We start from the raw sequence: 56,229 nt of genomic DNA, 5'->3' as shown, positions 1-56,229 counted from the left end.
CGCCCAAGACGTGGGCAAGTAATCGCATTCGCAGTCCCCCATTGTCAGTTCCGGTGGCCTAGTCGAAACCGGTCGGCCACCACCACGTCGACGGCTCGGCGGCTGCGGTGTACACGTGTGGCCGGGGGCCGCGGTCGCGTCGATTCGATCCGAAGTTATGCGGCCTGTTGCATCGCCCGTTCGTTGACGCCTGTTTCGCCTAGTCGGGTGAGCGCCTCATCGGTTGCTTTTTCTTCCTTGAGCGTCTGTTCGAGTAGCGGGACGGCGTCTTTCAAGCCAAGTAACCCGGCCCATGTGACAAGAGTCCCGTAGCGCGCTATTTCATAATGTTCGACGGACTGGGCTGCAGCCACGAGACCCGCGTCCAATGCCGGAGCCTCCTCGAATTCCTCCAAAATCTCCTGTCCTTCTTCGATGATGCCGTCGATCGCCGGGCACGTTTTCCCTTGGGCTCTCTTGCCAAAGGCGTCGAAAACTTGCTGCAGACGCTCGATCTGACCTTCCGTCTCGTCACGATGTTTTTCGAACGCCGCCTTCAACTCTTCGGACTCCGCGCCCTTTGCCATTTTCCGGAGCGCCGTCAGAATCTTGCGTTCGGCGTAGTAGATGTCTTTCAGACCATCATAGAAAAGGTCTTCCAAGCCCTTGGAGCTGCCCTGAGAGCTTTTTTTCGTCGCCATTGTCATCTCCTCTTTCATTTCTATCGACGCATGCATGGCTCTAACTGGACCAGTCTCTTGTTGTTCCTTCGGCGACGGCACACCGGCAGCCAACAGCGAGCGACGGTCGGGTTGACCGCTGATTTCAGTCCGCCGCGCCAGCAGCGGCTTGAGCATCTCGGCTGCGCTCCATTGCGGAAGTTCCGGAATGAGGATCGTCTGCCTGAAGGGTTTCCGCTGTCATCGAGTCCTTGCGGCCGCATTTTTCGCAACGGACCTTTGCCCGCACCTGATCAAGGTTCCCGATCTCTTCTCGGAGTTCGAGAGGGTTGGAGAAGCGCTTAAGGCGTTGGCGTCCCGGATCATTGCAAATTACATGGCCGGACTAGTGGACGAGGAAGAACTACTGTCGGCTTCCCGGCAGGCGCTTGGACGGCAAGTGCAGACCTGAGCGAATCCCCTGGCTAGAATTGGTCCGGAACCGTACAATAGCAAATCGTCAGCAATACAACATGGCCGCTGACGCTTGCGAGCGACTGTCGCACTCTTGGCCCAATACGAGGCATTGGTGTAATGGCGGAAGAACAAGGGCGGCTCGGCCCGAAATCTGAAATCGTCAGCGAGCTCGCGCGAGAGTCAGGCGTATCCGACACCACATACGCGAGATAATGTCGCTGGTCGGCTTCGATCGCGGCTCAATCCTGAGGGAAGCTCGTCTCCTCAAAAAGAACAAGTAGGGCCGGCGGTTTTGCACGGCGTCGGCGGCATCTGGTCCACCGGAAATGCATTCTGGGCCGAAGCATCCTTCTGGTTGCCCGGCTTTGTCCTGTTGATGAGCGCTGCCGCGGCGCTGGCCGGCTTTACCGATTTTCTTGGAAATTCAAGGGTGCGGTCCATCAATGCAGCGTGGCACCATATGGTCGGCAATGTCGTGGCCGTGGTGCTGGCGCTGGCCAGCTTCATGCTGCGCCTAAGCGCCGGTGCCGCCGAGGGCGCCTTGCCCTGGGGCCTGGCGCTATCAACGATTGTCGTTCTGCTGCTCGTCTACACCGGCTGGAAAGGCGGAACGCTTGTCTACGAACACAGGGTAGGCGTCCATCCCGAAGAGGGTGAGGATCTCAACTCCCGCCCGGAATTATCCCGATAGGTTGACGAATGGCCGAACTGCGGGGAGCCGTCGTCGTGGTCGCCGGCGCCTCGAGCGGCATCGGCAGAGCGACTGCTCTGGGTTTGGCGCGCAAAGGCGCACGGCTAGTGCTGGTCTCAAGAAACGCGGACGCACTCGACAAGGTCGCCAAGGAGTGCGCCGGCTTGGGCGGTGAGGCGCTGACCTTTGCCACCGATATGGCGGACGATGCGGCCCGTGGAGAATGCGCAGCTTTGCCGTGTCGCGTTTCGGCAGGATCGACGTGTGGGTGAATTGCGCCGCAGTCCTGCTTTTCGGCCGCTTCGAGGAAATCCCGCCGCATGTGTGATCAGGACGTTTCTGGTGGATGGCGCCGGTACTGAACAAAGCTTGTGACCAGTCGGATGCGGTGAGTGGAAGAGCCCGCCGGCTTCCCCAGCCCCCTTGGGGTGCAACCTGTAGTGAATGGACTGGAAGACAATCTTGCCGTCCTGAATGACGGAACTGTCGGCGCCCTCAATGGCGTCGAACCTGGACGAAGTTGCCGACCAGATCAGCAGTGTATAGGGGCCGCGGACCTGTTTTGCGATGTAGTTGAACTCACCTTGAGGCAGCTGCTCGCGCAGGCGTTTGGACGACAGGCGGACGGCATCATGGCCTCTAAATTCGAATTCGCGGTCAAGGGGACCACGTCCACAGCATAGTTGCGCCTAAGATCCTCCTCGATGTCGCCAGCGGCGCGAAGCCTTAGATGGTCTTCGAAAACCCCCTCTGCGGACCGAGCACGTCATGTCTCCTTTGCAGTACCGGAAAGGCCGTGGACAGCCGTCTCGTCCTTCGCGATGCTGAACGGATGCGACCGCGGTTTGTTCCTGAGGCCAACATGCGCTGGAGCCGGATTGCCTTGCACCCCCGATCACAAACGAATGAGAACATTCAATCGGGGTCCTCATGGCTTCCGGCATCGACATTCTGGCATGCTGACCAGCGACGAGGTCGGCAATTGTCCAGGACTAGAGCGGCCGGCCAGGTGCGCATGCAGCGGTGCTGGGGGGACCTCACGCTCCAAGGCCGTCCTGGCCTTCGCCAGCGACAACCACAAGGCCTGCAAAAAAGCTTCATCTGCTTGCAGTGTTAATCCGACCTCCTTGCAATGTTCAACGATCCTGTCCTGAATCGACACTGCGGTTTCATACCGTTGGACAACCCTTGCCAGAACGTCCTGACAGGTGCCAATCGCCACCTCCCGAATGTGGTCAGCGACGGGAGAGAGGGCAGCACGGGTGACATCATGAGCAACGGGGCGTCCCGATCAGTCGGATGTATTCCGCCTCGGGCTGCCCATAAGAACGATCCGCCAACGCGCGTCTATAGCAATAGCTTCAGCCTTCAATTGAACAAGCAATCGTGCGGGGACCGGTCCTCACCCACGACCAGGGCTGATCCGGTCATACCGTCAAAGCCAATAAGGCCAACCTCGGCCTCGACCTCAGCCCGAAGCTTCGCCACCATTGACCCGAGACCGCTCTCGAAGAAATCGACGGTGTCAATCGGGACCGAGGCCTGCTCCAGGTGCGTCGTCAGTCCCAAGTGACGGCCTTCGAGGTGAGGCTGCAGCAATGTCAGATCCGGCGCGCTCAGGCGCCGCAACAGTTCGTTCTTGAACGAGGTTTCCATCTGCGCTGTCTCCCGATCGGGGCGGAAGCGCGATGGTCGCTCACAGCTGACGACGCCCTAACAATTGCCGACAGTCAGGGGAAAGTATACCTAAAAGGGCCGGGAGTCTCAAAAAGCTACTATGCTGACCAGAGAAGCTCGTCAGTTTGGCGATCTTCAAGATGCTGCTAACAAGCAGTGTCCGCCTCTACCGGTCGAAGGTTGCCTTCGCAATCTGGTGTGCGCCTTTTGTCGAAGCATACGGCCCCAAACTGATTCATCCTCTGGGGAAGCCAAGCGGTATCGACGCTGCCTGAAAACTTACGCGCAAGCGCTCCACACTTTCGGGGCGGCGCTTTGTCGATCGCCCAGAGTAGCCAAGCACCCCTTCTTTATCCCATAGTATTCGTCTTCGCCTATTGCTCCGGAACGGCAGAGGTTTGCGGACGATTTCGTGCTGCTTCGGCAATTTCCGGGATGTATTTCGTCGCGGTGCAGCTTCGGTTCACATTGGCGCGTGCGTCGAATACCTCTTTCTCGCAGACCCGCTTGGCGAGCTCGATAGGCACATGAACTGCCAGAGGCACTTCCACCTCAGAGATTCCAAGCTCCCGTGCGATCTGCTGTTTCACTTCGTGCCTGCCAAGCGAAACGTCGACGCCGACATCCTCGGCATCTTCGGTTGTCGATGATGCGCCTTGCCCCGGAAGATCTTGCTGCTCGGTCTGAGCAAATGACTGCACGGCAAAGAGTTGCAACGCGAACACGGCGAGCGGCAAAATTCGTTGGAATACTCTCATGCCTGGCTCCTGCAGGTGCCTTTAACAACGGCAAAGTATTTGAAGCGTTCCAGAGGCGGGGATGCGCGCGCTCAGCGGCAGTCGAGGCGGGTTTTTTCTGTTTGGCGTGGAATACGATATGGCGACCATGGTTGGGTGCCGACAGCCGACTGTGCTGGCACATCGGAGTGTAGGAAGTTGCCTACCGAGAAAGAAAGACAAGCCAGAGACGAGCGCGCCTCGGATGCTGCACGAGGATTGACCGACATTGAGCGTGCGGCACGAGACGCAAAGACCGCGACTTCGGGAGCAGCGCCTGAAGGCCGCACTTGCTGTGACGTCGGCCCGCGGCATCTAAACCGAAGAGGACACCAAACCGCGAAAGCCTAGCAGTCAGTTGCACCACACGGGAGCTTGCATTCAACCCCACGGTGCTCAAGATCCAAGTAGGCTCTGCAGCTCTCTAGGCTCAGAACGTCGTGCACCCAAGTTAGATCCTGCTGCAGCAGTCAGGACTACCCCAGAACGAATATGGCCAGCAGGGCAACAAAGAGAACAAGGGCGATCGCGGCGCCCCAGATGAGGACCTTTCCGGTGCCGCGTTGCTCTTCCTCGCGAGAAACGTCTTTCGCCATTCCATGCATCCTTTGCGAAGGTCCAAACTGAGCAACGTGCCGTGCCAGGCTGTTCCCAGCGCTCTCGGAGCCAACTTGGTGTCAGTCCAACTGCCGGTGCCGTAGGGCTTCTTCGCTCTAGCGCTATCGGCAATACAGCGCGGCTCTCCTCTGAGCGCGGCCGCAGCTCCCTTCAGGCAAGATGCGCGAGCAGGCGGATATCTATCTGACCGAAAGCAAACAGAAGCCAGGCGTGCCCACTGAAAGCACAAGCAAGCGCAAAGGTTCCTCAACTGATGCTCGGCTGGCGGCAACTTGCTCGCCAGCCGAGTTGAGTTCAGGCGGTGGTCGGGGGAGACTGGCCAGCCACACGCTGGTGATTCCAACCTTTGCCGATGTGCCAATCAGCAACCTTGGTCGGTCTTTTTGACCTGGCCTGGCGCGGCGGTGTTGGCTGCCGTGTCCTGCTGACCTGGCGCCGCCTGCTGAGCGCTGCCAGTCTGCTGGCCGGGCGCGCAGTCTCTGGCCGAGTTCGGATTTGTGGTGCCGCTGGTGGTCGTCGTGTCGGTGCCTTGATCGCCGGACATGTTGGTCCCGCTGCTCGTCGTGCCGGTGCCCTGATCCGTCGTGCTGGGCATGGTCGTCGTGGTCGAGGTTCCGCTCGTCGAGGTTCCGCTCGAAGTTCCGCTGGTCGTCTGGGCAAAGGAAAGCCCGGCCGACACCGCCAGCACGGCCGAAGCCAAAAGGATGCGTTTCATCTTCTTTCTCCTGTCTGAATGCGCCGGATGCGCCTGGCAAATTGAACAGGCAGACAGAAGGAGTGTTCCCCGATGAAGTTCAACTTTTGTAACTCTGGTCGTAGCTCAGCCTTAGGATGGCCGGCGTATATTAGAACCTCATGACGGCGGCTCGAGTCGAAAAGCAATCAATGAGCGGAGAGGCCGTCGCGTTCCTTGTGACTGCGGTGGCGCGGTGAGGCACAAGGCTCAATGCGGAGCGCCAGCGGCCGCGATCAGCGCCTCGTCGAGAATCCACTTCAGCTTCGCCGAGCGCTGGTAGCTTCATCTGCTTGCCGTTCTTACTTGCCAGGAACGACATGCAGCGGTCGCAGTATGCCATGCGGGACCTTCAATATGTCGCCGTATGTCGCCGCGTCGGATGGCCAGGAAGCGGCCAGTGCCAGTTGGACTTTGTGATGGAGCGGCGCAGCGACGAGCGTCCACGGGCCGTTTTCCTTGCGCCGATCTTCCGCGATCTTGGCCTTTTCCACGCATCGCTGCAGCATTTTCGCGAGGTGAATTGAGACCCGCCACGACGCTGATCTCTGCGACGGTCAAGGCCCGTTCGGCGGGCTCTACTCCGGAACAATGTCCTCTTCTGAAAGTTTCCTTAGATCGCAAAGGAGATTCGAGATGTCAGAAAGCCGCGAATGGTTTGTCCAATGGCTTAGAGATGCCCATGCCATGGAAGAGCAGGCCGAAACGATGTTGAACGGGCAGTTGGGTCGCATCGAGAACTATCCCGAGCTGAGCGACCGGATCCGACAGCACCTCGACGAGACGAAGCAGCAGGCTGCCCGGCTGAAGACTTGTCTCGATCAGATGGACGAGGGTTCATCCACGATGAAGGACGCTGGCGGTAAGCTGACGGCGATGGCGCAATCGCTGAGCGGCGTCTTCGCTGGAGACGAGGTGATGAAAGGATCGCTCGCGAGCTACACGTTCGAGCACATGGAAATCGCCTCCTACACGATCCTGATTGCCGCTGCTCGATCGCTCGGCGAAACGGAGGCTCTTCGGGTTTGCGAAGAGAATCTGCGAGAGGAAGTCGCGATGGCGGATTGGCTGAAAACCCGTCTTCCCTCGACGACCGAGCAGTTCCTTGCGCGGGCCGAAGCGGACAGCGACAGCGCCAAGCGGTGATCGGGTAGGAACGTAGTGACCGTGAACTGGGTGATCGGGATTCGTCCGCTAGCGCGTCCCCCTTCGTGAACGCTGGGCAACGAACACGCCTAGCAGGCGGTCGTCGAGCTGCGCATTTCGAGAAATTGCAACGACGAGCGATGCTAATATTGCGGCGTCGTCACTTCTTAGAGAGTTGAAGCGTTCGTCTGCGCAAGCCTGGTCGAATACGCATTGGCACTAGCCAAGATCGGAAGGGCTAGCGCAGCGCTCGGCGAGATCAAGCTTGAGGGGGCGTGTTAAAACGTTCGAAACGAGGTCGCGATAGCGGAATGCCCGAGAACACTCGTCCCTGATCACTGAGCAGTGCGTGCGCGGGCACCGGCAGCGCCAAGCCGGATCGAAGAAAGTTCGTCCTGACAGCGGACAGAGCGCGCCGTTGCGCTCACGTTATGGGGTCGGCAGCACTTGCACGGTTTTCGGGGTGAATTCCGCTTCAGCCGGTCGCTGGCGGTTTCGCTGAAGGCCGTGACCGACCGGCCGACGATCATCATGCTCGAAGGGGTTGACCGCTTTGTCCGATCTTCTCCGCCGTGCGCATCGTCATCGCGCCGTCCGTGGTTCCAGAATATGCAATCCGATGGCTGAACTCGTCGGGACTCGATAAATGTGAGCGCGGCATCATACTTTGCCTTCAGGACGACTGTTTCTCTGCAATGACCTCTGTCTACGCTCATCCAGTTCGGTCGGTGTCCATCTGCTCATTCAGACGTCGTTGATAGGCAAAGCCGACAGCCGCGGCGACTGCCAAACCCGCCGCCGCCAGAAGGAGTTTGTCCTCGGTATGCTCATTGCCCGATGCGTCTTGAACAGCTAACGAAGCTTCATCGAAGGGTGCGGATGCTTTTGCGACAGTCTCGCCCTGGTGCGGCCCAACGCCGCTATGGCGGATACCCGCAGCCAGACGTTCTGTCTTCTCTTTAACAGTTTCCTTGGCCACGCCGGTCAACTCGGCAGCTTCGCGTTTTATTTTGCCAGCCGTTTCAAGAGCGAAATCACTGACGCTTTCCGCCAAATCGCTAGATTGCTCCTTCAGGCGCTCCTTGGCGTACGATAGGTGATCAACCTGCTGCTCGCTGGGTGGCCGGGCTGAATTGGTCCGCAACAAGCTGATCAATCCCGCTCCGACGAGTGCAGTTGCGATCGGCGGATGGCGGAGGAAACGCCACCCCAAACCGGCCCCAATCGCCAAAGCAGCGCTCGGATTGGCAGCCGCCTTGGCCTTGAGATCGTCAATAATCGCCTGCGCCACCGATTGCATTGAGGCTCTTGCTTTCTCCACCAGCGCATCCTTTGCCTCAAGCGCTTCGTGTTTCAAATCATCGGTAAATTCGGAGAGCGTGTTTGGCGACCGAAGTGTCGACAAGTCCTCGGCGAGCTTAGCCCGGGCAGCCTCAACTTCGTATTCAAGATGCTCAAGTTGCGGATCGGCCATCATAAATCTCTCTTGCCACCGGGGCGGGCAGGTTTGCTCGACCGAGCGTTGCCCGACCGCTGCGATTTGGCCGTTATTCCTTCCGAAGGGGTGGCGCTGCCCGGTTGCAGCTTGGCGGCCGGAGTGGATGAACCGCTCGATCCACTTGGGCTTGGCGAAGGCGGCTGCACGGGTTCACTTGATTGCTCTTCTGACAAGGCGCTTCCAAAGGCGCCCGCAACGTCCCTTGCGACCTCCTTCAGGCCGTCCGAATTCAGCCCATGTTCCTCGGCGGCGCTTTTGAGCCGTTCGCCCGCCTTTGCTGTCGAGGACTTCAAGCGTTCCCCAGCTTTTTCAGCAGCATCCGTCAATCGCTCTCCTGCTGGGCCGAGCGTGCGCCTCTCGACATCGCTGGCCGGCAAAGCAGCAGCTATAGCGGCACCAGCTGCGAAGCCGGCCAGAACAAAAGCCAATGGCTGTTCTTCCACCATGCGGCCAATCGTGTCTTGCAACGTTGATTGGGCTTGCTGCACCACGCGCCCTGACTTCTCGGATACGGAGCGACCGGCCTGTTCTGCGTATGACGCGGCGGATGATGCGTACTGACTTGCGGTTTCACTCACCTTCTCCCCAATGCCGGCTAAATTGTCGCGCATGGCCTCTGCTGTCTCGCTAGCCTCTTCCTGCGCTTTGGACGCCCCGCCGCTGGCGGTGCGTACGTGCGGAGCATTTTGGCGCCCGTCGGTTGCACGGGATTGCTCGCGATGCCCGGCACTTGAACTGCGGCTGCGCATTAGCAGCGCGCACCCTGCTGCGACGAGCAGAAGGCCTTCGGGATTGTTCCTAGCGGAGCTGAGAAGCCATTCTTTCGTTCCAAAATCCTGGACCTGTGAATTGCGGCTCATGTTAATTGCTCCTTGGTTGTCGCAATATCCTGCTTTATTTGGCTTATGGAGTGTGTCGGCAGAAGTTCTTTTTGCGCATCAGCGCGGCCCCGATAGTAGGCGAAACCAGCGGCGAGGGCCGTTGCGGCCGCGACGATCAGACACGACCAGTGCAGGGCCATCCCTAAGCTGGCTATTCCAAGTACGAGGGCTTGCACTAGAAGCAGAGCGGCGACCACTCCCAGCCCGCCAGCAGCAGACATCCACACACCTGCTTGGAGCTTCGTTGAGACGTTGGCGGACAGCTCCGCATGCGCCAGGCGCAACTCTTTTTGAAAGAGGTCCGCGACGTCCGCCAACACTGCCGACAGCGCTTGAGGGAGAGGCGAATTCTTCAGTTGTTCCTGTGCCATCAGATCAGTTCGCTCCCTGCCGCCTTCCCTTGTTGGACTCTGGTGCGGGAGGCGCGCTCTTCAGTGTGCGGAACGTCAAAAAGCCCGCTACGGCGGCCAGCCCAAACACCAAACCCGGCTTGCGCCTCGCCAAATCGGACGCTGCAAGAACCAGCTGATCGACGGACCTGTCTCGCAGGTCGTCTGCGTATCCATCAAGCCTATTCGCGAAGGTGCGCACGACCCCAGCGACTATCGGTGCGTTTGCGTCGAGGTCCTCGGCCGCACGCTTGGTCGAACTCGCCAGTTGGCCCATCACCTCGGCGCCGCTGCCGACCTGACGGTCCAACATCTCCTTCACCTGATTGGTCACGGTGGACGCGCCACCAACGGCCGCCCGTTTGGCGGTTTCCGCTGCCCCTTGCGCTATGTCGGACGCTTTGGATAACGTGCCGCTTACGGTCGCTCCTATGTCTTCCGAGGTACCGTCACCAGCTCTTACCGCAGTCGGGGGACGCCGTTCAGAATTCCGGTTGTTCATGGTTTCCTCCATTCGAGGAGCAAACGGAGGTAAGGCACGTTGGTTCCCAATGAGTGACTATCTGGGGTGTCAAGTTGCGTTTGCGAACTCGTGGCGCGCATCGCGTGCTTTTGCATTGGGAATGATGGGTAGCTTGCGGGCGGGCGCAATGCGAATAGTCATCTTTCCTTTCCTGTCTGAAGGCGCGGGGGGATCATATCTGGCGACGGTGAGCGCGATGAGGAAAAGGATGGAGCGCGGACCTTTACGGCCGCCGCGCACCGGTCTTCGACCGCTGCGTCTGCCGCTGTCATTGGCGATCGGCGCCAAGCCCACGAGTTTGGCGATGGCCTTATTGGAAAGGTGTCAATCTCGGACAACTCGGCCATCAGGAGTACGCGGGGCCCTTGACCGAACCGAAGACCTGATCGAGACAGGCCCACAGCGGATCGTCGTCGAGTAGCGAGCGATCTCGCCCTTCAAGTCGGCGGCTCTGATGCTTGAGCAGAACAATGAACCTCGTCGAGGCTGGCGAGGTTTCGGCATCGGCGACGATGCTTTTGCGTTGCTTCTGGATGGTGAGATCGCCAGTCACCTGGGCAAGCCGGGCGACCAGCGCCTTGAGCCGTTGCTCACGCTCGGCTGCAGCCGCTTGACGATGGCGTGCAAATTGATCTGCGCGCTACGCGTTGCGCTCGTCCAAACGCGACTGCTGGTCGGCGGCATCGGCCGGTCCGCCCAGTGTGTCGGCGACCGTGGCACCTCGCGCACCCATCGGCTGCTGCGCACCTGTGGTGGTGTCCATCGCTGTCTGATGCTCCATCTCGGAATTCAGCTCCGCACCTACAACCAGGATAATCACAGAAATCCAAGTCCACATCATTAAGCCGATGACTGCCCCAAGAGCTCCATACGTGGCGTTGTAGTTGGCGAAGTTTTCAAGATAATAGGAGAAGCCTATCGAGACTGCGATCCAGACCACAGCGGCGAGGAAGGCGCCCCATGTCGCCCATTGCCACTTTGCCCTTTCCCGGCTGGGTCCGTAGCGGTAAATCAGCGTGATCCCGACGCCCACCATGATCAGCATCATCGGCCACCGAAAGATCCGCACAAGGGCTTCGGTCCAGCCGCCGAGGTTCAGCAGCACAAGCATGGCCGGCACAATCCCCACCGAGATGATAAAGCCGATACCAATGAGGATGGCGCCAAGTGTGAAGCCCAAGGCCAGGAGATTCAGGTGGATGAAGCCGCGCTTTTCACTCTCCTCGTAGGCGATGTTCATGGCTTCGAATAGCGTCTTTATGCCGTTACTGGCGCTCCACAGTGCGACGGCAAGGCCGAAGATGAAGCCGAAGCTGAGCGCGCCAGCCTTCTGAGCGGCCAAGGACGCAAGCTGAGATCTGATAATATCCAGACCTCCCGAAGGCAGTACGCCGCCAAGGAACGCAATGTGCTCAGCGATGGTCTGAGGATCGGCGACGAAACCGTAGATGGACACGAAGGCGGCAAGTGCTGGAAAGAGGGCAAGAAGCAGATAGAATGCGGCCCCGGCCGCGATAAGCATAACACGGTCCTCGGTGAGCTCAGCGAAGACCCGCCACAGCACGTCCTTCCAGCCGCGGCTGGGAATCTCTGACGGCCATTCGGCATTGCGTCCGCGGCTCTCCCGTTCGGCCCGCCGCTCAAGTTGCACTTGACCTTCGTAAGCGTCCTCGGTTGTTTTCTTCGACATGGCCGCCGGTCCGGAGCATCTTCTTCGCGGGGCAAACGTATAATAGCGCCAAAGGATGCAGGTGCAGACCTGCGCTTACAAATAAAGATCCGCCGCCTGTACCAACACCTGCGCCATCCCCACTTGGCCCTTCGGCTCCCATGCCCATCTGGCGGAGGATGCGACGGCTGAGCGTGCATGTTGTCGGGACGACGCAGCCTGATCTAAATCCTCATTGCGCTGGATCACTTTAACGACACCCACGTTGCCAGCCATGATCTCACTCGCGCCTGAACATCAGTTCGTCAACGCCGGAAGCATTCGGCTTCATGTCGTTCAGGCCGGGCCTGCCGAGGGTAAGCCGGTCATGCTCCTGCACGGGTTCCCGGACTTCTGGATCGGCTGGAGACGGCAGATCCGTACGCTCGCTTCCGCCGGATATCGGGTCATCGTTCCCGACCAGAGGGGCTACAACACCAGCGACAAGCCCGAGGGCATCCACGAGTACACGCTCCCCAAACTCCTCGGCGATGTCGTCGCCCTGGCCGACGCGCTCGGCATCGGAAGGTTTCACCTCGTCGGCCATGACTGGGGCGGCATCGTCGCTTGGGCCGCCGGGGCAAACTTGCCTCATCGCCTGGACAAGCTCGTCATCCTGAATGCGCCCCATCCCGAGGTGCTGTTTACCCATGCCCAGCGATCTCCGACGCAGTTTCTGCGGAGCAGCTACGCGGTTTTCTTCCAGATCCCCTTGCTGCCCGAAGCCGTTTTGGGTGCGCGCCGCTCGGCCTTGCTCGCACGAGCACTCAGGACATCCAGCCGGGCAGGCGCCTTCGAAGAAAAGGAGATTGCAGAATATCGGCAGGCCTGGGAGCGGCCGGGGGGCGCTGACCAACATGCTCAACTGGTATCGCGCCCTGCGCTTTCGCCCGAGCCTGAAGGAGCGGATCACGACGCCCACTCTTGTAATCTGGGGGATGCGGGACCAGGCTCTGGAATCCGGGCTGGCCAAGCGCAGTCTCGCCCTTTGCGACGATGGCCGCCTGCAGACTTTCGAGAAGGGGACGCATTGGGTTCAACGCGAAGAGAGCAACGAGGTGAATGCGGCGCTTCTGGCGTTCCTGGAGGGCTGAGGACTCAAAAATGGATAGAAACTGGGGGCAGCGTCAGATGGAGCCGGAGGAGGCCTGCAGGGCATTCCTGGCTGCTGCAAAAGAGGAGGGGACATTACAACTAGCTAAGTTGGATTGCGGTATAAGGTTCCCTTGTCTCCAACACCGCGCTTTGCGGAGCCCGCCGCCAGCAAGGCGACGGACCCCCGCCACAGCGGCTGCACATCCGAAGAACGACCGCTGCAACCTCTAAACCCGCGAGGGGCCTACATCGTTCCCCTATCCGCGCCTACAGCTGGGTTGGTCAACGGGCTCTTCCCGCCTAAGTTCCCCCTCATGGCACTTTACTGGTTATCCCCTCCGGTCTACGTCAGGGCCAACCGACCTGGGCTCACCTACGGGGTGAGCCACGTCAAGGGAGCCGCCGAGGAACATGAAGTGGCCGAAGAGGGGACCGAAGTGGAAGCTGGCGATCCAGTCCTGCGCCGACGCATTTTAGGGGCGGCTGACCCCGGTGGAGGTCCGTCAGGCCTTCGAGGCTGCTGCCAAAGAGGCCAAGACGTTCCTTCCTGCTGATTAGCCATCGAGAACGATGCAGAGTGCCCCTCTTTGCGAATGCCGACGCCGGCACAGTCCCGGTTATCTTCGGTTCTCGTGCCGACCTGGCTGAACCATCTGACGGCCACCACCAGATTAGTTGCCACCGCCGCGACTTGGGTCCTGGCTGTCCCGGACGAAGCCAGGGCCTTCTCACGTCCAGGCTAATAGCCCGTTTGAGGCGTTTCGGCTGCCGCGGGAGAAGGCAGTATTTCGGGCTTCAAGTGGGGCGGCTCTTCAGTGTTAGCGAGGCCGGCATGACCTCACATCAGATCTTCAACCATCCGCGCAATTTTCCCCAGACCTGCGGTGGTCCCTCTTGTTCTAAGGAGTCCCTGTTCAGCCGCCGCCGCCTTGAAGGCCTCGAGCGCAGCTTGCTGGCTGCAATGCCCGGCGAGGGACTCCTCGACCATTCGGATCGCGTTGAGCCGCCCCGGCTTTCCCATTCTAGGCCATGGTTGCTGAAGCACCTTCATTGCGTCGGCTATGGACGCGACCACCGTCAGGTTGCGATTGAGGCAGATTGTAATTGGACTGAAGGCCCGCATTCTTGTCGCTCCCCACGATTGAACGCAGCTAAACGCGAAGACAAGGGCAGTGGTTGCATGAATGTGGATTACCGCGAATTCAAAGAACCGCTGGCCGATTCGATTGAGGCTGAGCTGGCTCTCCTTGGGCCCGGCACTTTGCCTAGCCGGACCATCCTCTCGTCGTACAACAGGACCCGGCCGGCAAAAAGCATCTGTGCACCGTCCGACGCCGCGAACTATTTTTCGAGCTCGTCACGCCGCTTGCCCGACGGCTTCTCAAGCACACCGCGACGAATTCGACGGCTGTGAGGGAGGAGATGAAAAGATTATGGTCGTTTCGTTGGGCCGTCCTTTAGAGCAGGGGCTCCGAGGCGGTTTGTATCGAGCAGATGTCGCATCAGATCTTGACCTGGAGATCGGCTCCGGCAGCGGGATCGGCGCAGCGCGGCAAGGATGCCACGTTCCTTCGGCGGCTCACCGGCGATGGTCTGGCTGACGGCCCCGCGAAGGCGCGAAGCATCGAGGCCTTCTTCTGCCAGTCGGGCGAGCCAACTTTCTTTGGCTGGGAGGGCGGTGCAGTGCTTCGGCTCGGAACTGTTGACACATGCGCCAGACTGGCAGACCGGAAGCGGCGGCGTGCCCTGACCTCATGGAGACTAGCCTCGCTTCCGAAGCCGCAGATTGTGATCTCGTTGGCTATGCAGAGCATCCAGCCGTCGTTTTGATCCGTTTCCGTCATCCAGAGCCAGCGACCATCCATGATCCGTCTCAACCGCTTAAAAGCCGGTCTTGCCCCGCCGCGACTGTGTGGAAATCAGCCATGTTTCAAAGTCGGAATGCTGGACGAACTCGCCAAGGAACTGGAGCGACGCAAGCACTGCTTCGTTCGCTACGCCGACGACTGCCCTCTATGTTCGCAGCGAGCGTGCGGGCGCACGGGTGATGGCCAGCGTCGAACACTTCCTCGACAGGCGTCTGAAGCTGAGGGTCAAGATACGGAAGAGCGCGGGTCAGCTTAGGAGAGGAGCGTTTCATAGTCTGGTGGGGCCTAATTCGCCTCGTAGTCCTAGTGGTCACCTATAGGCGCTCACCGGTCCCCTGAAGCGCCGGATAAACGCTCCGCTCACTGACCCCCAGTTCCTTTGGCTATCGCTGTTCTGGTCATGCCCTCGGCATCCAACTTCACGATCTTGTCGCGCTTCCCCATCGCTGCTGGCTTCCGTCCTGGGTACTTGGTCTTGTCGCCTTTGACGGCATCGATCCCGATCCGTTGGCGCTCCAGCATGACGCTACGCTAAAAGGCCATCCGCCAGTATCTGGCGCCCTTCTACAAGTGGCGGCAGGCCGAGATCGTGGCGACGGCCGAGCCGCTGATGCCTGGCCCCCAGGCCTTTATGCGCATCATCAGCCGGCGCGATCAGGCCAGACCTTTGATACGCCTGTTCGTGGCCTCCACGCTCATATCGGCGCAGCGGGCGCTCGACATCACTAGAGCTCATTGGCAAGCAGCCCGCCGATATACACTGGCCGTGTCCAGGCGTGGGCGTGGCCTTTCCGCTTGGGTATTAGGGTGCGGCCTGCCCGGTCGGCCGTCCCTCGATCGACCCTGAGTTGCTGATCCGCATGCGGATCGTCGGCAGCTCGTCCTCGACTCGATGCGCGAAGTCGTCGACGCCGTGCGCACCGGGAAGACAAGCCTGGAGCTGTAGCGGCCCCGCCTGTCCCGCCCCGGTGTCGTCGCTTCGCTGGCGCTAACGGTGAGACCGCATAGATCTGGTCCAGTATTTTCAGCATCAGAACGTTGAGCTGGCGGGAACTTGCTCGCCAGCCGAGTTGAGTTCAGGCGGTGGTCGGGGGAGATCAGCCAGCCACACGCTGGTGATTCCCAACCCGAGCCGATGTGCCAATCAGCAACCTTCGTCGGTCTTTTTCACCTGGCCCGGCGCGGCGGTCTTGGCTGTCGTGTCCTGCTGACCTGGCGCCGCCTGCTGAGCGCTGCCAGTCTGCTGGCCGGGCGCGCAGTCTCTGGCCGAGTTCGGATTTGTGGTGCCGCTGGTGGTGGTCGTGTCGGTGCCCTGATCGCCGGACATGTTGGTCCCGCTGCTCGTCGTGCCGGTGCCCTGATCCGTCGTGCTGGGCATGGTTGTGTTGGTCGAGGTTCCGCTCGAAGTTCCGCTCGTCGTCTGGGCAAAGGAAAGCCCGGCCGACACCGCCAGCACGGCCGAAGCCAAAAGGATGCGTTTCATCTTCTTTCTCCTGTCTGAATGCGCGGGATGCGCCTGGCAAATTGAACAGGCAGACAGAAGGAGTGTTCCCCGGTGAAGTTCAACTTTTGTAACTCTGGTCGTAGGTCAGCCTTAGGATGGCCGGCGTATATTAGAGGCCTCTTGAAGAAGACACTGCCCGCACCAGAATCCATGGCATGGCTCGGAGAATAGGCATTGGTGACCAGGTGGCGATTACGGCCAGGGTTCTGACGCGGGTAACAGAGGACCGCGTAAGGGTCTCGATCCCAGGTTACGACTTCCCACATTCCATCATCGACCACACCAAGGTGAACCGAGGCCAGCAAATCGACCTGAAAGGCGAGGTCACGCGCATCGACGAGGACACCGTGACTATCGACCTCGGGCCGCTGGTCACGGTCGACCGTGACAAGGTCCGGCTAATGGAGAAATATCGGCCGCCAAAACGACGAAAGGCACTGTCGTTGCCCCGGATTAGAACCGACAACATCGCGACAGGCTATGAGGGCAGGCCGCATGACGGGCCGGTAGAGGACGAGTCGAAGCACTTGGTCTACTGCCCAGTCTGCGGCCAAACGTTCGACGCGCGCGATCTTGGACAGGTCTTCCACCACGCTGAGCCGCAGCACGAGCCGCTTCCGGTCGAGCAATAGTCCAGCTAGTTGAGTTCCGGCGGCAGACCGTCATTGAGACCCTTCAGCGCGCCAGCGACGTACGTTGGATGAGAAAAGGGTGCTGCGTGCACCGCGCCTTCCCCGCGCGCCGATGCTCCACCTGGACCGCAAAAAAGTCCCGCCGCACTGCCAGAACGGCGGGACCGATCAAACGCTTTGCACCAGGCGGGGGGATGCGGGGTGGGCTTGCCAAGTGAGCGCGGACCGTAACCAACCCTAAGCGCAACGGCGGCAACGCGTCCACAACCGCCGGTTGGAGCGACAGGACGATTGAGCCGCCGGCAGGTCAGGTCATCCCGGGTCGCTATCGCTCGCAACCAGACGGTAGCGGAAATTGTTGCGGATGTGGTCGTTGAAATAGCGGCCCTTGGCGAACGCGGCCCGGAACGCGGCAAAGGTTTCCGGCTCGTACCGCTTGCCGCTGGCGACGAACCACACCGAGAGGGTCCTTCTATCCAGATCATATTCCATCTTGCGGATCGAAGTAGATGGCATGAGCACCACAGGCCGAGGCCCGCGCCCTTGCGGGGGAGCGCGGGCCGATCGGGATACCGATCTGCAGCAATACCTGGAGGGGAGGAATGGCTGCGTGCACCGAACTTGCGCGGCGGTCCCGTGTTCCAACCAGGATACACAAAAAGCTAGCCGCACCTTTCGGCATCATGCGGACGTTGGATTTCTGAGAAAGCGGGAGCGTCAATACCAACTTCTGGCGATGGAATTTTCCCGTGAGATAGGCACGCTCCACGGCGAAAGGAGTGCCCCGCCATGGCCGTCCTCGCCTATAACCTTGCCAATGACATCAAAGGATCGTGGAGGGTCGTCTTCGTGCCGGACGAACTGCATCTGTATGTGGAATTCAGCCAGCCAGACGCCGACACAAACCCGGCTGATTGGATGAGCGTTGATGATTTCCTTGCATGGCGGCCGAAAGGCGCACTCCACGAGCGAGCGCGCGACAGCTTGGTTTCGCTCATTTGCAAGGCGCTGACAGGGCGATGAGACACGGCAAACCCGCACCGAGATCGAGTGCGAGCGCCGCGAGTGGGCCTAGGGCCCCACAAGCCAGTGCCACCCCGCCGCCGGCAAACCGCGGCGGGCGAGTGCCTCGGGGACACGATGGTAGATTGCTAATGCGTCCGCGTGTGGCCTTAAGTCGCAAACTATTGGCTTCAGAAGCAGGGCGTAGGGCTTCATTGATGGTGCTACCAACACCATATGGTGACCCATAGCCCTCCAAAACGAGAGAAGCTCGTCCCGACGGGTCGCACTGCGGCCGTCAGCTGGTAATTGCTACGAACTAGGAAACCATCATGCCTGAAAATATCAGACTAACTTCGAGAGACGTCCCCCTCATTCAGCTAGGCCTCTATCAGTGCCGCTTCCCGGTGAGCGAAGACCCATCAGTACCCGGCGGTTATCGTTTTTGTGCTGGGCCAACTTCGCCGGATCGCGCCTACTGCGATCACCACCACAACATTGTGACCGCCGTGGACCCTCGTCGAGCCCGTTCGGGTCTCCACCTCGCTCAACGACGCGCCGCGTAAGCCTGACTGGCGGCGGCCTCCCGGCCAGGCGCTATGCGCTCCAAGGCCTTGGCTACGACCTTGCCGTCGGCTCGGTCTGGCCCATCCTGCCTTATGCCGTCTTCGCCGATGTATCCCCGTCGCCCGATTGAGAACGACGACTTCTCGCCGAGCCCTTCAGCTCGCTAATCGCACAAACGCGTCGGCTCCAAAGGTTTGTCTGTCAGCACATCTTCAATGTGCCCGCGCCTGAAGCCCCAACATCTTCTGCGACCAAACCGCGTACCTGGCACCGCCGATCGGTTGCTGCGGCGGATTTTTGCTGTTCGCAGCTGAACAATGCCTATCAACCTTGTCATCGCACCTAGTCGCACGTAGCGGCCGTTCGAATTCTCATCGCTCGGCGCGATGTTTGGTCCGTCTGCCCAGAAGAGCGGAGCAAGCCATTGACACCCACGAAGTTGCTGATTGGGCAGATCGCTGTCGTATTCGCAATTGTCATTCTTGGCGTGTGGACTGCAACCCAATGGTGCGCCCACATGCTCTCCTATCAGCCGCCACTCGGCGCGCCCTGGTTTGTGACAGTCGGCTGGCCGATCTACCAGCCGTGGAAACTGTTCGAATGGTGGTTCCAATTTGACGCCTATGCGCCTGAAGTCTTCGACAAGGCTGGCATACTTGCCGGAGCCAGCGGGTTCCTGGGCTGTGCCGCCGCGATAGCTGGGTCCCTCTGGCGCGCACGGCAGCGGGGGTTGGTCACCACCTATGGGTCCTCACGATGGGCCATGAAGCTGGAGATCGAGAAGGCGGGGCTGTTTCAGCCGGCCGGCGTTTTCCTTGGCGGACTGAATTATCGCTATCTGCGCCATGACGGACCGGAACACGTCATGGCCTTTGCGCCGACACGGTCGGGCAAGGGCGTCGGACTCGTTGTTCCAACCCTTCTTTCCTGGACCGGCTCGGCCGTCATTCACGACATCAAAGGCGAGAACTGGCAGCTGACCTCTGGCTGGAGGTCGAAGTTCTCGCACTGTCTCTTGTTCAATCCGACCGATCCGAGATCGGCGCGGTACAACCCGCTGCTGGAAGTGCGCAAAGGTCCAGATGAGGTCCGCGACGTTCAGAACATCGCCGACATTCTCGTCGATCCGGAAGGCGCGCTGGAGCGGCGGAACCATTGGGAGAAGACCAGTCATTCACTTCTAGTTGGCGCCATCTTGCACGTGCTCTACGCCGAAGAGGAAAAGACACTCGCCCGTGTCGCCACCTTCCTGTCGGACCCGCAACGCTCATTCGCTGCGACACTGCAGCGGATGATGACCACCAACCACCTCGGCACGGTGGACAAGCCCCAGGTCCATCCGGTCGTGGCCTCGGCGGCTCGTGAGGTGCTGAACAAGTCAGAGAACGAGCGCTCAGGCGTTCTCTCGACCGCCATGTCGTTTCTCGGGCTCTATCGTGATCCAACGGTGGCCGCGGCAACATCGGCCTGCGACTGGCGCATTGCCGACCTTGTGGATGCCGAGCGACCGATGTCGCTGTATCTGGTCGTGCCGCCGTCGGATATCTCGCGCACTAAGCCCCTGGTGCGATTGGTGCTCAATCAAATCGGCCGGCGGCTGACCGAGCGCCTGGAGGGCGATCCAAAGAAGAGCCGCAAGCATCAGCTCCTGATGATGCTGGATGAATTTCCGGCGCTCGGTCGGCTCGACTTCTTCGAGACTGCGCTCGCCTTCATGGCAGGCTACGGCATCCGCGCTTATCTGATAGCGCAATCGTTGAACCAAATCTCCAAGGCCTATGGCGAGAACAACGCCATTCTCGACAATTGCCATGTGCGGATTGCCTTTTCCTCAAATGACGAGCGCACGGCCAAACGCATCTCGGACGCGCTCGGTACCGCGACGGAACTCAGATCGATGCGTAACTATGCCGGCCATCGGTTGGCGCCCTGGTTGTCCCACGTCATGGTAAGCCGCCAAGAGACCGCTCGCCCCCTGCTGACGCCGGGTGAGGTGATGCAGTTGCCGCAGGCTGACGAACTAATCCTGGTTTCGGGATTGCCGCCGATTCGCGCCAAGAAGTTGCGTTATTACCAGGATCCGAATTTCACGGAGCGAGTGCTGCCTTCGCCGGTGCTGCGCGACGGTGCCTACGCGGATCGGCCCACGTCGCGCCCGGACGATTGGAGCGGACAGGTGCGCGGCGTGGATCGGCGTCTTGCTGGCGACGACGACAGTGCCGGCGCGGCAATCGAAGACGGAGGTGTCCAGCAGCAGCGCCATCCGGGCCTGCCCGAAGAACGGACCCTCGTCGCCCAGGAGCCTGATCATGGCGATCTGTTCACGCCCGCAGACGATGACTGCGAGACGCTCGCCGACAAGCGCGTCATGGATCGGATTTCCACCGCAGCACGTGCGTACGGCCTCAATGAGGGAATGGGCGACGACAAGGACATCGTGCCCGGCTTCTGAACGGCGCGCCATACGCGGGCGCATCTCAGCGTAGATAACGGCCGTAAGCGATTTCGAGGATCTCGACGATGCTCGTTCCCGTCGCCGGTGCATCAGCGCCGGTCAGAGGGAACAAGCAGCATGAAGCCCCACCGCATTCGTCACCAGTTTTTGCTTGGACCCGAGTTGAGCGAGAAGCTGGAGAACCTCAGCCGCAATCCATCGACCACCAAATCGGCCATTGTGGCGCACGCGGTCGAGGCCTTTATCGAGCGGCGTGGGGAGAATGAACTCGACCACCGCTACGGCAAGAGGCTCGACCGTCTTTCCCGTGACCTCGGACATGTCAGGCGCGATGTCGAGATGATCCTGGAGAGCCTGGCGCTCTTCATCCGCTTTTCGATCACGCTTCATGCTCACACGCCGGTGCCGGACAAGGCGACGCAAGCGATTGCCCAGGAGCGCTTCGAGAAGTTCGTCGAACAAGTCGGCCGCCAAATCGCTTCCGGGAAACGGTCACTTGGCACCGACGATCGCAGGGGAGGGGAAGGATGAGTTCTCATCCGGAAGCCGACCATCGCCGCCGCGCCATGCTGCGCACCGCCATGGGTCCGGCGATCACCGAAGCCCTTGCCGATCCGACCGTCATTGAGGTGATGGTCAATCCCGACGGTGCGCTGCGGCTCGACCGGTTGGGTGAAGGCCGGGTCGACACCGGCGTGCACATGCATCCTTCTGAGGCCGAACGCATCATCCGCCTGGTCGCCTCCCACGTGCGCGCCGAGGCGCATGCGGACAATCCGATTGTCAGCGCCGAATTGCCATCGGGCGAGCGCTTCGAGGGTCTGCTGCCGCCTGTCGTGCTGGGGCCATGCTTCGCCATCCGAAAGCCTGCGGCGAAACTCTACACGTTGGCCGACTATGTCGCCGACCGGGTCATGCTGCCGCTGCAGGCCGATGCGCTGAAGAAGGCGGTCCGCGAGCGGCGCAACATCCTGGTCGCCGGCGGCACGTCGTCGGGCAAGACAACACTTGCCAATGCGCTGCTGGCACAAGCCGCCGATTGCGACGAGCGGGTGATCCTGATCGAGGACACGCGCGAACTGCAATGCGCGGCGAAGGATTGCGTTGCCTTGAGGACGAGGCGGGGGTCGGTCACGCTCGCCGATCTCGTGCGCTCGACCCTGCGGCTCAGACCCGACCGCATCATCGTGGGCGAAGTCAGGGGCGCGGAAGCCCTGGACATGCTGAAGGCATGGAACACCGGGCATCCCGGCGGCATCGCGACGGTTCACGCCAATTCGGCGCGCTCCGCTCTCTACCGTATCGAGCAGCTCGCCCAGGAAGCCGTCGTTACCGTTCCCCGCCGCCTCATCGCTGATGCGGTAGATCTGATCGTCTTCATCGCTGGGCGCGGATCCTCGCGCCGCATTGACGCGATCGCTGAGGTCACCGGTCTCGACAGCACCGGTGATTACGCCGTCACCCCGCTCACGCTTCCGCAACTCCAGCAGTTTTGAAAGGTCACCTCATGCGCAAGAAGCTTCGCTTCCTTTCGTCCATCGCGCTCGCGTTTCTTCTCACCGTCCCGGCCCACGCAGCGGGCTCCGGCATGCCTTGGGAACAGCCGCTGCAGCAGATCCTTGAGTCGGTGCAGGGACCGGTCGCCAAGATCGTCGCGGTGATCATCATCATCACCACCGGCCTGACCCTTGCTTTCGGTGACACGGCAGGCGGTTTTCGCCGGCTGATCCAGATTGTCTTCGGCCTGTCGATCGCCTTCGCGGCATCGAGCTTCTTTCTCTCCTTCTTCTCCTTCGGCGGCGGGGCACTCGTCTGATGGCCACCGGAGAGCAGCATATCGAGGGTTTCGAAGTCCCCGTTCACAGGGCATTGACTGAGCCGATCCTGCTGGGCGGCGCGCCGCGAGCGGTGGCGATCCTCAACGGCACGGTGGCCGCGGCAATAGGCCTTGGCCTGCAGCAGTGGATCGCCGGACTGGCGCTCTGGATCGCCGGCCACACCCTCGCGGTCTTTGCCGCTCGCCGCGATCCGGACTTCGCCAGCGTGCTTGTCCGTCATCTTCGCCTGAAGGGGTGGCTTGCATGCTGAACCTTTCGGAGTATCGCGGCAAAGCCGATCGGCTTGCCGATCATCTGCCCTGGGCCGCTTTGGTCGCGCCCGGCATCGTGCTCAATAAAGACAGTAGCTTCCAGCGAACCTTCCGGTTCCGTGGCCCCGACCTTGAAAGCGCGACCGAAGCCGAGTTGGTCGGCATCTGCGCACGAGCTAACAATGCGCTACGAAGGTTGGGCTCCGGATGGGGGTTGTTTTTCGAGGCCGAGCGCGTTGAAGCGCTGGGCTATCCGAGCTCGGCTTTTCCCGATGCTGCCTCATGGCTGGTCGATGAGGAACGGCGCGCGGCCTTCGAGGGCAAGGTCGCGCACTTCGAGAGTCGCTATCATCTGACCTTGGTCTTCATGCCGGCGCCAGATGGCCAGGCGCGGGCGGAAAGCGCACTGGTCGACTCGCATCACTCGGGAGGGGCTAGAGACTGGCGCCAGGAGCTGGCGTGGTTTCGCGACGAGACCGACCGCGTCCTGGATTTGCTGTCCGGCTTCATGCCGGAAGTGCGCGCCCTCGATGATGCCGAGACGCTAACCTATCTGCACGGCACAATCTCGACCTACCGCCATCCGGTCGCCATGCCGGAAACGCCAATGTATCTCGACGGTGTTCTGGTTGACGCGCCGCTTACCGGCGGCCTGGAGCCGATGCTGGGTGAGCAGCATCTGTGCACCCTCACCGTTCTTGGTTTCCCGAACGTCACCCGGCCAGGGATCCTCGACGCGCTCAACCATCAGGATTTCGCCTACCGCTGGATGACGCGCTTCATCCCGCTCGACAAGACGGAAGCCACAAAGACACTGACCCGGTTGCGCCGTCAGTGGTTTGCCAAGCGCAAATCGGTCGCAGCTATCCTGCGCGAGGTCGTGACCAACGAACCCGTCCCTCTCGTCGATAGTGACGCCGACAACAAGGCGCTCGATGCGGATGCCGCCCTTCAGGCATTGGGCGGCGATCACGTCGGCTTCGGCTATCTCACGACAACGGTGACGGTATGGGACCAGGACCGGCAGGCCGCCGCGGAAAAGCTCCGAGCGGTTGAGCGCATAGTCAATGGGCTCGGCTTCACCACGATCCGTGAAAGCATCAACGCGGTCGAGGCGTGGCTCGGCTCGTTGCCCGGTCATGTCTACGCTAACGTTCGCCAGCCGCTCGTTCACACGCTGAATCTTGCCCATGTCATGCCGCTGTCGTCGGCGTGGGCCGGTCCGGTGGACAACGAGCATCTCGCCAACGTGACTGGGACCGAATCCCCGCCGCTTCTCTTCGCAGAGACCAACGGGTCGACACCGTTTCGGCTTTCCACCCACGTCGGCGATGTCGGCCACATGCTGGTCGTTGGGCCGACCGGTGCCGGCAAGTCGGTTCTGCTCGCGCTAGTCGCTCTGCAGTTTCGACGCTATGCCGGGGCGCAGGTCTATGTCTTCGACAAGGGCAATTCGGCTCGTGCGGCAACACTGGCCATGGGCGGAGAACACCACGCGCTGGGCGCGGATGGTGCGCTTGCCTTCCAGCCACTGAGCAATATCGGCGACCAGACTACTCGCAGCTGGGCGGCGGAATGGATCGCCGGCCTCGTTGCCCATGAGAATGTCAGCGTTACGCCGGAGGTAAAGGAGGCGATCTGGTCGGCACTCATCAGCCTTGCCACCGCGCCGGCGCAGGAACGCACGCTCACTGGACTGTCGGTCCTGCTTCAGTCCAATGCGCTGAAATCCGCGTTGATGCCGTACACGCTCGATGGCCCATTCGGGCGTCTGCTCGATGCCGATGAAGATCGGCTGGCTTTGTCGGATGTGCAGTGTTTCGAGACCGAAGAGCTGATGCACAGCCAAGGCGCTGTGCTCCCGGTGCTCACCTATCTGTTCCATCGTCTCGAGGAGCGGTTCGACGGACGGCCGACGCTGCTGATGCTCGACGAGGCGTGGGTCTATCTCGACAACCCTCTCTTTGCCGCCCGCATCCGCGAATGGCTGAAGGTGCTGCGAAAGAAGAACGTCTCCGTCATTTTCGCCACGCAGTCACTTGCAGACATCGCTGCCTCGTCGATCGCGCCGGCAATCATCGAGAGCTGCCCACAGCGCATTTTTCTTCCCAATGACCGTGCCGTGGAACCGCAGGTGCGGGCAGCCTATGAGTGCTTCGGCCTGAACGAGCGGCAAATCGAATTGGTCGCCCGTGCCACACCGAAGCGCCAGTATTATCTGCAGTCGCGCCGCGGCAACCGCCTCTTCGAGCTCGGGCTCGGCCCGATCGCTCTTGCGCTCTGCGGCGCCTCTGATCCGGCCACGCAGACCCTGATCGACAAGGTGCTGTCAGAGCACGGACAGGAGGGCTTTGCCGCCCGGTTTCTGATTGCGCGCGGCCTCGATTGGGCTGCCGAGCTTCTCCAGCAATTCCCTCAACCAGACAAGGAGCAATCGTCATGATGCGGCGCCGCCTTCTCACCAGCCTGATCACCGTTTCCCTGATCGCAAAACCAATGGCCGACTACGTCCAGCCGGCCCACGCCCTGATCGTGTTCGATCCGTCGAATTATGCGCAGAACGTGCTGACAGCGGCACGTTCCCTGGAGCAGATAAACAACCAGATCCAGTCGCTTCAGAACCAGGCGACGATGCTGCAGAACATGGCGCGGCACCTTCAGCGCCTGGATTTTTCTTCCGTGGGCCAGCTCACAGGTTCGCTCCAACGGATCGACGGCCTGATGACCCAGGCCAGCGGCCTGAGCTTCGATCTCGACAAGCTTCAGAACCAGTGGCGTGTGCAATATCCGGAAAGCTACGACGCCACAATCGAGGTCAACGATGTGGCGAGCGCCGCGCGCGAGCGCTGGCAAAACGCCATGCAGGCGTTCCGCCAAACCATGAGCGCGCAGTCGCAGATCGTGGAGAACGTGCGGGCCGACGGCGACCTGCTTACCGATCTCGTCAACCGCAGTCAGGGCGCGGCAGGTGCCCTTGAGGCAAGCCAGGCCACCAATCAGCTGATCGCGCTTTCGACCAAGCAGCAGATGCAGATCCAGACGCTGCTCGCGACACAGTTCCGTGCTGAAGCCGAAGATGCTGCCCGCAAGGCGCAGTCCGAGGAAGCCGCCCGCGAGACGACGAAGCGTTTCCTGGGCACCGGCACGGCCTATCCCGGCAACTGATCAGCAGTTCTTCAAGACAACGAGGAAGACGGCGACATGAATGACCTCGGCGTCATCGATCGCTTTATGCAGACCTTCATCCGCTATATCGACAGCGGGTTCGGTCTGCTTTCGGGCGACGTCGCCTTTCTCACCACCATCCTGATCGGCATCGACATCACGCTGGCGGGCCTGGTCTGGGCGTTCGGCGGCGAACCCAATATTCTCGGTCGGCTCGTTCGAAAGGTGCTCTATGTCGGCGCCTTCGCGTTCATCCTGAACAATTTCCGAAGCCTTGCCGACATTATCTACCGCTCCTTTGCCGGGCTCGGCATCAACGCTTCGTCCGGCAATTTGTCCGCCGACAGTCTCCTGCGGCCAGGCCGCATTGCCGCGGCCGGCTTCGAGGGCGCCTGGCCGCTGCTCAATCAAGCGAGCCAGCTAGTCGGCTTCCCCGAGATCTTTGGCAACGCCCTGACCATCTTCGTGCTGCTTCTCGCCTGGTTCCTGGTTCTCATCGCCTTCTTCATCCTTTCCATCCAGCTTTTCATCACCATCCTGGAGTTCAAACTCACCACATTGGCCGGCTTTGTTCTGGTGCCCTTCGCGCTCTGGAACCGCTCGGCATTTCTGGCCGAGCGCGTGCTCGGCAATGTGATCTCGTCGGGCATTAAGGTGATGGTGCTTGCCGTCATCGTCGGCATCGGCTCCACGCTCTTCGGCGAGTTCGCTTCCGCCCTGCAAGGCAAGGAGCCGGACTTGGCCGCGGCCATGTCACAGGTACTAGGCGCGTTGGCGCTGCTTGGGCTCGGCATTTTCGGACCGGGAATTGCCTCGGGTCTTGTTTCCGGCGCGCCGCAGCTTGGCGCGGGAGCTGCACTCGGAACCACCGCGGCGGCCGCCGGATCAACGCTCGTTGCCGGAGGTGCGGCGCTTGCCGGCGCGCGCATGGCAACCGGCGGCGGTCTCGCCGCCGTTCGAGCCGGCACGGCCATGGGATCGGCTGCTTCCACAGCTTGGCAGATGAGGCGTGCAACATCGCACGAGTCCGGCCTCTCCGGCGTAGCTGCTGGACTGCAGGGCGTTGCCGGCGCAGCTGGCGGCGCCGCGATGCGGGGAATGCGATCTGCTACAGAACCATTCCGGCGCAGCGCCGATGCCGGCCGCGATGCCGCCTGGACCGCGACGGGCGGCACGCCGACCGCATCAATGACCGGAAACCCTGCCGCGTCAGGTGCCAATGCCGCGCCGGCGTGGGCGAGGCGCTTGCGTTCCGAACAGACCGCGCGCGCCCATCGCCACGCCGCCACGCAGGCCGTCCGCGATGGCGATCGGGGTGGAAGCGGCGCCAACCCCTCTCTCAACGATAAGGAAGACTAGATGCTCTTCAAGCGACCTGTTCAGCGTTACGGGAAGACGCCCCACCCCGTCACACCATACCAGAAGGCCGCCCAACTTTGGGACGAGCGCATCGGCACTGCGCGCGTGCAGGCAAGGAACTGGCGCCTGATGGCCTTTGGCTGCCTCGCTCTGGCCATCGGGCTCTCTGGTGGACTCTTGTGGCAGTCGATGCAGGGCCGCGTCGTGCCTTATGTTGTCGAGGTCGACCGCTTCGGTGAAACACGGGCTGTCGCGCCGGCAATCCAAACCTACGAGCCCGACGATGCCCAGATTGCCTGGCATCTCGGCCATTTCATCCAGAATGTCCGCTCCGTCTCCACCGATGCGGTGCTGGTGCGGCAGAATTGGCTCTCGGCCTACGACTTCGCCACCGACCGTGCAGCCCTCTTTCTCAATGAGTACGCTAAGGCCAATGACCCGTTCGGCAAGATCGGCACGCGCAGCGTCTCGGTGCAGGTGACGAGCGTGGTACGAGCGTCCGACAACTCCTTTCAAGTCAAATGGACCGAGCAGGTCTTTGAGCGCGGCAGCCTCGCCAGCACAACGCGTTGGACCGGGATCCTCACCATTGTGATCCGGCCGCCGAACAATACCGATCAGCTGCGCAAAAACCCGCTCGGCGTCTTCATCAATGCCATCGACTGGTCGCGCGAGCTGGACAGCGCCGCGCAGACTTCCGTTCCCCCAAAGGAGCCCGCCAATGACAAATAGACTCTCGTCGCTCCGCACTGCGCTGGTCCTGTCGGCGTCGACCGCGGTACTTTCGGCCTGTGCCTCGAAGCAGGTGCCGCCACCGCAGATTTCCTATGACCATGCTGACTTCAAGCCGGCCGCGATTGAGAAGGCGCCGGAGAAGCCCGTCAAGGTCGTGGAAGTGCCGAAACCGCTGCCGCTGCCCGGCCAGTTGCAGCCCGAGCCGGGCAAGGCTGCTGAAGACAAGCGCTCGCCTGAAGAACGTGTCGCCGATGCCAACAAGGCGGCGACGCAGCAACCCACCAAATATGGCTATGTGAATGCGGTGCAGGTTTACCCTTTTGCCGAAGGCGCGCTCTACCAGCTCTATGCCGCACCGGAGCGCGTCAGCGATATCGCTCTGCAGTCAGGCGAGAAACTCCAATCCGTGTCGGCCGGCGATACAGTGCGCTGGGTAATTGGCGACACCGTCAGTGGCTCCGGCGATGACCAGCGCACCCATGTGCTGGTGAAGCCCTTCGCGCCAGGACTTGCCACCAATCTGGTGATCACCACGGACCGGCGAAGCTATCACCTGCAGCTTCAAAGCACGGATAAGACCGCCATGGCGGCCATCTCCTGGACTTACAGCGAGGACCAGATCATCGCGCTACGCCGGCGCAATGCGCAGGCCGACGCCGCTATGCCAGTGGCGTCGAATGTGGCTCTCGAAAATATTCGTTTCCGCTATTCGATTACCGGCGACATGCCGCCCTGGAGGCCGACGCGCGCGTTCGATGATGGCAGCAAGGTCTACATCGAGTTCCCGCGCCGCATCGATCAGGGCGAGGCCCCGCCGCTCTTCATCGTCGGAGCTGACGGGGACAACCAGCTCGTCAACTACCGCATACGGGGCAACTATTACATCGTCGATCGCCTCTTCGCCGCGGCCGAACTGCGCCTCGGCGCCAAGCAGCAGCAGGTGGTGCGCATCACGAGGACCGACGGCAGGCAAGCGCCGCGGCGGATATTGCTCTTTTCGCGTCCCAGCAGGTGAGGGACGGCCCATGACGGATACTTCCCGCTCCGATGCTCCACCGAAACTCGATCCAGAACAGCTGCAGCTGCGGGCCTCACCTCGCCGCGCTGTGCGCTTCAAGCGCGGCATTATTGTCGCCATTGCAGCTGTTGGTTCCGGCACCGTTCTAGGCGTCACCATGATGGCGCTGCAGGGACCGGCGCTGCGCATCAAAGAGCAGGCTGACGAGCTTTACAACACTGAGCGGAAGCCAACCGCGGAGGCAATTGAAAGGCTGCCTAAGGACTATTCCGGGATCAAGCCCAAGCCTCCGGTGCTTGGACCACCGCTGCCCGGCGACCTCGGCCGCCCCATCCTTGAGCACCAACGCCAGCTGGGCATCGCGCCGAGCCAGGAGGTTTCGGCGGAGGAGCAGCGCCTTGCACAGCAGGCGATCGAGGCGCGCGAATCGCAAGTCTTCTTCCGGATCGAAAATCGACCCCGGCAAGCAGATGCCGCCGGCAACGGGCAGGGCGGGCGTCCACCCTTTGAGGCAACGGCTCCACAATCCGATGCCGCACGCGATTCAGCTTCCGTTGCACCGGCCGAGGGCGACCCTAACAATCAACAGCGCAAGCTCGATTTTGTCAGCCAGCGGAACACAAGTGGAATCTACAATCTGTATGCACTGCAGACGCCGGCTTCACCCTATCAGCTGATGGCCGGCAGCGTCATAGCAGCGAGCCTGATCACTGGCATCAATTCCGACTTGCCCGGCCTCGTCGTCGCACAGGTCACCGAGAATGTGCAGGACACAGTCACCGGCAGCACCTTGCTCATTCCGCAAGGCTCTCGCCTGATTGGCACCTATGACAGCGTTGTTGCCTTTGGACAAAGGCGCGCGCTGCTGGTCTGGCAACGGATACTGCTGCCCGACGGCTCTTCGATCGAAATTGACAATCTGCCGGCAACAGACACTGCCGGCTATGCGGGGCTTGAGGACAAGGTGGATTTCCATACCTGGCAGCTGATCAAAGGCGTTGCGCTGGCCACCTTGCTAGGGGTCGGCACGGAGCTGAGCCTCGGGGAAGAGGAAAGCGACCTGGTCAAAGCAATCCGCGAATCCGCTCAGCAGAACGTCAGTCAAGCTGGCCAGCGCATCACCGAGAAGAACCTCAATATCCAACCCACCATCACTGTCCGGCCCGGTTGGCCACTGCGCGTCATCGTGCACAAAGATCTTGTGCTGCGGCCGTACCCGAATTGACTGGAGTCATCATGACCAATCTGAAACTCGGCAAACTTCCGGATCGGACACCTTCGAAGATCACCATAAGCGTAAGTGCAGACATGAACCAAGCACTGAAGGACTATGCGGCGCTTTATCGTCAGACCTATGGCGAGTCCGAATCGGTAGCGGAACTGATCCCGTTCATGCTGGCGGAGTTCCTGGAGAGCGATCGAGCGTTTGCCAAGGCCAGAAAGGAAGTCGACAAGTCAGAGAAATCGCGGCAGCCAATTTCAGGGTCCGAATAAGTGACAGCGACCAGTGAGTCCGAGGGGGCACCTTTCTAGGCGGGCAAATGCATTGAAGCAATTTGCCGGCGACAAGCCGAAACATAGGGCACAATAGACGAGCTGATCCGCCCCGAACCAATGCCAGCTCTGCGCCGCAAATAGGACATTCGTCGGCCGCCAGAGGCCCTCCGAAAAGCGGACGTTCTCTGCGTGATTATCGTTGATCCGATACGTGGCCTCTTTGACTGCACACGCTGATCAACGTCAATGCAAAATATCTCCGTCTGCGCTGCATCGCGATAAGCAGCGGCGCTACAGCGAGCACCATCCAAGCTTTTCCGATGGCTTGACCCACGATGTAGTCTGGCTCTCCAAAAGCAATCTGAACGAATATTACGCTGTCCAGCAGCAGACCGACGACACTGCTCGCGACGGACGCGAGCACCAACCCGCGTCGTCGCAATCCTGTGAAAACCAGCAGATCAATCATCTCCGCAATCAAGAACGATGAAACGGAGGCGACGGCCTAGAATGGCGACGCGATTACCGCGGCAATGGCGCCACCAATTAACACGGCAGCGGCCGCCCAGCTAAGCCCAAGCGATTCCTGAACTAGGTCCCGAAGTACGAAGGCTAGGTCTGCAAGCAGGACTCCTGATGGTGCCAGGATGCCGGGCCACACCGGGATGAGACACGGCCCATCGGGGACGCAAAAAGTGCCAACGTGTGCGATGAGCCAGTCCGCCGCCGGCACACAGCCGATGAAGGCTGCTAGAGAAACCCACCCCGCCGCGCGGTTCAGTCCGATGAAACTAGATATCGGACGCATCATTCTCGCCGGCTTCGCCATAAAATGACGAGGTGTCGACCGTCATATCTTGGATGACCGGCACTTCGTCGACCAGACTGCCATGAAAGGTTCCGGGGAAACTCTCAGACGTCTCCAACGGATCTGCGGTGTCCATCCCGTAACGCAGGACGACATACCAGGTCAGCGGTCCCTGGAAGTCGTTGCCGTCAAAACGGATCTCTTTCTCAAATGTCTCTATGGTGTCGACCTGGGTGGACGATGAAAGCGCGTCGAGGTCTGACCAAGCTTGCGTTTCCTGGTAATCCTTGGCCTGGACCGCTTCTATGACCTGCTGCCGCCGCGCGGTTGTGTTGTCATTCATATCCGTCACCCGATCATTGCGGTGCCGATGCCGATGCGTTCGACATAGCGCCACTTCAACATTTCGCAGAGGCCTACTATGTCCGGATAGATGTGACTGTGATCCACACCCATCTTGAAGAGCGTTCTGCGGAACCTGGGCCTCATTGCTGATGGTATGACGAACTTATCAGAGTTCTCCGGCACCCAGGCTCTGTCCGGCTGGTGATGAACCGAGAAGAGGCCCCGTTGGTTCACTATCCTGGGAGCCGACTTTGCCGGGACAAGAAACATCACGCGATCGATCGTGAAAGGGTCTGGGTTCTTCAACGGGTCAACAATGTCGTCGGCGGGAATATTGACCGCATGCACGACTGCATCGTCTTTTGGATTTCCGCTCGATATCGCAAAATAGCAAGCCACCAACGGGTTAGTGGTCCAATCGAGCAGACGCGTCGGAAGGCCATGATGTTGAGCAACAGCAAGCCAATTCCAGGCGCCGGTGACGGGTAGCTGGAACATCGGCTCGGCGGACTGCTGAAATGCTCGAAAGACCCTTTCCTCGTTAATGGCAGAATATACCGCAGGTGGTCGTCCGACGGTCGGAATGTGCTCATGCAATACCGAGCCGCATCCGCGAAACACGCGCATCGGATGCGCCTTTGCGTCAATGAACTCTATGAATTTCATCCACCGCGCCTGAGTGTCGCGGACCATCTCCTCAAACCTCTCCGGGCCGGGCGCGCCGTGCGGACGCCTGTCGGCCACGTAGGGAGATGTCTTGCGAGGCGGCAATGTCATTGCGACGGGACCTTCATCGCGTGGTAGAGTGCGGTTGGGTAATCGCCCGCGATTCGCGAGGCTGGAAAGCACAGCTCAACCGTGCGCCGATCGCGCTCGGGCCAGAACACAACCTTCGGCTCACCTACCTGCTCACGAATTTCTGCGCTGAGTGCGATGTTCTCGCTTGATCCCATGATCAGGAGGTCGATCGGCCCTTTCGCCTTGTCTTGGTCTATGAACGCGAAGGCTGGCGCTCCGCCCAGGGTCTCGATCCAACCTTGCGTTTGAACAACCAGCGACTTTGCCTCAAAGCAACCGACACCAAGGACCCGCAAACGTTGTTCGTTCATCCGACTGACACGAAGCTGCGACAGGTTCTCCGCAGAAACCAGGGGCAGTCGAGCATCCTCGATGAAATGTGCGATGCTCCTTGCCGCAAAATCAGCTGCTTCCGCAGGTTCCAGTCCGCGTTCGCCCCACGCATGCGCAAAGGCGGCCGCAAGAACGTCTCCGACGCCAATCCGGAAGTAACTCTCAGCGTTGTAGCTGGGAATGGAAATGGGGGGGCCGCCGAAGAACACCTGGATACCTCCCAACCGATCCCGGCACAGCAGAACCTGTGGAGACGGCTTTGAGTCAAAAATGTTGTCGGCTGCCTGCGTAAGTTTCTCCGGAGTTGGCATTGCCCCGCGTCCGAAGCCGCCGAAACCGAGGAGTTCCTCGCTTGACACGATCATCGCCAACCTCTCAGCCGTCGATCCATTTTTGTGGTATGGCTCGTAAGAATTCTGAGGGTCGTAGACGACAGTTCGGCCTTCTACCTTTGCGCTGCCCTCCATAAACCCGAAGCGCAACACGACGTCGCCTTGCAGTTCCAAAGCTGCTTCCTGCTGATCGACGTCCAGCGCGTCAGGGATGAACGACTTCTGCAACGTATCGAGATACTCGAAAATCAGCTCGTGCTCGGTCGGTACTAGGTTCCCGACGATGCCAAAACTGGAGAGCGTTGCCTTGGCGTCATCTCTCCAGATCGAGGGCACATAGGTGTGGAGCACGGTATCGTCCGATAGCCCGCTAGCCGCAATGGCCGCGCGCATCCCTGATCCGAACAATCGTTCCCACTTGGGATACTGGCAGCGTTCAAGATAGGTCGAGCCGGCGATGATCATTATGCCCTCTCCACCGCTACAGAACACCGAGAGGCAGAAACGAACTGTATGGTCGCGATGTAGCGCGCCCCACCCTCAACGCAGCCGATCAGCTGTGCCAGACCTTGAAACGCAGCGAGCGTCCCCACGATCTCGCCGGCATTCGTTGCGCAAACGAGGCTGCGCCATTGGCCATTCATCGAAATCTGAACGATGAGCTCGTCGCCCTTCTCCAGTCCTGGTACCTCGTCTGGTCTGAAACCTACGAGATCCAGTTCAAAACTCAGATCGCAGCCGTCTTCGAGCACCACGGGCTTGCGATTGGTCGCGGCCTGGCGGGCGCCGCTCGGTGCATAGCCCCCCATCAGGCCGCTCCTCTCTTGGATCGAGGGTAAGTCGTCTCCACGCACTCACGATGTTTGAGGCAGCCATTGCACTGACCGCAGGCATACTCGTGGACATGACAGGAAAAGGTAAGGCCGATCAGCTCGTATGGGAAACCTGAGGTGCGCAGAAGCGTCTTCGTCGACATTCGCCGCGCCGGCGCGCTGACGCGCACCTGCCCCTCCTGAAGCGCGAGGGTGCGATCGAGCGCCTTCAGGAACGGCGCCTTTCCATCAGCATGATGGTCCGTCGACACGGAACCGAGAAGGATCTCGGTCAGACCTTCGGGCATGAATTTCATCGCCGCAAGCGTCACCAGCATCTGGTTGCGGTATGGCCAGAACTCCGCCGCTGAGGCACCAGGCGCCTCACCCTTCCCAGCCATCGCACCCGATCCAAGCGGAGTGAGATCGGCGCAGATCGTGCGATGCTCAAGACCGATCCGGCTGCACAGCGCGGCTGATGCGCCAATCTCCCCATTGGCGGCGCGCTGACCATAGTTGATCGTGACACACAGTTCCGGCCGCAGCCACCAGGCCAGCGCCGAAGAGTCCAGCCCACCGGAGAACAGCAGCGCCCTCATCTCATGGAACTCCAAATCGCCTGGTAGATCGCGGTCGTGAAATCGCCAGTGATCAGACAGCCGGTGCCTTCCAGCATTGTGAGACTTTCGGGACGCGGTGATTCAGCCAGCGCAACCACCGGAATTCCGAGATTTCGAGCGTACCCGACCTCGAAAAGAGTGCCCGCGTCTTCCCCGTCAATGACCGCGAGAACCGCGTTGCAAGTGCGGAGGCCCTTCAAATCCTGGCCGGCGATGTATTCAGCGCCACCGTGCGAGCCCACCTCATGGATGGGCGAGAACGTTTGTCCGCCCAACATCTCCAGGCAGCCTCGCATCTCATCGACAAGCCACCGCTGCGCCAGCGTGAAAAAAGGCGCAGCAATATACACGTGACCGGCCGTTCCCTCGGCAGGGCATCGCGTCAGCTCTTCGACGCCTTCGAGCAAAACCTGTGGTTCACGCGTTGAGACGTACCGGGCAACGGCGCGAGAGGCGAAATCCGCCGCCTGTGCTGCCGGCCAATCCCGCTCGCCCCATAGATGAGCGAACACCGCGCTGAAAATATCGCCAGACCCCAACTTGAAAACGGTTTCGGATCGGTAGGCGGGCAACTGCACATTTCCGCCGGGCTGAATGACGACAACTCCGAACGGGCCGCGTTTGACCACAATCACGTCGGCCTTGAAGCGATCACGCACGGTCTCATACGACCAGATGTCGCGTCCGTCTTCGCCCGCGCCGTATTCGAGCTCCGCCTCGTTGAGAACGATCGCGAGTTCCTTTGCAGTGGAACCGTTGGCGTGAAAGAGCAACGCCGCCGAAGGATGCTGCGGGTCGTAAATCGCCCGCCTGGCACCGATGACGGCGTCACCCTCGACCATCCCAAAGCGCAGCACGACATCGCCAGTCGCGGAAAGCGATGGAAGCTGCTTGCCAGGAGCGCCGATGAGCTCCGAAACCGATAACGGGTGGAAATAGTGGAAGGCAATATCGGAGGTAATCTCACGCAGATCCGTCGTCACGCCAAGCCCGTGCATCGTTTGGCGGACATCTTCGGCCCAACCGGTATAGGTGTAAGCCGTCAGGTGAGAGTCAGGTGAAAGCGCGGACAAAGCTACGGCGGCTCGCCCTGCTGAGCCGAAAATGCGCGACCAGTAGGGACGAACGCACTCCTCGCGGTAGACGCCACCGACAATGATCATGGTGTGCGACCACCAACGACATGACAGTGGCCCGAGCCGATTTCTGTGACCTCCACGCTATAGCGCACGCCGGCTCCTAGGCATTCGAGGAATGTTGCGTACTTCTCGAAAGCGTTGAACGATCCAACGATCACGCCATCAGACCTGATGGCTACAGCGACAGGGTGTCGATCCCGGAACTCTATATCTACCCGAAGAATGTCACCCTTCTTCAGTGCAACGAGCGCAGGAAGCCGAATGCCCTGCAGGTCAGTGTCGATGCGAATGTCGCATCGATCCGCTCCTTCTACTCCCCCCAAGCCAAGGCCGAGCTTGCTCTTGCTTGCTGTCGGCGCGCTCGAATGATCGGCGTTCCTGTTACCACCTGTCGGTATTCGCTTCCCAGCCATCGAATCAAGCCTCCCATTTCGAAGATTAGGAGGTTGCTCGATCGAAGGTAAGCGGGTCAGCCGAACAGTATGCGCATATCCCGCCACATAATTGCGTCTAGAAGGGAGGCCCTGACCTGGATCGCCCGAGCGAACTCAAGGAATTTCTTTTCAAGCGCCTCATAATCTTTTGGAAGGCGATATTTTGTGGGAAACAATCCCATCAACTCACCGGCCCGAAGGACATGAATATCAAGAATAGCGACCTCGTCGCTACCCAACCAGTTCCGCACAATCCAAGAAGCTGTCTTGGGGCCAATCCCGGGTAGTTCCAAGAGCTGCCGACGAAGGACAATCGGATCATCGGTTTCCGGCGGCTTCTCTCGGATCGCATTCAGCGCGACGTGCAGACGGTCGGCCCGCTGCCGCGGATAGCGGTATTTGTGCCGCCTACCCTCCACCAGCAGCGGCATGCTGAGCAAATCCTCGATTTCCTGCCGGGAAGGGACCGGGTTCGCGGAGAATACGCCCGCCTCGTAGAGATGCTCCCAAGCGGCGCGGTTCAGCTCCATTTTCACGCCGTATCCGCCGAGCAAGCAGAAAGCCAAGTCTTCAGCCAGTGGCGTGCCTTTCGGGCTGATGTAGTCCTCAGGGTCATCGGCCTCGAACTCGGCCATCTTTGACCAGTACGCGGGACTTCCTGCCCAACCACTAAGCCCAAAGCGGACGCCCGGAAGAACTTCGTCCTCCGGGCCAAAACGACGAGAGGTTTCCGAACTAGCGATCATGTTCGCAAATCTATATGTATTCCATATGCAAAGCAAGATTCCGGATATTGCCCGCAGGATTGATCTCAAGCGACGCGAGACCTCCATGACACAGATGGACCTAGCGGCTTGCCTTAATGTCGACCAAGGCCACTTATCGAAAGTTCTTGCTGGAAAAGAGCCTGTCTCGACGAAAATGCGACTTCGCATGGCCAGTCTGTTGAACTCTTGGCCGGCGCCGAGATCGGCTGACCCGGCACTCGAAGCTGAACTCATCTCAGAGCTACGCAGATCGCCGATTTTCCGAGAGTTTATTCGCGCAGCGCTCAAAATGCATAAATCGTAATGTCACAATATGCATTCGTAGCACCGATACTGGATTCGAGCGCAGAATTTCGCGGGCAACACGGTCTGCGAAGCCCCCGATTTCGAGTCGAGCTATCCAAGTTGAGCATGGCCAACATAGAGAGCGGTCAGACACAAACCGCTCTTGTCTGGGATGAGGTTTTTGGAGCGTTGTGAGGGAGGCTTCAGCAAACATGATCGCGAACGTAGCTAACCCGCGTTGGATTCGGTCGCATCACCGGCAATTTTGTCAGCGAATCGTCGTCGCACCCGCTACAACCGCCGTCAGGCTAAGCAACGACGCTCGGAAATCGGAGAGGTAGACTTGAAGCTTACACGTCTCAAAATTCGCAATTTCCGAAACTTCAAAAACCTGGACGTCCAGCTCGACGGAAGTGCCGTCATTGTCGGCGAGAACCGGGTCGGAAAAAGCAATCTGCTGTACGCACTCAGGCTGATTTTTGACCCGACGCTTCCAGACAGCGCAAGGCAACTCACGCTGGCGGATTTTTGGGACGGAGTGGCGACGCCAAGCGCAACCGACACGATCTCGGTCTCGGTTGAAATACAAGATTTCGAAAGCGATCTCGACGTTCTGCGCGTCCTGACAGATTTCCGCTTGGACGCCGATCCGTCCATTGTCCGCCTCTCCTACGAGTTTCGCCCGCTCGCCAACCTCCCCGGCGCTCCTGCATCCGACGATGATTACGAGTTCATCTGCTTCGGTGGAGAGAGTGAAACCAAGAGATTCGGTCACGACGTTCGGCGACGGATAGTGATGGACTTGCTTCCTGCACTCAGAGACGCAGAGGCCGACCTGTCAAACTGGCGACGCTCTCCGCTAAGGCCTCTGGTCGAATCGGCGTTCGGCAGTGTTGACCGCGACGACCTAGAAGCCATCAAGGACGCGATCGAGACGGCTACCGCGCAGCTGACCGACTTCGATGCCGTAGATGAACTACAAGACGATCTTCGGACACTCTTCCTGCAGCTCAGTGGTACCAAGCAAGATGTGAAACCGAGCCTTGGATTTGGAGCAACCGACATTGCCCGCGTGTATCGTAACGTCAGGCTGCTGATCGACGACGGCAAGCGGACGATCTCAGACGCCAGCCTCGGTTCATCGAACATCGTTTTCCTCGCGCTAAAGGCACTGGAGCTCAAGCGCCAGATCGACGAGAACAAGAGAGATCACACGCTCTTCGCCATCGAGGAGCCCGAGGCGCATCTCCATCCACACCTGCAGCGATCCGTCTATCGGCACCTGTTCACTGGCCTTGCTGGGCGAGATGATGTGGGCTCCATATCGATATTTCTGACAACGCATTCTCCGCATATCGCGAGCATCGCGCCCCTGAATTCCATCGTTTTGCTGAAGGATGCATTTAACGAGGGAACCGTAGCCACATCCGCCGCGCAGATGACCCTTACGACCACCGAGCGCGACGATCTTGCGCGATACCTGGACGTAACGCGCGCGGAAATCCTATTTGCACGCGGTATCGTTCTGGTCGAAGGAGATGCCGAGAAGTTTCTCGTTCCCGAGTTCGCAAAACAGTTGAATATCGACCTCGACAAGCTGGGGATTTCGATCTGCTCGGTCGCGGGAACGAATTTTAGGCCCTACGTGAAGTTCTTGACCTCCCTCGGGATTCCGATTGCCGTAATCACCGACTGGGATCCTGCACCAGGAAAAACACCGCTAGGCATCGCCCGCGCAACAAAGCTGTGTCTTCTGATCGAAGGACTTAAAGATGGAGGCAATGTTGCGGGCCTCAGAGATGAGATCAAGCGGGTCAACGATGATGAGGATGAAGACGACCTCGCGGAGAAATTCGAGGAGTTCGGCATCTTCACCAATGCGCACACGCTGGAAGTGGACCTCTTCAAGGGGGAGTTCGCAGACGAAATCCTGGACGTACTCGACACCGTCCAGTTCGGACCCACTCGAAAACAGAAGATATCTGATTGGCGCGCCGACAACAGCGACCTCGACGTCGACGAGTATCTCAAGATGATCGAGATGCCAGGAAAAGGCCGCTTTGCCCAGCGCCTCGCTTCCAAGATAGCCGGCATTGAACCGCCCGCATACATCCGCAAAGCGCTGGAGTTCGTGGCGGCCCGTGTCTAGCCCAAAGATCTATCTCCGAGCCGCCGAGGACCTTCGTGAGAATGAAGGTCAGTGGGACGCCTATGATTCAACCGGGCACTGTGTTGTTCTCGCCGGCCCGGGAAGCGGCAAGACCAAGATACTGACCCTTAAGCTAGCGAGAATGCTCGCCGAGGATGTAGAAGAGCCCCGCGGAATAGCGTGCATCACCTACAACAACGAGTGTGCGCGAGAGCTTGAGGACCGCCTCAGCGCCTTGGGGGTCGAACCCAGCAAACGCGTCTTCATCGGCACGGTTCACTCCTTCTCGCTGACGCAGATCATTCTCCCTTACGCAAAAGTCGCGCGGATGGGCTTGCCAGACGACTTTCAAGTTGCGACGCGGGCAGAGCGGGCACTTGCATTAGACAGAGCTTATCGGCGCATAGGCGGGGGACCGCAGAACCCGCAAAATTTGGATTTCCCGATGGGGACATACCGCCGTTCGATCCTGAACCGGGAAACGGCCCAGTGGCGAGAATCAGACCCAAGGATGGCGGCGCTCGTGGAAGCGTTTGAAGCTGAATTGCGATCGCTCGAACGCATCGACTTCGACGACATGCCCCTGTTGGCAGTTCGCGCACTACGGCAGCATGATTGGCTGCAGAGAGCGGTACTCGCCAAATATCCCATACTTGCTGTAGACGAGTATCAGGATCTGGGTCGAGCTCTACACCGTATGGTAATGGGCTTTTGCTTCAGCACTGGAATGCGCCTATTCGCGGTCGGAGATGTCGATCAGTCGATTTACGGATTTAACGGTGCGAATCCCGAACTGCTCCAGCAGATAGCCGATCGCACAGACGTTGAGACGGTGCAACTTCGCTTGAACTACCGCAGTGGGTCGCGGATCATCACAGCCTCCACTTATGCCTTGGGAGAAGACCGAGGTTACCAGGCAGCCGAAGGCTCGCCAGAGGGAGCAGTCTATTTCCACCCTCGGCCCGGAGGGAGCTATGATCAGCAGGCAAGCTATGTCTTCGATACGCTTCTACCGGCCATTCAAGAGAGATTACCGGGCATCGGGATTGGCGACGTTGCCCTCGTGTATCCCGCGGCATGGATCGGGGATGCTTTGGCAACGGCTGCCGCGGCACGTTCCGTCGCGATACTGCGAACCGACGGGAACTCCATATACCCGCGCAACAGCCGCTTGATGAGATGGATCGAGCTATGCGCAGAATGGTGTTGTGCCGGGTGGCGAACCGGCGTGCCACGTTTCATCAGAGTCGCGAACGAAGGATCGAGGTTCTTTTCCGAGGAGCTGCCTGACGAAATTGCGCAGCTGGAATTCCAGAGACAGCTCGTTCAGTTTCTTTGGGATCGCCGCGATGCGACAGTGCACCTGCGCGACTGGCTCGAAAGCCTGTATACGGAGCTCCTGTCCGGCCTGCTCACCGGCGCTCGGTCTCTCCAGGACGAACGCGAGACGTTCCTGACGTTTTTGGACCGATGCACGGATGGAGACTGCAGCCACATGGTCCTGTCGGAGTTCGCCGGACAGAGTGACGGAGATCACCTCAAGCTGACTACGCTACACAGCTCGAAGGGGCGCGAATTTTCAGCCGTGGTTATGTTCGGAATGGATGAAGGCAGAATACCCCGCACGGGTGACTCGGGTCGAAGACTTGTCGAGGCACGGCGGCTCTTCTACGTCGGGTTCACCAGGGCAAAGCGGGAGGTGCATATCGTGTATTCCGCGCACAATCCCTCGCAATTTGTCAGCGAGGTGGAGGAGCGACTTATAGGCTAGCTGCGTGGTTTGTGGATCATAGTAAGTCTGCCGTTTGGTTTTTTCCCATCTGTCGAGGTTTCAAGGAGTCTGCTTTCGCCAGCGACCAACCGATAGTGTTGAAAAAGTCCGGGTTGCAGCAGTCCTGAAGCACTTCTCTATTCGGCATGTTGAGGTCAAGCGCTTTCGAGCTTGCGGCTTCTCCGGCGTTTGACGTCTTTCGCGGGGCCTCGCTTCTCTACGGGATCGGCTTTAGCCCTCCCAGCATGGGATCAGGAGAATGAAGCGGCACAATCTGATTCGCGGCCTGATCGGCTGCAGTGAGCGACCGGTCCGAGTGCTTCAACGAACTCGCCTCATCCATCGTCCCGCGAAGGACGTGCTTCCGCCGGTGGCGGAACTTGTCTCTCTCCTTACGGCCTTCCCGGTCAGATAGCGGCTGGCGAGGCCTCCCGCGTCCAGCGGAATTCGGTGCCGTCCACCCACATGCGGTGCATGATGACCGCCAGCCGGCGGGCGAGTGCGACGATCGCTTTTCGCAGACCGCACCGCTTGGCGACATTCATCGCCCACGCCTTCAGCCATGACCACTTCTTGACGCGCGTTAGCATCACTTGGGCGGCTTCGTAGAGCAAGGTGCGCATCATCCCGTCGCCGCACAGCGAGACGCGACCGACGCGGTGACTTTCACCTGATTGGTTGAGCACCGGCGTCAGTCCCAGGATGAACCCCACCGTTTTGGAGTTTCTGAATCGCTGTGGAATGTCGATCGTCGCGGTATAAGCCAGCGCCACCACAGGACCAACGCCGGAGATCGTCATCAAGCGCCGACAGACCTCATCGTCCCGCACGATTCTCAGAAGTCTGCGATGTAGAACTGTAAACTGTTCTCGCAGCTTGCAGCGCGCCTCCAGCAGCGGCGTGACAATTTCGGCCAGTTCACAGCGTCCTTCGACGAGCTCGCGAATCCGATCCTCAAACTTGACGGTCCCGACGACGCCAACCTAGAGCCCAAAATTGCGCAACAGGCCGCGCAGGTCGTTCTCGATGGCGAGGGCCTTTTCCTGCAGCAGCTTGCGCGCCGTCAGCAGCGCGCGGCGCTTCTGGCTCGTCAGCGTCTTGACATGCACCGGGCGGAACAGGTTGACGCGCATCATCTGTGCGATGCCGCGCGCATCATTGCGATCCGTCTTGTTCGGCCGCGCCTTGAGGAATGCCTTGGTGTGTCGGGTCTCGATGCAGATTGCCGGCAAACCGGCCCTGGCCAGGCCTTCGAACAGCCATTGCGACAACGGTCCGGCCTCGAGCCCGATCCGCTCGATGCGCTAGGCGGGATCTTTCAGAACCGCGGTGAGGTCGTCGGGGTGGCTGACCACCTTGACCTCGCGGCAGATCTTGCCAGTTTCATCGACAATGCAAACGGCGGTCTCTTTTACCGAGATATCCAATCCGGCATAATGCTTCATGCTGCGTTTCCTTTCCTGATGCTTGTGGCTGTAGCTGCAGACCACGTTCTATCATCAGCTCGGAGCGCAGCACCTCCGTCCATCACCGTCGAAGATGGGGCTCAAGCCGAATATCCCATCTGATTCAATCTTCGTCGTAAGAGGAGATTGAGTCGATGATGGGCGAGCAAAGTGTGATGCAGGAGGAGCTGTTCTACGGCTTCAGCCTGGAGCGGCATGTGCCGGCGGATCACCTGCTCAGAGCGATCGACCACTTCGTCGACCTGTCCGCCATCCGCCAGCATCTGGCGCCCTTCTACAGCTCGATCGGCCGTCCCTCGATCGACCCTGAGCTGCTGATCCGCATGCTGATCGTCGGCTATTGCTTCGGCATCCGCTCGGAGCGCCGGCTGTGCGAGGAGGTACATCTGAACCTGGCCTATCGGTGGTTCTGCCGGCTTGGTCTCGAGGGTGATGTGCCTGACCACTCAACCTTCTCCAAGACCCGCCACGGCCGCTTCCGCGATGCCGACCTGCTGCGCGAACTGTTCGAAACCGTCGTCCGGCGCTGCATAGCTGAAGGGCTCGTCGGCGGCGAAGGCTTTGCGGTCGATGCCAGCATGATCGTCGCCGACGCCCATCGTCAGCGCGGGATCGAAACGGCCGTAGCGCGCTTACTCCGTTACATTTCAGCTAGCAGAGTGTTTCGCATGGGATCCCATCCTTGTCGCGATCGAGTTTTCCGCCCCATGAGCAGTTTTGCAGGTACCAGCTGGCTTCGTCGCAGGAACCGATCTGCTTGCACGTTCTCCGCGGCTCGCAAGAATAGCCGCTCTGCGCGACCAGCTTACGGCTGATGACGCCCAGTGGGCGGCTCGACGGCGCCGCGCCGTCGGCGTGCGCAGCGCGCCATTCCCAGGGTGCCTGAAACGTCCCGGCCCACAGGCCGATCTTTGAGGCTTGGGCTTTCGCCTGCTGCCCCGCATAGGCGCCCTGGCTGTAGTGAGGCCAATCCAGCGCCTGGCCGTGCTCGACCATCCAGGCGGCCACGCCCGCGCCGTCAGCGCGCCGACAATCGCCGACAAAGCGGTGGTAGCGGTCCCACGTCACGAATGTGCATTCGAGCGGCCTCGACGCGGCCAGGAAAGTGTCCAGCGCTTCGGCCGATCGCCGGCCGCAAGGATACTCGGCGCCATTCGCATCGCGGCACAGCTGCCGGCTCTCTGGCGCGTCGATGCCGTTGAAACGGACGCGCTGGCCGTGGATTTCGATCGTGTCGCCGTCAATGACGGAAGCGACACCGGTAAGCGAGGCGGGCGCCGCCCTTCGTGGGCTGGCCTTTGATGCATCGTCGCTACGTTGCGCGCCCGACGGCGCCAGGAAGGCGGCCAGTGCCGCCGCTGCCGTAAGACCGAGCATTGCCGGCACGCTCGCAAGTTGGCGCCGCCACAGCTTGGCACCGGTGGGTCTCTGCCACCGATTGAATCGATATTTGCGGTATGGCCTGCTCATCGGCTACGCCGACCAGCCCGGCCATGCGCTGTCAACCATGGGCAGGCCGGCGCAATAGTAGTCGTCAACGAACCGCCCGGTGGACCGGTCGCGGCAGCGCCAGATAACGCTGTAGTTCTGGCCATAGAATTGGTCCCAGGCGACGCCATAGGTTTGTGGGGGCGGTGGCCGGTAATATGTTCCGCCTCCATAGCCGTTGTTGGCAGCGACACCCACAGCTGCGCCGCCGACAACCGCGACCGCTATGCCTGCCGCGACAGCATTGTCGGTTTGCACAAGCCTGGTGCACTTCTCCGCTGTTGCGCGCCTGCGCACTAGAAGGGCCGATACCCGACTAGGATACTGTTCCTCCGTGCTGCTGGCGAGAACGTGACATAGCGCAACGGTATTCATTGCCGTGAGATCGCTGTCCGACACGACAGTGCTCGTAGAGCAGCCGCTGACGCACAGGGCTGCACTTGCGATGAGTGCTCCAATTTTCATGTGAATTCCCCCAAACAAATATTGGGGCGAGTCCGACCTAGAAGTCCAGAGTTTTGTTTTTCACATTGCTACGATTCACAGCATGCTGCGGCTAGCTGGCATCCACTGCAACCAACCCTTCCGTCGGTCGTTGACTGATGCTGGGTTGATCTCAGCCACTCCAGAACTTGCCCGCTGGCTCAAAACCGGCGGGCTTTTTTCCGCGACGGCGGAAGGCTCGCCGCATGTTGTGGTACATCGGCACGCCGTCATCGGGCCGTGCCGTTGACCAAGGTGGTCTTTCCGCCATGGTCGGCCGGCGCAGCCTTGACCGTCCGCGCGGGCCACCCCAATCAAGCCCGCTGGCTTCGGTCGGCGGCTTTTTATTTGATCCCCGGCGCCGTCGGCTTGGATCTAGATACTCGCCAGTGCCGGATTTGAAGGTAAGCTGGGGCGGTATGATCGCATCGCGCGGGACGGACCATTGGTGTGCAGCAAGAGCGCCGAGTTCATTCGGCCAAGATTCTGCACTAGGCCGAGGTAGGTGAAGGCAGATAGCTATCCGGTAATCGCTGAGATATTGGAGAGAATGTTCCGCCATGGAGGTGTGTACCAGTATTATAAGTTTCCAAAGTTCATGTACGAACGCCATGGACGAGCTGCTGTGTGCGCTTGCCGTAAATCGCTTCCGCGAGTTCACAGTCAGAGGTTGGCTAGGACCCTAACGCGAGAGCTTCAACGGCCCCCTTCGCGATGAACTCCTCAACGAGACGCGGTTCACGTCCCTGGCCCAGGCCCGCGCGAGGCTCAATGTATGGCGCGCCGATTACAACGGCGCGCGTCCGCACTCGCACATCGGATGGCAGACACCCAACGAATTTGCATCGACCTTCAACCCGCGACGGTCGCTCGCGCTGCGCAACATGAAACGCTCCGCGCCAGCACCCGTCGCGTCCACCGCCCATCAGGGCAAATCCACCCCCGGAAACGAACTCACGACTGGATAAAATTTCGGGGAAACGTCAGGGCGGCCATAACTTTGCAGTCTTCAGACGCGAGGCGGCGTACAACAGCGCTGCCCACCATGCTTGTGGCCCGCGACCCACACACGGCTTTTCCCTTCAGATCGTACATTATGCTTCCTTCATTATTACCGATGTCTGCATGACCTTGAGGTCTTCCCGCACCATTTCCGCGGCGAGCTCGCGCACGGATGTCTCATGCACCCAGCCGAGCTTCTCCTTCGCCTTGGTGGCATCGCCCAGGAGAAGATCGACTTCCGTGGGGCGGAAGTAGCGTGGGTCTACCTGGACTAGGCATCTGCCGGTCTCGACATCATAGCCCTTTTCGTCGACTCCCTCACCACGCCATTCGAGCTCGACGCCGACATCTTCGAAAACCCATTCGACGAATTGGCGGACAGGGGTCGTCTTGCCCGTCGCCAGCACGTAATCATCCGGTTGATCCTGCTGCATCATCATCCACATACCACGCACGTACTCACGCGCATGGCCCCAATCGCGTTGAGCATCGAGATTGCCGAGATAAAGCTTGTCCTGCTTGCCGAGGTAGATAGCAGCGGCGGCGCGGGTGATCTTGCGCGTCACAAAAGTTTCGCCGCGCAGTGGGCTTTCATGATTGAAGAGAATGCCGTTGGAAGCATGGATACCATAGGCCTCGCGATAGTTGACCACGATCCAGTAGGCGTAGAGCTTGGCGGCGGCGTAAGGGCTGCGCGGATAAAAGGGCGTTGTTTCGTTCTGCGGTACGGATTGCACGAGGCCGTAGAGCTCTGAAGTCGAGGCCTGATAGAAACGGGTCTTGTCCTTCAGACCGAGGAGGCGGATCGCCTCAAGAAGTCGCAATGTTCCGATACCGTCGGCGTTTGCTGTGTATTCCGGCGTTTCGAACGACACCTGGACATGGCTCTGAGCGGCCAAGTTGTAAATCTCGTCTGGCTGGGATTCCTGAACTACTCGGATGAGATTAGTCGCATCAGTGAGGTCACCGTAATGCAAAATTAGGCGCGGATCGGGATCGTGCGGGTCTTGGTAGATGTCTTCGATGCGACCCGTGTTGAAGGACGAGGAACGTCGCTTAATCCCATGAACGACGTAGCCTTTTTCCAGCAGAAGACGCGTGAGATAGGCACCATCCTGTCCCGTTATGCCCGTAACTAGAGCAACTTTCCTGTTCTCGCCCATTTTCTTCCTGCTCTATGGTAGTTGAAGTTTCGAATCTGGCTCGCCACACCGGCGGCCCGCCTCATACCCTATGGTAGGATTTCGACAGATGCGGCGCGGAGCTCGTCATTGACAGTGTCAGCCAGCGAGCACACCTGCTCCTGCTTCGAGGCATAGCAAAACAGAGTCTCGCCGCTAACCTGCCTAAGTCGCACATGCGGCCTGAGTGCCGAACTCAGCTCACGGGGTGAGCGACATAGATTTCAATCACGTCGCACCCGATTTGCTCATCAATCAGCGAGTTAGGACGCCCTTCTGGGATTCTACATCCGTTCTCAAGCACGCACAGTCGGTTGCATAGCCGCTCCGCTTCTTCCACGAAGTGGGTGGCCAGTAGAATCGTATTGCCCTGCGCCAACAGGGCACGTAGCAGTTCCCAGATAAAATGGCGAGCATGTGGGTCCAACCCACACTAGAACTCCACCATCCCTCTTTTGCGCTGACCAAGTAATCTTTGCCTGCTTCAGCGTCTTCTAATGGAAATTGTTTTGATCAGTGAAATCGATTGTTTGGATGAGGTGCATCCATAAAATGGATTGTTTGACAGGGCAGCGCGGCACCATCGGCGGCACAAGTCGTGGGCGCGAGGGTTCGCTCCGCGCGAAGACAAAGTTCGTGGCAGTCGGGGGCTTCGGGCGAACCGCACATCTGAGACGGCGGCGAAAAGCCGGGTAGGGCATTACGTATTGACCTCCAAGGAATTTCGGGCGCGCTAGCCCGAAAACGGTGGCTGGGCTTCAACGATGGGCGGGACGAGGCGACCATCAAACTGTGTTTCATACTGTAGGCGATCGCAGCGCGGCGAATTTGAACGGCCGCCTTTGCCAGCCCTCGCCATCGCATCCGGCTACAGGTGCCGAAGATCTTCTCGATCCGAGTACAAATTCTGTGGATCGGTTGGTTCCAGGCGTCGAGCTTTCGGCCTCGTCGCGCCCCCACATAGCGGTTGCGACGATGCGCGGCCTTCCACCCTTGGCGCGCACCGCGTCGCCGAGATGATTGCCTCGGTAGGCGCTGTCGGCAAACACTTCACCGGGATTGTCGGGCAGAGCATCAGGAACCGCGTTGCCGTCCTCGGTGGGCGCCGAGACGGCGATCTCCTCGACAAGGGCCGTATCGGCGTAGGCACCGAAATGGGCTTTGAAGCAATGAAACGCTGGTCGGCGCTTGTACTTGACCCAATGGCCCTCTTCATCATCTTCGCTGGCCGAGGCGATGATCGCCGCATCGACAGGCGTGCCGATCTTCACCTGGATCGCTGAACTGGCGGGTGATCTCGGCGAATAACAGGGTCATGAACCTCAAGGGCCTGTCGAAAACGGACGAGAGCGGGTTCGCACAGGTGTCGGCTCTGACACCGAGAACCCGCAGAACCGTCGGAACGATCCTCCACATGGCTGCAGACGCCAAAATTCCTCTCTCGGCCATCGTCGCACAGCATCGCGTGCCAGTCGCTCAGTCCAGCCGGCTCGAAAGCTATCCGGCAGGAGTTGCGCCATATTGGCGCACTTGAAAGCGTCAGAGGGCGCCGTGTCGCATCTTTCGATGGGACCGGACGCCATGATGGCCATAAATGACGTGGATGGCCTGCGCCTGACATTCGACGGCCGGCGGGTCCTGCACATCCGTCCTTCAGGAAACGCCCGCAAATGACATGTTACGTTGAGGCAGTTAAGAATTGGACTTGAAAAAGGGACTTTGTTGACTGCCTCGACCGGCTGTTTCGCTTAGCAAAGCGCGGCCCCACGTCAGCAGAGGCTCATGGTCAAGGAACCGCCTTAGTATCCATCACATGGATGGGCCACATTCACGCAATCAATTTTACACATGTCGCCGGGCGCATTAGAGAACGCTGAATTTAAACCGGAAGCGAGTGTACCCGGCGTCAAGATTTGCGAGCGTCACAGAGATAAGGATAGGCAGTGCTGAGGGAGCTCTTCTGCCCCACGCGCAGCCTCTACCAAATCGCCCGGCGTAACGGTCGACTAGTATCGATTAAGAGATCCCAAGCCGGATGCAACCTCGTCTCTGAAACGAGATTTCCGAAAATGCAGGTCAGTGGATTGGTAAAGCGCCGGTTCGTCGTCTCTCAGAGGCGTACAGGGTTCGGTGATTGTCTGTGGTCGCTGGCGGCCGCTTGGCGCTACGCTCAGCGGTCGGGACGAACGCTAGCTATCGACTGGCGGGGGTCCTGCTATCTCGACCAACCCTTCACAAATGCTTTTCCGGTGTTCTTCCAACCGATCAATGACATCGCTGGCGTACCGGCTATTTGCGACGACCGGATCAACGACTTTTCCTTCCCGGGTCCATTCTTCCCGGAGTGGTGGAATAGGCCAGCGATCGACTGCCTTTACCGCCCAGATGAGCAGATTTTCCAAGAGCGCGACGAGTTGGGCGAGCTCTTTCAGGCCGAACACGATGTCGCAGCGAACACAGTAGTGTGTGACGCTTGTTTGATGTGGCGCTGCGATGAGGATGCAGAGCGGCAGGTGTTCCAGAGTGTCAAGCCTCGGTCTGAAATTCAAACACGCATAGATGCCATTTACCAAGAATGTTTTGAGGGGCACAGCATCATCGGGGTTCATGTTCGACATGGTAACGGTGAAGACATCATGGACCATGCGCCCTACTGGGCCGATCCGGAGTTCGCCGTTCGACAAGTGTGCACTGCGGTTAATAAGGCTAAAGCGTTACCGCACCCCAAGCCTGTGCGGCTGTTCTTGTGCACGGACAGCGCGCAAATCCTGGATCATCTGTCGGCCAAGTTTCCCGATCTTCTCACCGTCCCCAAGCATTTCCGATCCGATCAAGACGGCCCCTTACACACTGCAGCACTTGGGATGGACGGCGCAATTTCCGCCCTCGTTGAGATGTATCTTCTCGGGCGCTGCGATACTGTAATTCGGTTTCCTCCGACGAGCGCCTTTACACGATATGCACGCCTTTTCGTACCACGCGTAATTGAGTTCGATCTGAAGGAGCCAAGTCGTTTGATTTTGATAGAAGACAGCAAAAGAATCTCTGGTCTAGTTAAGACCCGTCACCTGCACAATTCGGCGGATGCAACCAACAGGCATAGTTGAATGTCCATTTCTCATCGAGGCCATGGAAGCGTCGTACGATACCGATAGCGTCGTCATGTGAGGCCGTTCGGCAACGCGCCAGAACTTCGCTGTTACTCGGAGGCCGCAGACCAAGCCAGAGCGACGGCGATCGTGACGCTAACGCTCGAAAGGGCGCGGGCAATCACTCCAGAGACGAAATCGAGGTTGTTATATGAAAGTGGTTCCCGTCATCATCAGCGGCGGAGCCGGATCGCGGCTATGGCCCGCCTCAAGGCAATCGCACCCTAAACCTTTCCTCAAAGTGGCAGACGGGCATTCACTGATGCAGCACACTGTGTTGCGCGTCGGTTCGATAAAGGGCGTAGTGGAACTCGTCGCCGTGACATCTGGGGAACATCTCTTCCTTACCAAGGACGAGTTCGACGAACTAGATTCCGTGGTCCTGCCACGCACCTTTCTGCTCGAGCCAGAAGGCCGGGATACGGCCGCAGCCGTTGCGGCAGCCGCCATCCATGCCAAGGCAACGCAAGGCCCTGACGCGATTCTATGCGTCTTCCCAGCCGATCACATGGTTGGCAACCTGCCTGCATTTTTAGACGTCATGTGCCGGGCCATCGAACATGCGAAGCTCGGGCGGATCGCCACATTGGGCATCACCCCAACCAGACCGGACACGGCATTCGGCTATATCGAAGCGGATGGTGAGAAAGTCGTCCGTTTCGTTGAAAAACCGGATCTGGACACAGCCAAAGCCTATGTTGCGTCCAAGCGCTTCTTCTGGAATGCCGGCATTTTCTGCTTTAGCGCACAAACCATGCTCGACGAGATGGCATCGCATTGCCCCGCGGTGATCCAGGCCGTCTCCGATAGCTACGAGAACGGCCGCTTCAGTCAAGGCGAAGGCTTTGCCAAAATCGAACTCGCGCCTGAGCATTTCGGCTCCGCGCCGCGAATCTCGCTCGACCACGCTGTCATGGAGAAGACGAACAAACTTGCCGTGGTTGCCTGCGACATGGATTGGAACGACATCGGATCCTGGAACGCAATGGCCGATTTGATCGCCGCCGACGAAAGCGGGAACAGGATACGCGGTGATGTGCATATGGTCGACACGACCGGCAGCTATGTGAGCTCCGACAAGCGCGTCATCGGCACGGTCGGTGTCAGCGATCTGGTGATCGTCGATTCCCCGGACGCTTTGCTTGTCGCATCCCGCGACCGCGTTCAGGACGTCAAGAAGCTGTTCGAGGGCCTCAAGGCTTCAGGACATGAAGCTCACCTGGTCCACAGCACGGTACACCGGCCGTGGGGTACCTACACGGTTCTTGAGGAAGGCGAGCGCTTCAAGATCAAACGCATCGAGGTGAAGCCCGGTCGGCGGCTGAGCCTGCAGATGCACTATCATCGTTCGGAGCACTGGGTCGTGGTCAGCGGCTCCGCGAAAATCGTCAATGGCGAGCAGGAGTCGTTCCTGGCGACAAACGAATCAGCCTACATCCCCTGCGGCCATAAGCATCGGCTGGAGAATCCAGGCAGAATTGACCTAGTGATCATTGAAGTGCAGAGCGGCGATTATCTCGGCGAGGATGATATCGTTCGCTTCGACGACGTATATGGTCGAACGTAGATTTCACCCGCATGAGGAGAACGGTCAACGTGTCGCTGACTAATTACCACTAGGAAGGCCGTCTGCCCACTCAGGACCGGATGCTTGTGGAATCGGGAATTGACCAAGGCAGCGGCGAAGGACCGCAATCGGCATCAGGGGTGGGACAAATCAACCGGAAAAGACCGGAGAGCATAGTAACGCAACACAGTCCCACTGTCGAATAGCCTTTGATATTTCTGACTTTCCAAGCACCCTTAGGGCCCACCAAAATTGTATCAATGGCTTATGGCCGACTTTGCTCTGAAGTGGGCCAAATCGACCTCGCTATCCCCGCAGCACTCAGTTTGATTGTTTTCGCATGAAAACGAGCAAGGACAGGGAAGGGCGATCTTGTGCTGGCTTCTATGTCCAATCTTGCTCCTGTTCGTCGTCAGGTTGTGTGCAGCCACATAGCGCGGCTATCGCGAGGCTGGAAGGCCTCCGATCGATAGGTGCGGCGAACGGCGGCAACGAGGTGCGAATAGGATGGCTGAGCGTATGATCGAGAATACCGCAGCTGCGGTCTAGCGCGAAATGCAGCGTCTGTGACTCATCGGTCATTGCAGCGCGATGAACTGGAAATCATGACCCTAAGCCGCCCTTCATCAGCCCACCAGCGCCCAGAAGAAGGCGAAGATCCGTCACAATGCCTACCTGTACCAAGGCTTCAAGCAGTTCACCGCAAATGTGAAGACCGCCAGCCATTGCTTCTTCATTTTCGGCCATTCGCTCGCTACGAATGACGACCACATCCTTAACCGCATAGCGCGTGGCAAGTTTCGCAAGCTCGGTGTTGGCATCTATGGTGAACCAGCATCCGCGCATAACCAGCGGATCATGAACCACGCGAACGAGCTAGCGGTGCAGCGCAACGAAAAATCGCCGCTTGATGTCGTCTTTTATGATGCTGCTACAGTTCATGTCTGGGGTTTAGGCTTAGAAGCGGAATGACTGCCAACCAGGTCATTGAGCCGGAAACTGACCGGCCGGTCGGCCCAAAAATGACATTCAGTTGCCTCCAGCCTTTCGACACGAGCCACTTCACGATCTCGCGATTGCCAGCTAGCGGCTTGTTGCTCGAGCTGCGCGATCCTAGTCTGTGGTCGCTATGCCTCAGCAAGAAGAGTCCGGTTCCTAGCCGGGCGGAGGCGCAACGAGATAGCCAGCTCAGGACAAGGAGAGCAAGCCATGGTCGCTTTTACCCTCAATGGCGAGGCGCGAACACTCGACGTCGATCCAGAGATGCCGCTGCTCTGGGCGATCCGTGACGGCATCGGACTCACAGGAACGAAATTCGGTTGCGGCCTTGCCCAGTGCGGCGCTTGCACGGTTCACGTTAACGGCATGCCGACGCGCTCGTGCCAGACCGCAGTCGGCGACATCGAAGGAGCCTCGATCACCACCATTGAGGGCGTGTCGGGCAAGATCGGCGAAACGGTCCAGGCCGTGTGGGCCGAGTTCGACGTACCTCAATGCGGCTATTGCCAGTCTGGCCAGATCATGTCGGCCGTGGCCCTCCTGACAGAGACGCCGAAGCCGACGGACGATGATATTGATTCGGCGATGAGCGGCAATCTCTGCCGCTGCGCCACCTATCATCGCATCCGCGCGGCCATCCACGAGACCGCCAACCGGCTGGAGACTTGAGGCATGTTGCAGTTTCTCCCGAAGCATAATGCCGTGGGGCCCACGCGCCGCCAGTTCCTCCTCGGCACGGCCGTCACCACCGCGGGCCTCGCCGTGGGCTACCGGCTAATAATGGCCGCGCCCGCCAACGCACAAACGACGCCTGCAGCGGTCCAGGCGAACCCCTTCCAGACCTATGTCGAGATCACACCGGAGAACCGAATCGTCATCCACTCGTCGCAGTTCGAGATGGGACAAGGCTCCTATTTCGGCATCGCCACCCTGGTTATGGAAGAGCTCGACGGCGCCTGGGCGCAGGTCCACGTGGTCGGCGGATATGGCAATACCGCGCTCTACGGCAATCTCGCCTGGGGCGGGGCCGCGCAGGGAACCGGTGGCTCCACGTCGATGAGCTCGTCGTGGGAGCGCTATCGCAAGGCGGGTGCTGCCGCACGGGCCATGCTGGTGGCGGCCGCGGCGCAGCGGTGGGACGTGCCAGCCGGCGAGATCACAGTCGCTTCCGGGGTCGTGTCGCACGCCTCAGGGATGCAGGCGCGCTTCGGTGACCTGGCTGAAGCCGCAGCGGGAATGCCGGTTCCCGACGACGTGCCGCTAAAGCCGCGCGACAAGTGGGCCCAGATCGGATCGGACAGCCTCAAGCGCTACGATTCCGCCGGCAAGACCAATGGCGCGCAGACCTACACGATCGACCTCAAGATGGATGGACTCAATACGGCCGTTATGATCCATCCGCCGAAGTTCGGCGCTGAGATCGAGAGCTTCGACGCCTCCAAGGCCAAGGCACTCGACGGCATTGTCGATGTCGTCCAGACGCCGCGCGGCATTGCCGTGGTCGGCAGGGACATGTGGACGGCGCTCAAGGGCCGCGATCTCGTGGAGGTGACCTGGAACGAAGAGAAGGCCGAAAGGCGCGGCACGGCCGAGATCATGGCCGAATACACTAAGGCAGCAGACGATCCGGGCGCGGCCACCGCGCGCGACGACGGTAACACTCCCGCAGCGTTGGCCAGTGCTGAGAAAGTCATCCAAGGGCACTACGAATTCCCCTATCTTGTCCATGCTTCGATCGAGCCACTCAACGCGGCCGCCCGAATCAACGAAGACGGCACCATCGACGTCTGGGGCGGACACCAGATGCCCGATCTTTATCAGGCGGCTGCCGCTCAAGTAGGCGGCACCACGCCGGACAAGGTGAGGCTGCACGTGATGAAGACCGGCGGCAGCTTCGGCCGCCGAGCGGTCTCGGACGCAGATCTCATTATCGAAGCTGTTTCCACAGCGCGTGCACTGGGACCCGGCAAGCCAGTGAAGGTGCAGTGGACCCGCGAGAACGACATGCGGGGTGGGCGGTACCGGCCGGCCTATGTGCACGCAGTCGAGGCGGGGCTCGACAAGGAAGGCAATGTCGTCGCTCTCCATGACCACATCGTGGGCCAATCGATCGCGGGCGGTTCGCCCTTTGCGGCGATGATCGAGAACGGCATCGATCCGACCTCCGTAGAGGGCGCCACCAACCTGCCCTATGCGATCCCGAACCTGAAGGTCGAGCTGACCACCACGGACGTGAACATCCCAGTGCTGTGGTGGCGTTCGGTAGGCTCCACCCACACCGCTTACGCAATGGAAACCCTGATCGATGAGCTCGCCGCCGCTGCGAACCGTGATCCGGTCGACTTCCGCATGTCGATGCTCGGTCACCATCCACGGCATGCCGGCGTGCTGAAATTGGCTGCTGAGAAGGCAGGCTGGGACAAGCCTCTGCCGGAAGGCCGTTTCCGCGGCGTGGCCCTGCATGAAAGCCTCTCGACTTATGTCGCCGAGGTGGTCGAGATCACCTTCAACGATGGAAATGATTTCAAAGTCGACCGCGTCGTCTGCGCGGTAGATTGCGGCACCGCGATAAATCCTGACCAGATCCGCACTCAGATGGAGGGCGGTATCGGCTTCGGGCTAGGCGCGATCCTCCAGGAGGAGCTGACCCTGACGGGCGGTGTCGTAGACCAAGAGAACTACGACACCTATATGCCGCTCAGGATCGAGCAGATGCCGCGCGTCGAGGTGCACATTGTGCCGTCCGACGAGCCGCCCACGGGCGTTGGCGAGCCGGGTGTGCCGCCGATCGGCCCGGCCGTCGCCAACGCGTTACGGGCGGCGACGGGCAAGACGATCCGCAAGCTGCCGATCATAAAGAACTTGTCAGCATAGCCGGGAATGACACCATGAAAACGGCCGCGATGAAGATCGCGGTCGTAGGTCGTTTTTGAACGCCTCCTGACATGCGATCACCTCCATTCGATCAATTTCCGGCGGCTGCCCGGTCCAATATACGGTTTAGAGACGGTAACCCGTGTTCTGAACGACCGCCGACGGTCGTTGGTGCTGGTAGCACTAAAGAACCGCTTTCGAGACGCAAATGCCGCACGCAAATGTCTCGAAAGGGTCACGCTAGAGATTTTGTACCACCTAGTTGCATGTCTGCTATCGCTTCTTGGCGCGACAAGCGGCCGGTCCTCTGACGGCCCCATAACAGGACATTGATGTCTTCGCGCTGAGCGTCAGCAGTTGGCGCTACCGCGACCTTTCTCAGGAAGGCTGCACACCGACGCGATCTTCCTTTCGCCTTGCGCAAACCTCCCTTCCGAGTGAGGCGTTCAGTGCGTCGGCTTGGTGGACTGAGGCACTTCTGAGTGGGACAACAACATTGAAAAACATTGGAAAAGATTTGAATACTCTGAAGTCCCACTGATCTCTTACCAATTGATTTTTATGGCTTTCTGAATACCCTCCGGGCCCACCATTGGCTCCTGGGTACGACCCGGAGACATGGGTAACAGAATGTACCTAAGACATGGGTGACAACCTCGTGCCGAACGGGTTGTCGATGGTCTGCA

52 protein-coding genes and 9 pseudogenes are annotated in these 56,229 nt (G+C 59.9%); 30 read left to right on the top strand and 31 right to left on the bottom strand.

Annotated features, from left to right (window positions below; all coding sequences use genetic code 11):
- Positions 1-155: 155 nt before the first annotated feature.
- On the bottom strand, positions 156-680 hold the full coding sequence (locus NKJ12_RS27070; protein WP_023677856.1) for a YciE/YciF ferroxidase family protein: 525 nt from the start codon (positions 678-680) through the stop codon (positions 156-158).
- Between the two features lie 187 nt (positions 681-867).
- Here NKJ12_RS27070 and NKJ12_RS27065 point away from each other — a divergent pair, with 187 nt between their 5' ends.
- The 3 genes from NKJ12_RS27065 to NKJ12_RS27055 all read left to right on the top strand — a co-directional run bounded on the left by NKJ12_RS27065 (position 868) and on the right by NKJ12_RS27055 (position 2,078).
- Positions 868-1,110, top strand: a complete 243-nt coding sequence (locus NKJ12_RS27065) for a hypothetical protein (RefSeq protein ID WP_352473700.1) — start codon at positions 868-870, stop codon at positions 1,108-1,110.
- Between the two features lie 297 nt (positions 1,111-1,407).
- Positions 1,408-1,806 carry a DUF2231 domain-containing protein gene (locus NKJ12_RS27060; protein WP_352706236.1) on the top strand — a complete coding sequence of 133 codons (399 nt, stop codon included), beginning with the start codon at positions 1,408-1,410 and terminating at the stop codon, positions 1,804-1,806.
- 8 nt (positions 1,807-1,814) lie between these two features.
- Positions 1,815-2,078, top strand: coding sequence for an SDR family NAD(P)-dependent oxidoreductase (locus tag NKJ12_RS27055; protein WP_352706234.1), 264 nt, complete (start codon positions 1,815-1,817; stop codon positions 2,076-2,078).
- A 1,096-nt stretch (positions 2,079-3,174) separates the two neighbouring features.
- Here NKJ12_RS27055 and NKJ12_RS27050 read toward each other — a convergent pair.
- The 4 genes from NKJ12_RS27050 to NKJ12_RS27035 form a co-directional block, all read right to left on the bottom strand.
- Positions 3,175-3,462, bottom strand: coding sequence for a hypothetical protein (locus tag NKJ12_RS27050; RefSeq protein ID WP_352706232.1), 288 nt, complete (start codon positions 3,460-3,462; stop codon positions 3,175-3,177).
- A 395-nt stretch (positions 3,463-3,857) separates the two neighbouring features.
- Entirely contained in the window at positions 3,858-4,241 is a 384-nt protein-coding gene (locus tag NKJ12_RS27045) for a hypothetical protein (RefSeq protein WP_352473695.1), read from the bottom strand.
- 997 nt (positions 4,242-5,238) lie between these two features.
- Positions 5,239-5,592, bottom strand: a complete 354-nt coding sequence (locus tag NKJ12_RS27040) for a hypothetical protein (RefSeq protein ID WP_352706230.1) — start codon at positions 5,590-5,592, stop codon at positions 5,239-5,241.
- 320 nt (positions 5,593-5,912) lie between these two features.
- Positions 5,913-6,104 carry a hypothetical protein gene (locus NKJ12_RS27035; RefSeq protein WP_352706228.1) on the bottom strand — a complete coding sequence of 64 codons (192 nt, stop codon included), beginning with the start codon at positions 6,102-6,104 and terminating at the stop codon, positions 5,913-5,915.
- A gap of 142 nt (positions 6,105-6,246) precedes the next feature.
- Here NKJ12_RS27035 and NKJ12_RS27030 point away from each other — a divergent pair, with 142 nt between their 5' ends.
- Positions 6,247-6,756, top strand: coding sequence for a ferritin-like domain-containing protein (locus NKJ12_RS27030; protein WP_352457928.1), 510 nt, complete (start codon positions 6,247-6,249; stop codon positions 6,754-6,756).
- Positions 6,757-7,468: 712 nt separating this feature from the next.
- Here the strand turns inward: NKJ12_RS27030 and NKJ12_RS27025 are convergent.
- From NKJ12_RS27025 to NKJ12_RS26995, 6 genes and pseudogenes are all read right to left on the bottom strand, one after another.
- A complete protein-coding gene (locus NKJ12_RS27025; protein WP_352706226.1) occupies positions 7,469-8,233 on the bottom strand; it encodes a hypothetical protein in 765 nt (254 codons plus the stop codon).
- Complete coding sequence (locus tag NKJ12_RS27020) at positions 8,230-9,114, bottom strand: hypothetical protein (protein WP_352706224.1); 885 nt, start codon at positions 9,112-9,114, stop codon at positions 8,230-8,232. The genes NKJ12_RS27025 and NKJ12_RS27020 overlap by 4 nt, the downstream gene beginning before the upstream one ends.
- On the bottom strand, positions 9,111-9,506 hold the full coding sequence (locus NKJ12_RS27015; protein WP_352706221.1) for a phage holin family protein: 396 nt from the start codon (positions 9,504-9,506) through the stop codon (positions 9,111-9,113). The genes NKJ12_RS27020 and NKJ12_RS27015 overlap by 4 nt, the downstream gene beginning before the upstream one ends.
- Positions 9,507-9,510: 4 nt before the next feature.
- Positions 9,511-9,858 (bottom strand): hypothetical protein, encoded by a 348-nt coding sequence (locus NKJ12_RS27010; RefSeq protein ID WP_352457932.1) that lies wholly within the window; start codon positions 9,856-9,858, stop codon positions 9,511-9,513.
- A gap of 237 nt (positions 9,859-10,095) precedes the next feature.
- Positions 10,096-10,639: pseudogene (locus NKJ12_RS32325) on the bottom strand (transposase); the annotation flags it as partial.
- 48 nt (positions 10,640-10,687) lie between these two features.
- Positions 10,688-11,737 carry a YihY/virulence factor BrkB family protein gene (locus NKJ12_RS26995; protein ID WP_352706213.1) on the bottom strand — a complete coding sequence of 350 codons (1,050 nt, stop codon included), beginning with the start codon at positions 11,735-11,737 and terminating at the stop codon, positions 10,688-10,690.
- Positions 11,738-11,990: 253 nt separating this feature from the next.
- Here NKJ12_RS26995 and NKJ12_RS26990 point away from each other — a divergent pair.
- Positions 11,991-12,539, top strand: a pseudogene (locus NKJ12_RS26990) (alpha/beta fold hydrolase); the annotation flags it as partial.
- A 25-nt stretch (positions 12,540-12,564) separates the two neighbouring features.
- Entirely contained in the window at positions 12,565-12,849 is a 285-nt protein-coding gene (locus tag NKJ12_RS26985; protein WP_352706269.1) for an alpha/beta fold hydrolase, read from the top strand.
- An 839-nt stretch (positions 12,850-13,688) separates the two neighbouring features.
- Here NKJ12_RS26985 and NKJ12_RS26980 read toward each other — a convergent pair.
- The 4 genes and pseudogenes from NKJ12_RS26980 to NKJ12_RS26970 all read right to left on the bottom strand — a co-directional run bounded on the left by NKJ12_RS26980 (position 13,689) and on the right by NKJ12_RS26970 (position 16,201).
- On the bottom strand, positions 13,689-13,973 hold the full coding sequence (locus NKJ12_RS26980; RefSeq protein ID WP_023680323.1) for a DUF982 domain-containing protein: 285 nt from the start codon (positions 13,971-13,973) through the stop codon (positions 13,689-13,691).
- Positions 13,974-14,281: 308 nt separating this feature from the next.
- Positions 14,282-14,494 carry a hypothetical protein gene (locus NKJ12_RS32320; protein ID WP_502895030.1) on the bottom strand — a complete coding sequence of 71 codons (213 nt, stop codon included), beginning with the start codon at positions 14,492-14,494 and terminating at the stop codon, positions 14,282-14,284.
- A gap of 143 nt (positions 14,495-14,637) precedes the next feature.
- Positions 14,638-14,791, bottom strand: a pseudogene (locus NKJ12_RS26975) (diguanylate cyclase); the annotation flags it as partial.
- 1,071 nt (positions 14,792-15,862) lie between these two features.
- Positions 15,863-16,201: a hypothetical protein gene (locus NKJ12_RS26970; RefSeq protein WP_352706211.1), complete on the bottom strand. Its 339-nt coding sequence runs from the start codon at positions 16,199-16,201 to the stop codon at positions 15,863-15,865.
- Between the two features lie 176 nt (positions 16,202-16,377).
- On the opposite strand from NKJ12_RS26970, the gene NKJ12_RS26965 reads away from it, so the two are divergent.
- Positions 16,378-16,854 (top strand): hypothetical protein, encoded by a 477-nt coding sequence (locus NKJ12_RS26965; protein ID WP_352706209.1) that lies wholly within the window; start codon positions 16,378-16,380, stop codon positions 16,852-16,854.
- A gap of 312 nt (positions 16,855-17,166) precedes the next feature.
- Here the strand turns inward: NKJ12_RS26965 and NKJ12_RS26960 are convergent, their stop codons facing one another.
- Positions 17,167-17,370, bottom strand: coding sequence for a KTSC domain-containing protein (locus tag NKJ12_RS26960; protein ID WP_352706207.1), 204 nt, complete (start codon positions 17,368-17,370; stop codon positions 17,167-17,169).
- A gap of 273 nt (positions 17,371-17,643) precedes the next feature.
- Between NKJ12_RS26960 and NKJ12_RS26955 the strand changes: the two genes are divergently transcribed.
- From NKJ12_RS26955 to NKJ12_RS26890, 14 genes are all read left to right on the top strand, one after another.
- Positions 17,644-17,877 (top strand): hypothetical protein, encoded by a 234-nt coding sequence (locus tag NKJ12_RS26955; protein WP_352457940.1) that lies wholly within the window; start codon positions 17,644-17,646, stop codon positions 17,875-17,877.
- A 311-nt stretch (positions 17,878-18,188) separates the two neighbouring features.
- Positions 18,189-18,422, top strand: coding sequence for a GcrA family cell cycle regulator (locus tag NKJ12_RS26950; protein WP_352530957.1), 234 nt, complete (start codon positions 18,189-18,191; stop codon positions 18,420-18,422).
- A 425-nt stretch (positions 18,423-18,847) separates the two neighbouring features.
- The gene (locus NKJ12_RS26945; RefSeq protein ID WP_352706203.1) at positions 18,848-20,875 is read left to right on the top strand and encodes a conjugal transfer protein TraG; all 2,028 of its coding nucleotides are present in this window, start codon (positions 18,848-18,850) and stop codon (positions 20,873-20,875) included.
- 120 nt (positions 20,876-20,995) lie between these two features.
- Positions 20,996-21,409 carry a CopG family transcriptional regulator gene (locus tag NKJ12_RS26940; protein WP_352458763.1) on the top strand — a complete coding sequence of 138 codons (414 nt, stop codon included), beginning with the start codon at positions 20,996-20,998 and terminating at the stop codon, positions 21,407-21,409.
- The gene (trbB, locus tag NKJ12_RS26935) at positions 21,406-22,374 is read left to right on the top strand and encodes a P-type conjugative transfer ATPase TrbB (RefSeq protein ID WP_352706201.1); all 969 of its coding nucleotides are present in this window, start codon (positions 21,406-21,408) and stop codon (positions 22,372-22,374) included. The genes NKJ12_RS26940 and trbB overlap by 4 nt, the downstream gene beginning before the upstream one ends.
- A gap of 11 nt (positions 22,375-22,385) precedes the next feature.
- The gene (locus NKJ12_RS26930) at positions 22,386-22,694 is read left to right on the top strand and encodes a TrbC/VirB2 family type IV secretion system protein (protein WP_352706199.1); all 309 of its coding nucleotides are present in this window, start codon (positions 22,386-22,388) and stop codon (positions 22,692-22,694) included.
- A complete protein-coding gene (locus tag NKJ12_RS26925; protein ID WP_023680309.1) occupies positions 22,694-22,966 on the top strand; it encodes a VirB3 family type IV secretion system protein in 273 nt (90 codons plus the stop codon). The genes NKJ12_RS26930 and NKJ12_RS26925 overlap by 1 nt, the downstream gene beginning before the upstream one ends.
- Complete coding sequence (gene trbE, locus NKJ12_RS26920; RefSeq protein ID WP_352706197.1) at positions 22,960-25,410, top strand: conjugal transfer protein TrbE; 2,451 nt, start codon at positions 22,960-22,962, stop codon at positions 25,408-25,410. The genes NKJ12_RS26925 and trbE overlap by 7 nt, the downstream gene beginning before the upstream one ends.
- On the top strand, positions 25,407-26,132 hold the full coding sequence (trbJ, locus tag NKJ12_RS26915) for a P-type conjugative transfer protein TrbJ (protein ID WP_352473678.1): 726 nt from the start codon (positions 25,407-25,409) through the stop codon (positions 26,130-26,132). Before trbE ends, trbJ begins: the two co-directional genes overlap by 4 nt.
- 36 nt (positions 26,133-26,168) lie before the next feature.
- Positions 26,169-27,491 (top strand): P-type conjugative transfer protein TrbL, encoded by a 1,323-nt coding sequence (gene trbL, locus NKJ12_RS26910; protein ID WP_352706194.1) that lies wholly within the window; start codon positions 26,169-26,171, stop codon positions 27,489-27,491.
- On the top strand, positions 27,492-28,223 hold the full coding sequence (trbF, locus tag NKJ12_RS26905; protein ID WP_352706192.1) for a conjugal transfer protein TrbF: 732 nt from the start codon (positions 27,492-27,494) through the stop codon (positions 28,221-28,223).
- Positions 28,213-29,241, top strand: coding sequence for a P-type conjugative transfer protein TrbG (gene trbG, locus NKJ12_RS26900; protein ID WP_352706189.1), 1,029 nt, complete (start codon positions 28,213-28,215; stop codon positions 29,239-29,241). Before trbF ends, trbG begins: the two co-directional genes overlap by 11 nt.
- Before the next feature lie 10 nt (positions 29,242-29,251).
- Positions 29,252-30,469, top strand: a complete 1,218-nt coding sequence (locus NKJ12_RS26895; protein ID WP_352706187.1) for a TraB/TrbI/VirB10 family type IV secretion system protein — start codon at positions 29,252-29,254, stop codon at positions 30,467-30,469.
- An 11-nt stretch (positions 30,470-30,480) separates the two neighbouring features.
- On the top strand, positions 30,481-30,738 hold the full coding sequence (locus tag NKJ12_RS26890) for a DUF2274 domain-containing protein (RefSeq protein WP_352622081.1): 258 nt from the start codon (positions 30,481-30,483) through the stop codon (positions 30,736-30,738).
- Between the two features lie 196 nt (positions 30,739-30,934).
- On the opposite strand, the pseudogene NKJ12_RS26885 reads toward NKJ12_RS26890, so the two are convergent.
- From NKJ12_RS26885 to NKJ12_RS26845, 9 genes and pseudogenes are all read right to left on the bottom strand, one after another.
- Positions 30,935-31,234, bottom strand: a pseudogene (locus NKJ12_RS26885) (VUT family protein); the annotation flags it as partial.
- Positions 31,235-31,532: 298 nt separating this feature from the next.
- Positions 31,533-31,892: a pPIWI-associating nuclease domain-containing protein gene (locus tag NKJ12_RS26880; RefSeq protein ID WP_352706185.1), complete on the bottom strand. Its 360-nt coding sequence runs from the start codon at positions 31,890-31,892 to the stop codon at positions 31,533-31,535.
- A 5-nt stretch (positions 31,893-31,897) separates the two neighbouring features.
- Positions 31,898-32,560, bottom strand: coding sequence for an FRG domain-containing protein (locus NKJ12_RS26875; protein WP_352706183.1), 663 nt, complete (start codon positions 32,558-32,560; stop codon positions 31,898-31,900).
- A 107-nt stretch (positions 32,561-32,667) separates the two neighbouring features.
- Positions 32,668-33,822, bottom strand: coding sequence for a hypothetical protein (locus NKJ12_RS26870; protein ID WP_352706181.1), 1,155 nt, complete (start codon positions 33,820-33,822; stop codon positions 32,668-32,670).
- Positions 33,822-34,166, bottom strand: coding sequence for a hypothetical protein (locus NKJ12_RS26865; RefSeq protein WP_352706179.1), 345 nt, complete (start codon positions 34,164-34,166; stop codon positions 33,822-33,824). The genes NKJ12_RS26870 and NKJ12_RS26865 overlap by 1 nt, the downstream gene beginning before the upstream one ends.
- Complete coding sequence (locus tag NKJ12_RS26860; RefSeq protein ID WP_352706177.1) at positions 34,166-34,768, bottom strand: 7-cyano-7-deazaguanine synthase; 603 nt, start codon at positions 34,766-34,768, stop codon at positions 34,166-34,168. The genes NKJ12_RS26865 and NKJ12_RS26860 overlap by 1 nt, the downstream gene beginning before the upstream one ends.
- A complete protein-coding gene (locus tag NKJ12_RS26855; protein WP_352706175.1) occupies positions 34,765-35,952 on the bottom strand; it encodes a nucleoside 2-deoxyribosyltransferase in 1,188 nt (395 codons plus the stop codon). Before NKJ12_RS26855 ends, NKJ12_RS26860 begins: the two co-directional genes overlap by 4 nt.
- Positions 35,949-36,341 (bottom strand): hypothetical protein, encoded by a 393-nt coding sequence (locus NKJ12_RS26850; RefSeq protein ID WP_352706173.1) that lies wholly within the window; start codon positions 36,339-36,341, stop codon positions 35,949-35,951. Before NKJ12_RS26850 ends, NKJ12_RS26855 begins: the two co-directional genes overlap by 4 nt.
- A 56-nt stretch (positions 36,342-36,397) precedes the next feature.
- The gene (locus NKJ12_RS26845) at positions 36,398-36,997 is read right to left on the bottom strand and encodes an 8-oxoguanine DNA glycosylase (protein WP_352706171.1); all 600 of its coding nucleotides are present in this window, start codon (positions 36,995-36,997) and stop codon (positions 36,398-36,400) included.
- Positions 36,998-37,757: 760 nt separating this feature from the next.
- On the opposite strand from NKJ12_RS26845, the gene NKJ12_RS26840 reads away from it, so the two are divergent.
- Both NKJ12_RS26840 and NKJ12_RS26835 read left to right on the top strand, forming a co-directional pair.
- The gene (locus tag NKJ12_RS26840; protein WP_352706168.1) at positions 37,758-39,563 is read left to right on the top strand and encodes an ATP-dependent nuclease; all 1,806 of its coding nucleotides are present in this window, start codon (positions 37,758-37,760) and stop codon (positions 39,561-39,563) included.
- On the top strand, positions 39,556-41,334 hold the full coding sequence (locus tag NKJ12_RS26835; RefSeq protein WP_352706166.1) for an ATP-dependent helicase: 1,779 nt from the start codon (positions 39,556-39,558) through the stop codon (positions 41,332-41,334). Before NKJ12_RS26840 ends, NKJ12_RS26835 begins: the two co-directional genes overlap by 8 nt.
- 407 nt (positions 41,335-41,741) lie before the next feature.
- Here the strand turns inward: NKJ12_RS26835 and NKJ12_RS26830 are convergent.
- A pseudogene (locus NKJ12_RS26830) lies at positions 41,742-42,779 on the bottom strand (IS110 family RNA-guided transposase).
- Positions 42,780-42,934: 155 nt separating this feature from the next.
- On the opposite strand from NKJ12_RS26830, the pseudogene NKJ12_RS26825 reads away from it, so the two are divergent.
- Positions 42,935-43,414: pseudogene (locus NKJ12_RS26825) on the top strand (transposase); the annotation flags it as partial.
- Positions 43,415-43,451: 37 nt separating this feature from the next.
- On the opposite strand, the gene NKJ12_RS26820 reads toward NKJ12_RS26825, so the two are convergent.
- Positions 43,452-44,177: a thermonuclease family protein gene (locus NKJ12_RS26820; RefSeq protein ID WP_352706263.1), complete on the bottom strand. Its 726-nt coding sequence runs from the start codon at positions 44,175-44,177 to the stop codon at positions 43,452-43,454.
- Positions 44,178-44,273: 96 nt separating this feature from the next.
- Positions 44,274-44,546 carry a hypothetical protein gene (locus NKJ12_RS26815; protein WP_352706163.1) on the bottom strand — a complete coding sequence of 91 codons (273 nt, stop codon included), beginning with the start codon at positions 44,544-44,546 and terminating at the stop codon, positions 44,274-44,276.
- Positions 44,547-45,460: 914 nt separating this feature from the next.
- Here NKJ12_RS26815 and NKJ12_RS26810 point away from each other — a divergent pair.
- Positions 45,461-45,739, top strand: a pseudogene (locus tag NKJ12_RS26810) (integrase core domain-containing protein); the annotation flags it as partial.
- A gap of 126 nt (positions 45,740-45,865) precedes the next feature.
- Here NKJ12_RS26810 and gmd read toward each other — a convergent pair.
- The 3 genes and pseudogenes from gmd to NKJ12_RS26795 all read right to left on the bottom strand — a co-directional run bounded on the left by gmd (position 45,866) and on the right by NKJ12_RS26795 (position 48,225).
- Positions 45,866-46,936, bottom strand: a complete 1,071-nt coding sequence (gene gmd / locus NKJ12_RS26805) for a GDP-mannose 4,6-dehydratase (protein ID WP_023718702.1) — start codon at positions 46,934-46,936, stop codon at positions 45,866-45,868.
- A 131-nt stretch (positions 46,937-47,067) separates the two neighbouring features.
- Positions 47,068-47,384 (bottom strand): annotated as a pseudogene (locus NKJ12_RS26800) (nodulation factor ABC transporter ATP-binding protein NodI); the annotation flags it as partial.
- A gap of 367 nt (positions 47,385-47,751) precedes the next feature.
- Complete coding sequence (locus NKJ12_RS26795) at positions 47,752-48,225, bottom strand: hypothetical protein (RefSeq protein ID WP_352706161.1); 474 nt, start codon at positions 48,223-48,225, stop codon at positions 47,752-47,754.
- A gap of 798 nt (positions 48,226-49,023) precedes the next feature.
- Between NKJ12_RS26795 and NKJ12_RS26790 the strand changes: the two genes are divergently transcribed.
- From NKJ12_RS26790 to NKJ12_RS26770, 5 genes and pseudogenes are all read left to right on the top strand, one after another.
- Positions 49,024-50,061: a nodulation protein NodZ gene (locus NKJ12_RS26790; protein ID WP_352706159.1), complete on the top strand. Its 1,038-nt coding sequence runs from the start codon at positions 49,024-49,026 to the stop codon at positions 50,059-50,061.
- Positions 50,062-50,254: 193 nt separating this feature from the next.
- Positions 50,255-51,670, top strand: a complete 1,416-nt coding sequence (locus NKJ12_RS26785; protein ID WP_352706157.1) for a mannose-1-phosphate guanylyltransferase/mannose-6-phosphate isomerase — start codon at positions 50,255-50,257, stop codon at positions 51,668-51,670.
- A gap of 645 nt (positions 51,671-52,315) precedes the next feature.
- Positions 52,316-52,642 (top strand): annotated as a pseudogene (locus tag NKJ12_RS26780) (DUF4917 family protein); the annotation flags it as partial.
- 237 nt (positions 52,643-52,879) lie between these two features.
- The gene (locus NKJ12_RS26775) at positions 52,880-53,338 is read left to right on the top strand and encodes a (2Fe-2S)-binding protein (RefSeq protein WP_352467057.1); all 459 of its coding nucleotides are present in this window, start codon (positions 52,880-52,882) and stop codon (positions 53,336-53,338) included.
- 3 nt (positions 53,339-53,341) lie between these two features.
- The gene (locus NKJ12_RS26770) at positions 53,342-55,543 is read left to right on the top strand and encodes a xanthine dehydrogenase family protein molybdopterin-binding subunit (protein ID WP_352706154.1); all 2,202 of its coding nucleotides are present in this window, start codon (positions 53,342-53,344) and stop codon (positions 55,541-55,543) included.
- The last annotated feature ends 686 nt before the right edge of the window (positions 55,544-56,229 follow it).

Origin of the sequence: Mesorhizobium sp. M0195, from assembly GCF_040322115.1 — a bacterium.
Lineage (GTDB): Bacteria > Pseudomonadota > Alphaproteobacteria > Rhizobiales > Rhizobiaceae > Mesorhizobium.
The sequence above is the reverse complement of the archived record's forward strand: the minus strand, read 5'-3'. Positions and strand labels throughout refer to the sequence as shown.

Coding starts and splice junctions, on each gene's coding strand:
- NKJ12_RS27070 (WP_023677856.1), bottom strand. CDS start 680: ATGGCGACGAAAAAAAGCTCTCAGGGCAGCTCCAAGGGCTTGGAAGAC.
- NKJ12_RS27065 (WP_352473700.1), top strand. CDS start 868: ATGAGGATCGTCTGCCTGAAGGGTTTCCGCTGTCATCGAGTCCTTGCG.
- NKJ12_RS27055 (WP_352706234.1), top strand. CDS start 1,815: ATGGCCGAACTGCGGGGAGCCGTCGTCGTGGTCGCCGGCGCCTCGAGC.
- NKJ12_RS27050 (WP_352706232.1), bottom strand. CDS start 3,462: ATGGAAACCTCGTTCAAGAACGAACTGTTGCGGCGCCTGAGCGCGCCG.
- NKJ12_RS27045 (WP_352473695.1), bottom strand. CDS start 4,241: ATGAGAGTATTCCAACGAATTTTGCCGCTCGCCGTGTTCGCGTTGCAA.
- NKJ12_RS27040 (WP_352706230.1), bottom strand. CDS start 5,592: ATGAAACGCATCCTTTTGGCTTCGGCCGTGCTGGCGGTGTCGGCCGGG.
- NKJ12_RS27030 (WP_352457928.1), top strand. CDS start 6,247: ATGTCAGAAAGCCGCGAATGGTTTGTCCAATGGCTTAGAGATGCCCAT.
- NKJ12_RS27025 (WP_352706226.1), bottom strand. CDS start 8,233: ATGATGGCCGATCCGCAACTTGAGCATCTTGAATACGAAGTTGAGGCT.
- NKJ12_RS27020 (WP_352706224.1), bottom strand. CDS start 9,114: ATGAGCCGCAATTCACAGGTCCAGGATTTTGGAACGAAAGAATGGCTT.
- NKJ12_RS27015 (WP_352706221.1), bottom strand. CDS start 9,506: ATGGCACAGGAACAACTGAAGAATTCGCCTCTCCCTCAAGCGCTGTCG.
- NKJ12_RS26995 (WP_352706213.1), bottom strand. CDS start 11,737: ATGTCGAAGAAAACAACCGAGGACGCTTACGAAGGTCAAGTGCAACTT.
- NKJ12_RS26980 (WP_023680323.1), bottom strand. CDS start 13,973: ATGCGGGCCTTCAGTCCAATTACAATCTGCCTCAATCGCAACCTGACG.
- NKJ12_RS26970 (WP_352706211.1), bottom strand. CDS start 16,201: ATGAAACGCATCCTTTTGGCTTCGGCCGTGCTGGCGGTGTCGGCCGGG.
- NKJ12_RS26965 (WP_352706209.1), top strand. CDS start 16,378: ATGGCTCGGAGAATAGGCATTGGTGACCAGGTGGCGATTACGGCCAGG.
- NKJ12_RS26960 (WP_352706207.1), bottom strand. CDS start 17,370: ATGCCATCTACTTCGATCCGCAAGATGGAATATGATCTGGATAGAAGG.
- NKJ12_RS26955 (WP_352457940.1), top strand. CDS start 17,644: ATGGCCGTCCTCGCCTATAACCTTGCCAATGACATCAAAGGATCGTGG.
- NKJ12_RS26950 (WP_352530957.1), top strand. CDS start 18,189: ATGCCTGAAAATATCAGACTAACTTCGAGAGACGTCCCCCTCATTCAG.
- NKJ12_RS26940 (WP_352458763.1), top strand. CDS start 20,996: ATGAAGCCCCACCGCATTCGTCACCAGTTTTTGCTTGGACCCGAGTTG.
- trbB (WP_352706201.1), top strand. CDS start 21,406: ATGAGTTCTCATCCGGAAGCCGACCATCGCCGCCGCGCCATGCTGCGC.
- NKJ12_RS26930 (WP_352706199.1), top strand. CDS start 22,386: ATGCGCAAGAAGCTTCGCTTCCTTTCGTCCATCGCGCTCGCGTTTCTT.
- NKJ12_RS26925 (WP_023680309.1), top strand. CDS start 22,694: ATGGCCACCGGAGAGCAGCATATCGAGGGTTTCGAAGTCCCCGTTCAC.
- trbE (WP_352706197.1), top strand. CDS start 22,960: ATGCTGAACCTTTCGGAGTATCGCGGCAAAGCCGATCGGCTTGCCGAT.
- trbJ (WP_352473678.1), top strand. CDS start 25,407: ATGATGCGGCGCCGCCTTCTCACCAGCCTGATCACCGTTTCCCTGATC.
- trbL (WP_352706194.1), top strand. CDS start 26,169: ATGAATGACCTCGGCGTCATCGATCGCTTTATGCAGACCTTCATCCGC.
- trbF (WP_352706192.1), top strand. CDS start 27,492: ATGCTCTTCAAGCGACCTGTTCAGCGTTACGGGAAGACGCCCCACCCC.
- trbG (WP_352706189.1), top strand. CDS start 28,213: ATGACAAATAGACTCTCGTCGCTCCGCACTGCGCTGGTCCTGTCGGCG.
- NKJ12_RS26895 (WP_352706187.1), top strand. CDS start 29,252: ATGACGGATACTTCCCGCTCCGATGCTCCACCGAAACTCGATCCAGAA.
- NKJ12_RS26890 (WP_352622081.1), top strand. CDS start 30,481: ATGACCAATCTGAAACTCGGCAAACTTCCGGATCGGACACCTTCGAAG.
- NKJ12_RS26880 (WP_352706185.1), bottom strand. CDS start 31,892: ATGAATGACAACACAACCGCGCGGCGGCAGCAGGTCATAGAAGCGGTC.
- NKJ12_RS26875 (WP_352706183.1), bottom strand. CDS start 32,560: ATGAAATTCATAGAGTTCATTGACGCAAAGGCGCATCCGATGCGCGTG.
- NKJ12_RS26870 (WP_352706181.1), bottom strand. CDS start 33,822: ATGATCATCGCCGGCTCGACCTATCTTGAACGCTGCCAGTATCCCAAG.
- NKJ12_RS26865 (WP_352706179.1), bottom strand. CDS start 34,166: ATGGGGGGCTATGCACCGAGCGGCGCCCGCCAGGCCGCGACCAATCGC.
- NKJ12_RS26860 (WP_352706177.1), bottom strand. CDS start 34,768: ATGAGGGCGCTGCTGTTCTCCGGTGGGCTGGACTCTTCGGCGCTGGCC.
- NKJ12_RS26855 (WP_352706175.1), bottom strand. CDS start 35,952: ATGATCATTGTCGGTGGCGTCTACCGCGAGGAGTGCGTTCGTCCCTAC.
- NKJ12_RS26850 (WP_352706173.1), bottom strand. CDS start 36,341: ATGGCTGGGAAGCGAATACCGACAGGTGGTAACAGGAACGCCGATCAT.
- NKJ12_RS26845 (WP_352706171.1), bottom strand. CDS start 36,997: ATGGCCGAGTTCGAGGCCGATGACCCTGAGGACTACATCAGCCCGAAA.
- NKJ12_RS26820 (WP_352706263.1), bottom strand. CDS start 44,177: ATGCTCGGTCTTACGGCAGCGGCGGCACTGGCCGCCTTCCTGGCGCCG.
- gmd (WP_023718702.1), bottom strand. CDS start 46,936: ATGGGCGAGAACAGGAAAGTTGCTCTAGTTACGGGCATAACGGGACAG.
- NKJ12_RS26790 (WP_352706159.1), top strand. CDS start 49,024: ATGCAGGTCAGTGGATTGGTAAAGCGCCGGTTCGTCGTCTCTCAGAGG.
- NKJ12_RS26785 (WP_352706157.1), top strand. CDS start 50,255: ATGAAAGTGGTTCCCGTCATCATCAGCGGCGGAGCCGGATCGCGGCTA.
- NKJ12_RS26775 (WP_352467057.1), top strand. CDS start 52,880: ATGGTCGCTTTTACCCTCAATGGCGAGGCGCGAACACTCGACGTCGAT.
- NKJ12_RS26770 (WP_352706154.1), top strand. CDS start 53,342: ATGTTGCAGTTTCTCCCGAAGCATAATGCCGTGGGGCCCACGCGCCGC.